The organism is Flavobacterium aquidurense (assembly GCF_002217195.1).
Classification (GTDB): Bacteria; Bacteroidota; Bacteroidia; order Flavobacteriales; family Flavobacteriaceae; genus Flavobacterium; species Flavobacterium frigidimaris.
Window position 1 is genome coordinate 57,672 of sequence record NZ_MUGR01000018.1, and the last position, 57,671, is coordinate 115,342.

49 protein-coding genes (2 of these 49 cut by a window edge) are annotated in these 57,671 nt (G+C 34.1%); 34 read left to right on the forward strand and 15 right to left on the reverse strand.

What is annotated here, in order from left to right; all coding sequences use genetic code 11:
• Window positions 1-299, forward strand: the 3' portion of a protein-coding gene (locus tag B0A67_RS09800; protein WP_072964357.1) for a nuclear transport factor 2 family protein. It extends 67 nt beyond the left edge of the window; 299 of the gene's 366 nt are visible here — the last part of the coding sequence; its start codon lies off the left edge, out of view; it ends in the stop codon at window positions 297-299.
• Between the two features lie 76 nt (window positions 300-375).
• The gene (locus B0A67_RS09805; protein ID WP_072964358.1) at window positions 376-687 is read left to right on the forward strand and encodes a hypothetical protein; all 312 of its coding nucleotides are present in this window, start codon (window positions 376-378) and stop codon (window positions 685-687) included.
• Window positions 688-798: 111 nt separating this feature from the next.
• Here the strand turns inward: B0A67_RS09805 and B0A67_RS09810 are convergent, their stop codons facing one another.
• The 3 genes from B0A67_RS09810 to B0A67_RS09820 form a co-directional block, all read right to left on the reverse strand.
• Window positions 799-1,404, reverse strand: coding sequence for an FAD-dependent oxidoreductase (locus B0A67_RS09810; RefSeq protein ID WP_072964359.1), 606 nt, complete (start codon window positions 1,402-1,404; stop codon window positions 799-801).
• Window positions 1,405-1,407: 3 nt separating this feature from the next.
• Window positions 1,408-1,608, reverse strand: coding sequence for a hypothetical protein (locus B0A67_RS09815; protein ID WP_017496183.1), 201 nt, complete (start codon window positions 1,606-1,608; stop codon window positions 1,408-1,410).
• A 108-nt stretch (window positions 1,609-1,716) separates the two neighbouring features.
• Window positions 1,717-2,295 (reverse strand): MarC family protein, encoded by a 579-nt coding sequence (locus B0A67_RS09820; RefSeq protein ID WP_072964360.1) that lies wholly within the window; start codon window positions 2,293-2,295, stop codon window positions 1,717-1,719.
• A gap of 306 nt (window positions 2,296-2,601) precedes the next feature.
• Here B0A67_RS09820 and B0A67_RS09825 point away from each other — a divergent pair, with 306 nt between their 5' ends.
• The 20 genes from B0A67_RS09825 to B0A67_RS09925 all read left to right on the forward strand — a co-directional run bounded on the left by B0A67_RS09825 (window position 2,602) and on the right by B0A67_RS09925 (window position 31,352).
• Window positions 2,602-3,171: a DUF3109 family protein gene (locus B0A67_RS09825; protein ID WP_072964361.1), complete on the forward strand. Its 570-nt coding sequence runs from the start codon at window positions 2,602-2,604 to the stop codon at window positions 3,169-3,171.
• 335 nt (window positions 3,172-3,506) lie between these two features.
• Window positions 3,507-4,484: a ribonucleotide-diphosphate reductase subunit beta gene (locus B0A67_RS09830; RefSeq protein ID WP_041518445.1), complete on the forward strand. Its 978-nt coding sequence runs from the start codon at window positions 3,507-3,509 to the stop codon at window positions 4,482-4,484.
• 264 nt (window positions 4,485-4,748) lie between these two features.
• On the forward strand, window positions 4,749-7,145 hold the full coding sequence (locus tag B0A67_RS09835) for a ribonucleoside-diphosphate reductase subunit alpha (RefSeq protein ID WP_072964362.1): 2,397 nt from the start codon (window positions 4,749-4,751) through the stop codon (window positions 7,143-7,145).
• A gap of 409 nt (window positions 7,146-7,554) precedes the next feature.
• Complete coding sequence (locus B0A67_RS09840; RefSeq protein WP_072964363.1) at window positions 7,555-8,952, forward strand: DUF1800 domain-containing protein; 1,398 nt, start codon at window positions 7,555-7,557, stop codon at window positions 8,950-8,952.
• A 12-nt stretch (window positions 8,953-8,964) separates the two neighbouring features.
• The gene (locus B0A67_RS09845) at window positions 8,965-10,131 is read left to right on the forward strand and encodes a DUF1501 domain-containing protein (protein WP_072964364.1); all 1,167 of its coding nucleotides are present in this window, start codon (window positions 8,965-8,967) and stop codon (window positions 10,129-10,131) included.
• A gap of 462 nt (window positions 10,132-10,593) precedes the next feature.
• Complete coding sequence (locus tag B0A67_RS09850) at window positions 10,594-11,430, forward strand: prephenate dehydratase (protein WP_072964365.1); 837 nt, start codon at window positions 10,594-10,596, stop codon at window positions 11,428-11,430.
• Between the two features lie 78 nt (window positions 11,431-11,508).
• On the forward strand, window positions 11,509-12,654 hold the full coding sequence (locus B0A67_RS09855) for a pyridoxal phosphate-dependent aminotransferase (protein WP_072964366.1): 1,146 nt from the start codon (window positions 11,509-11,511) through the stop codon (window positions 12,652-12,654).
• Window positions 12,655-12,910: 256 nt separating this feature from the next.
• Window positions 12,911-13,771, forward strand: coding sequence for a prephenate dehydrogenase (locus B0A67_RS09865; protein ID WP_072964368.1), 861 nt, complete (start codon window positions 12,911-12,913; stop codon window positions 13,769-13,771).
• A 12-nt stretch (window positions 13,772-13,783) separates the two neighbouring features.
• Entirely contained in the window at window positions 13,784-14,866 is a 1,083-nt protein-coding gene (locus B0A67_RS09870) for a bifunctional 3-deoxy-7-phosphoheptulonate synthase/chorismate mutase type II (protein ID WP_072964369.1), read from the forward strand.
• A gap of 233 nt (window positions 14,867-15,099) precedes the next feature.
• Window positions 15,100-18,432 carry a VIT domain-containing protein gene (locus B0A67_RS09875; RefSeq protein ID WP_072964370.1) on the forward strand — a complete coding sequence of 1,111 codons (3,333 nt, stop codon included), beginning with the start codon at window positions 15,100-15,102 and terminating at the stop codon, window positions 18,430-18,432.
• Between the two features lie 140 nt (window positions 18,433-18,572).
• Window positions 18,573-19,550, forward strand: coding sequence for a ribosome small subunit-dependent GTPase A (gene rsgA / locus B0A67_RS09880; RefSeq protein ID WP_072964371.1), 978 nt, complete (start codon window positions 18,573-18,575; stop codon window positions 19,548-19,550).
• A 117-nt stretch (window positions 19,551-19,667) separates the two neighbouring features.
• On the forward strand, window positions 19,668-20,120 hold the full coding sequence (gene dtd, locus B0A67_RS09885; protein ID WP_072964372.1) for a D-aminoacyl-tRNA deacylase: 453 nt from the start codon (window positions 19,668-19,670) through the stop codon (window positions 20,118-20,120).
• 65 nt (window positions 20,121-20,185) lie between these two features.
• Window positions 20,186-22,093, forward strand: a complete 1,908-nt coding sequence (locus B0A67_RS09890; protein WP_072964373.1) for a DUF3857 domain-containing protein — start codon at window positions 20,186-20,188, stop codon at window positions 22,091-22,093.
• 6 nt (window positions 22,094-22,099) lie between these two features.
• Entirely contained in the window at window positions 22,100-24,118 is a 2,019-nt protein-coding gene (locus B0A67_RS09895) for a transglutaminase domain-containing protein (RefSeq protein WP_072964374.1), read from the forward strand.
• Between the two features lies 1 nt (window position 24,119).
• The gene (locus B0A67_RS09900; protein WP_072964375.1) at window positions 24,120-26,111 is read left to right on the forward strand and encodes a DUF3857 domain-containing protein; all 1,992 of its coding nucleotides are present in this window, start codon (window positions 24,120-24,122) and stop codon (window positions 26,109-26,111) included.
• 2 nt (window positions 26,112-26,113) lie between these two features.
• Window positions 26,114-26,440 (forward strand): nucleotide pyrophosphohydrolase, encoded by a 327-nt coding sequence (locus B0A67_RS09905; RefSeq protein ID WP_072964376.1) that lies wholly within the window; start codon window positions 26,114-26,116, stop codon window positions 26,438-26,440.
• 134 nt (window positions 26,441-26,574) lie between these two features.
• Window positions 26,575-27,798: a 3-phosphoshikimate 1-carboxyvinyltransferase gene (gene aroA, locus B0A67_RS09910; protein ID WP_072964377.1), complete on the forward strand. Its 1,224-nt coding sequence runs from the start codon at window positions 26,575-26,577 to the stop codon at window positions 27,796-27,798.
• 354 nt (window positions 27,799-28,152) lie between these two features.
• On the forward strand, window positions 28,153-29,202 hold the full coding sequence (gene queA / locus B0A67_RS09915; protein WP_072964378.1) for a tRNA preQ1(34) S-adenosylmethionine ribosyltransferase-isomerase QueA: 1,050 nt from the start codon (window positions 28,153-28,155) through the stop codon (window positions 29,200-29,202).
• A gap of 160 nt (window positions 29,203-29,362) precedes the next feature.
• Window positions 29,363-30,637 carry a kynureninase gene (gene kynU / locus B0A67_RS09920; RefSeq protein WP_072964379.1) on the forward strand — a complete coding sequence of 425 codons (1,275 nt, stop codon included), beginning with the start codon at window positions 29,363-29,365 and terminating at the stop codon, window positions 30,635-30,637.
• Between the two features lie 268 nt (window positions 30,638-30,905).
• The gene (locus B0A67_RS09925) at window positions 30,906-31,352 is read left to right on the forward strand and encodes a YMGG-like glycine zipper-containing protein (protein WP_072964380.1); all 447 of its coding nucleotides are present in this window, start codon (window positions 30,906-30,908) and stop codon (window positions 31,350-31,352) included.
• A 55-nt stretch (window positions 31,353-31,407) separates the two neighbouring features.
• Here the strand turns inward: B0A67_RS09925 and B0A67_RS09930 are convergent, their stop codons facing one another.
• Together B0A67_RS09930 and B0A67_RS09935 are read right to left on the reverse strand one after the other, a co-directional pair.
• On the reverse strand, window positions 31,408-33,219 hold the full coding sequence (locus tag B0A67_RS09930) for a hypothetical protein (RefSeq protein ID WP_072964381.1): 1,812 nt from the start codon (window positions 33,217-33,219) through the stop codon (window positions 31,408-31,410).
• A gap of 202 nt (window positions 33,220-33,421) precedes the next feature.
• Window positions 33,422-34,978 carry a hypothetical protein gene (locus B0A67_RS09935; RefSeq protein WP_072964382.1) on the reverse strand — a complete coding sequence of 519 codons (1,557 nt, stop codon included), beginning with the start codon at window positions 34,976-34,978 and terminating at the stop codon, window positions 33,422-33,424.
• A gap of 114 nt (window positions 34,979-35,092) precedes the next feature.
• Here B0A67_RS09935 and B0A67_RS09940 point away from each other — a divergent pair, with 114 nt between their 5' ends.
• Window positions 35,093-37,483: a penicillin acylase family protein gene (locus B0A67_RS09940; protein ID WP_072964383.1), complete on the forward strand. Its 2,391-nt coding sequence runs from the start codon at window positions 35,093-35,095 to the stop codon at window positions 37,481-37,483.
• A 239-nt stretch (window positions 37,484-37,722) separates the two neighbouring features.
• On the opposite strand, the gene B0A67_RS09945 is transcribed toward B0A67_RS09940, so the two are convergent.
• The 7 genes from B0A67_RS09945 to B0A67_RS09975 all read right to left on the reverse strand — a co-directional run bounded on the left by B0A67_RS09945 (window position 37,723) and on the right by B0A67_RS09975 (window position 44,139).
• The gene (locus B0A67_RS09945) at window positions 37,723-38,166 is read right to left on the reverse strand and encodes a hypothetical protein (protein ID WP_072964384.1); all 444 of its coding nucleotides are present in this window, start codon (window positions 38,164-38,166) and stop codon (window positions 37,723-37,725) included.
• Window positions 38,167-38,391: 225 nt separating this feature from the next.
• Window positions 38,392-39,846, reverse strand: a complete 1,455-nt coding sequence (locus tag B0A67_RS09950; protein WP_072964385.1) for a serine hydrolase — start codon at window positions 39,844-39,846, stop codon at window positions 38,392-38,394.
• A 185-nt stretch (window positions 39,847-40,031) separates the two neighbouring features.
• Window positions 40,032-40,532: a nuclear transport factor 2 family protein gene (locus B0A67_RS09955; RefSeq protein ID WP_072964386.1), complete on the reverse strand. Its 501-nt coding sequence runs from the start codon at window positions 40,530-40,532 to the stop codon at window positions 40,032-40,034.
• A gap of 2 nt (window positions 40,533-40,534) precedes the next feature.
• Window positions 40,535-42,043, reverse strand: coding sequence for a serine hydrolase (locus B0A67_RS09960; protein WP_072964404.1), 1,509 nt, complete (start codon window positions 42,041-42,043; stop codon window positions 40,535-40,537).
• Window positions 42,044-42,120: 77 nt separating this feature from the next.
• Window positions 42,121-42,927 carry a helix-turn-helix domain-containing protein gene (locus tag B0A67_RS09965; RefSeq protein ID WP_072964387.1) on the reverse strand — a complete coding sequence of 269 codons (807 nt, stop codon included), beginning with the start codon at window positions 42,925-42,927 and terminating at the stop codon, window positions 42,121-42,123.
• Entirely contained in the window at window positions 42,924-43,475 is a 552-nt protein-coding gene (locus B0A67_RS09970; protein WP_072964388.1) for an HD domain-containing protein, read from the reverse strand. Before B0A67_RS09970 ends, B0A67_RS09965 begins: the two co-directional genes overlap by 4 nt.
• Window positions 43,476-43,545: 70 nt before the next feature.
• On the reverse strand, window positions 43,546-44,139 hold the full coding sequence (locus tag B0A67_RS09975) for a GNAT family N-acetyltransferase (RefSeq protein ID WP_072964405.1): 594 nt from the start codon (window positions 44,137-44,139) through the stop codon (window positions 43,546-43,548).
• Window positions 44,140-44,585: 446 nt separating this feature from the next.
• Here B0A67_RS09975 and B0A67_RS09980 point away from each other — a divergent pair, with 446 nt between their 5' ends.
• A complete protein-coding gene (locus B0A67_RS09980; protein ID WP_072964389.1) occupies window positions 44,586-45,929 on the forward strand; it encodes an FAD-dependent oxidoreductase in 1,344 nt (447 codons plus the stop codon).
• A gap of 185 nt (window positions 45,930-46,114) precedes the next feature.
• Here the strand turns inward: B0A67_RS09980 and B0A67_RS09985 are convergent, their stop codons facing one another.
• Window positions 46,115-47,632: a helicase HerA-like domain-containing protein gene (locus B0A67_RS09985; protein WP_072964390.1), complete on the reverse strand. Its 1,518-nt coding sequence runs from the start codon at window positions 47,630-47,632 to the stop codon at window positions 46,115-46,117.
• Window positions 47,633-48,011: 379 nt separating this feature from the next.
• Here B0A67_RS09985 and B0A67_RS09990 point away from each other — a divergent pair, with 379 nt between their 5' ends.
• The 8 genes from B0A67_RS09990 to B0A67_RS10025 all read left to right on the forward strand — a co-directional run bounded on the left by B0A67_RS09990 (window position 48,012) and on the right by B0A67_RS10025 (window position 54,509).
• Entirely contained in the window at window positions 48,012-48,836 is an 825-nt protein-coding gene (locus tag B0A67_RS09990; protein WP_072964391.1) for a MotA/TolQ/ExbB proton channel family protein, read from the forward strand.
• A gap of 56 nt (window positions 48,837-48,892) precedes the next feature.
• Complete coding sequence (locus tag B0A67_RS09995; protein ID WP_072964392.1) at window positions 48,893-49,519, forward strand: ExbD/TolR family protein; 627 nt, start codon at window positions 48,893-48,895, stop codon at window positions 49,517-49,519.
• 20 nt (window positions 49,520-49,539) lie between these two features.
• Window positions 49,540-50,097 carry an ExbD/TolR family protein gene (locus tag B0A67_RS10000; RefSeq protein ID WP_072964393.1) on the forward strand — a complete coding sequence of 186 codons (558 nt, stop codon included), beginning with the start codon at window positions 49,540-49,542 and terminating at the stop codon, window positions 50,095-50,097.
• 36 nt (window positions 50,098-50,133) lie between these two features.
• Window positions 50,134-50,934 (forward strand): energy transducer TonB, encoded by an 801-nt coding sequence (locus B0A67_RS10005; protein WP_072964394.1) that lies wholly within the window; start codon window positions 50,134-50,136, stop codon window positions 50,932-50,934.
• On the forward strand, window positions 50,934-51,164 hold the full coding sequence (locus B0A67_RS25175) for a hypothetical protein (protein WP_026983456.1): 231 nt from the start codon (window positions 50,934-50,936) through the stop codon (window positions 51,162-51,164). Before B0A67_RS10005 ends, B0A67_RS25175 begins: the two co-directional genes overlap by 1 nt.
• A gap of 2 nt (window positions 51,165-51,166) precedes the next feature.
• Complete coding sequence (locus B0A67_RS10015) at window positions 51,167-52,090, forward strand: PstS family phosphate ABC transporter substrate-binding protein (RefSeq protein ID WP_072964406.1); 924 nt, start codon at window positions 51,167-51,169, stop codon at window positions 52,088-52,090.
• A gap of 17 nt (window positions 52,091-52,107) precedes the next feature.
• Window positions 52,108-53,775: a tetratricopeptide repeat protein gene (locus B0A67_RS10020; RefSeq protein WP_072964395.1), complete on the forward strand. Its 1,668-nt coding sequence runs from the start codon at window positions 52,108-52,110 to the stop codon at window positions 53,773-53,775.
• A gap of 101 nt (window positions 53,776-53,876) precedes the next feature.
• On the forward strand, window positions 53,877-54,509 hold the full coding sequence (locus tag B0A67_RS10025; protein ID WP_072964396.1) for a 7-carboxy-7-deazaguanine synthase QueE: 633 nt from the start codon (window positions 53,877-53,879) through the stop codon (window positions 54,507-54,509).
• An 84-nt stretch (window positions 54,510-54,593) separates the two neighbouring features.
• On the opposite strand, the gene B0A67_RS10030 is transcribed toward B0A67_RS10025, so the two are convergent.
• Together B0A67_RS10030 and B0A67_RS10035 are read right to left on the reverse strand one after the other, a co-directional pair.
• Complete coding sequence (locus tag B0A67_RS10030) at window positions 54,594-55,139, reverse strand: YfiT family bacillithiol transferase (RefSeq protein ID WP_072964397.1); 546 nt, start codon at window positions 55,137-55,139, stop codon at window positions 54,594-54,596.
• A 17-nt stretch (window positions 55,140-55,156) separates the two neighbouring features.
• On the reverse strand, window positions 55,157-55,864 hold the full coding sequence (locus tag B0A67_RS10035) for a class I SAM-dependent methyltransferase (RefSeq protein ID WP_072964398.1): 708 nt from the start codon (window positions 55,862-55,864) through the stop codon (window positions 55,157-55,159).
• Window positions 55,865-55,938: 74 nt separating this feature from the next.
• Between B0A67_RS10035 and B0A67_RS10040 the strand changes: the two genes are divergently transcribed.
• Window positions 55,939-56,433 (forward strand): YkgJ family cysteine cluster protein, encoded by a 495-nt coding sequence (locus tag B0A67_RS10040; RefSeq protein ID WP_072964399.1) that lies wholly within the window; start codon window positions 55,939-55,941, stop codon window positions 56,431-56,433.
• A 110-nt stretch (window positions 56,434-56,543) separates the two neighbouring features.
• Window positions 56,544-57,671, forward strand: the 5' portion of a protein-coding gene (locus B0A67_RS10045; protein ID WP_072964400.1) for an ABC transporter permease. The gene runs 108 nt beyond the window's last position; 1,128 of the gene's 1,236 nt are visible here — the first part of the coding sequence; the start codon lies at window positions 56,544-56,546; the stop codon falls past the right edge of the window.

Consider the following 57,671-nt stretch of genomic DNA (forward strand, 5'->3'; position numbering starts at 1 on the left):
CAACTCTGGAAAAAATGCTGCACGATGATTTACTGTTTAATTTACCGGACGGACAAACCATCACAAAAGAGGTTGATTTAGAATCGTATCGTTCAGGCAAAATAAAAATCGAAACACTTGAAGCTGCAGATCAAATTATTAATGTAATTGAGGATACAGCAGTGGTGAGTGTGATTATTTTGTTAAAAGGAACATATGATAATAATCCTATCGCTAATTCATTTCGTTATATAAGAGTCTGGAGGCAATTCGGCGAAAGCCTGAAAGTAATTGCCGGAAGTTGCGTCACTCTACAGTGAAATAATAATAATTATTTAAAAGATAATGTAATAGATCTTATCTAAAAGGAACGAGATTTACATTTAAAATATATACATGAAAAATCTAAAAAGAATAAGTTTTCTGGTCGTACTAATGATATTTGTCATCTCTTGTGCTGGTATGAAAGATAAAAATACGATTTCAGGAAAAGTAGAATCTATAGAGAATGGAAAAGACGGTTACACGGCTAAAATTAATACCGCTAAAAATGAGGTTTATTTTGCCACTGTAAGTATTGTAAATGTGGGCGGACCACAAAACTACAAAAGATTTAAAGAAGGTGATGAAGTCTCAGTAAAAGGAGAAATCTGGAAAACAGATACAGAGAAGCATATCACAGTAAAGGAAATTGTTTCAGTAAAATAGAAATAAAGAGTTCAGCCATATAAGTTATATAAGTCCATTTAATCTATGCGCAAAGCATGTTTATATTAACTTATATAACTTATATGGTTGAATAATTTTATAGTGAATTTTTTATCGAATACTATCGTGAGCATGAGTTTGTACGCCGTTATTCCATAAAGTAAGAATATCTGTGGCAACAGCAGCACCACTTCCGGCAGCAATTGCCAGTTGGCTTCTCCATCCGGCTAAAGTTCCAATAACGTAAATACCATCGGTTACTTTATGATCGTTGTTTTTAAGCTGAATACGCTGTTTTTCGGGCAAGGCTTTTTTATGTGGTTCAATATAGTGCATCAGACCTTCGATGTCAAAAGTATTGGCTGAACCAATCCCTACAACGATATTTTTTGTTTGGTATGAGTTTTTGTTTGTAGTAACAGTAAATTCAGGATAAGAACCTTCAATTTTAATTACTTTCTCATTTGGAATCTGAGTAATATGCGGATAAGTCACGGCTAAATCCTGCGTGCTTTCTTCCAGTAAATCAGCACCTAATTTGCCTGGTGTTATTCCGTAAGCGTTGTAGAAAATTGCCTCCTGTAAAGAGGAACTTTTTTGGTGTGTAAAAATTCCGATTTTTTTATCGGTAACAAAAGCTTTGTTTTTAGCTGATCCTAAAACGAGAGCACAAGACATGCCAGAAACGCCTCCGCCAATTATTAAAACGTCAAACATATATTATCTGCCGTTTGTTTTTTCTTCGATTCTTTTAGAAATTCTAAAAATCAAAAGAATCAATACGGCGCAAAATGAAGCTGCAATTCCAATAAAAGCAACTACACTATCTCCCTGAAAAGGATTTTTGAAGTCTAGCAACGTAATATTAAAAACAATTAAAGCTAATGCCAGAAGCACTAAGATGGAAGTAAAGATTTTCATAATGGTTGTTTATTTGCCTAAAATAATAAAGTAAAACCTTTAGATGTTAAAAAATATCCTCAAGTCGTATTTTAGAAATTTTATGGGGTAAATTTATAAAAATAAATGTTAGACAAACAAACCTTTAACATTAGCGGCAAATAATTTAACAGCAATCGCTAAAAGTATCACTCCAAATGTCTTACGAACCACGCCAAGTCCGTTTTCTCCTAATAAAGTTTCTATTTTTTTAGAGGATTTCAAAACAATATAAACCAATATGATATTTAAGATTATGGCAATTATAATATTAATGGTGTGAAATTGAGATCGTAAGGAAAGTAAAGTCGTCATAGTTCCTGCTCCGGCAATTAACGGAAATGCTAAAGGAACGATAGAAGCAGATCCCGGTTCTTCGTCACGATAGATTCTGATGCCTAAAATCATTTCTAAAGCAAGGAAAAACAATACAAAAGAACCTGCAACGGCAAACGAGTGAACATCAATGCCTATCAGGCTCAGGAAGCCTTCTCCAACAAAAAGAAAAACAATCATTATAAGTCCCGCAACAATCGAAGCCTTCTCAGATTCGATATGTCCGACTTTTGCCCTTAAATTCACAATAATAGGAATCGACCCTACAATATCAATTACAGCAAAAAGAACCATTCCAACAGTAATTATCTCTTTAAAGTCGATTTCTAGCATATTACTTTGATTTTAAGCGTTTAAAATTTTTGCAAAGGTAGATAATAAAGGTAGGTATTTTTTTAACACATTGTATTTTTGTTATAAAAACACGCTTTAAGTGTTTAAAAAGTGATATTTGTAACAAAAGATAATTTAACCGCAAAGATTCGCAAAGATTTACGCAAAGTACGCAAAGGGTAAAAAAGTGATAAGCTTGTGAGATTTGTGTAAATCTTTGCGTGCCTTGTGGTTAAATATTTAGAGTGTTTTATCTGTTTTCTTTGTCTATCTTTGCACTTTATAAATTTTCAGTATTTTATTATCATGTTTCAATTAGGTAAAACCATTATTTCAGAGGATATTCTTGAAAAAGAATTTGTGTGCAACTTGTCAGCTTGTAAAGGAGCCTGCTGTGTTGATGGAGATGCGGGTGCGCCATTGAGCGAAGCGGAAACTAAAATCATGGAAGAAATTTATCCTAAAGTAAAGCCTTTTTTGCGAAAAGAAGGAATTGCTGCAATCGAAGCGCAGGGAACCTGGGTAAAAGGAACTGATGGTGATCTTGAAACACCGCTAATCGATGAAAAAGATTGTGCTTACGTTATTTTTGACGGTAAAACTGCTCTTTGCGGAATTGAGCAAGCATACAATCAGGGAATCATAGATTGGAAAAAACCAGTTTCCTGTCATTTATATCCAATCCGTGTAAAAGATTTTACAGAGTTTGCTGCGGTGAATTATGATAAGTGGGATATTTGCGACGATGCCTGTTCTTTAGGTAAAGAGTTAGAAGTTCCGGTTTATAAATTTGTCAAAGAAGCTTTGATTCGTCGCTTTGGCCAGGACTGGTATTTAGAGCTTGAAAAAGTAGCTGAAGAACTTAAAAAATCTTAAAATCCGTCTGCTTCAGTTATTACTTTATAAAGACATTTTTTAACTCAAAAAATAAAGTTGTAACTCAAAAAAAAACTTTTAAAAACAATTCGAAATTCCTTGCTTTTTAATACAAAAAGTCTATATTTTACGGGCTTCAAGGATGTTTGTTCGCTTTTAAACCATTCATTTACAATAAATTAATTATTGTCTGAAAAATATCGCAATTTTAGTGCGTTGTTAAAAACTACGTCGAATTGTGAATAAGTTTGGCTTTCATTTTTAGCGATAAATGACAATCTTTGTATTGTATTGAATTAGTGAAAATTCAGTAAGAAAATTAAACAAAAATTACCATGTCACAAGTCGAGCCAATATTACAAGAAAATAAAAATCGTTTCGTTATTTTTCCTATCAAACATCATGATATTTGGGAATGGTATAAGAAAATGGAGGCTAGTTTCTGGACTGCCGAAGAAATCGATTTGCACCAGGATTTGACGGACTGGAATAATAAATTAAGTGACGACGAAAGATATTTCATTAAACACATATTAGCATTCTTTGCGGCTTCTGACGGAATTGTAAATGAAAACTTAGCAGAGAACTTTGTCAACGAAGTGCAATATGCCGAAGCGAAATTTTTCTATGGTTTTCAGATCATGATGGAAAACATTCATAGCGAAACCTATTCTTTGTTAATCGACACTTACGTGAAAGACGAAGCAGAGAAAGCAGAATTGTTTAATGCATTAGAAGTTTTTCCTGCAATTAAGAAAAAAGCCGACTGGGCTTTAAAATGGATCGAATCAGATTCATTTGCTGAAAGACTAATTGCTTTTGCAGCAGTGGAGGGAATCTTTTTCTCAGGTGCCTTCTGTTCTATTTATTGGTTGAAAAAACGTGGATTAATGCCAGGTTTAACTTTTTCTAACGAATTGATTTCCCGTGACGAAGGTGTACACTGTGACTTTGCAGTACACTTACACAATCATCACCTGATCAATAAAGTGCCAAAAGAAAGAATTAAAGAAATTATTGTTGACGCTTTAGATATCGAAAGAGAATTTGTTACAGAATCTCTTCCGGTAAGTTTAATAGGTATGAATGCGGTATTAATGACGCAATATCTGGAATTTGTTGCAGATAGATTATTAGTAGAATTAGGTTGCGAGCGTGTGTATGGATCAGCGAATCCGTTTGACTTCATGGACATGATCTCTCTTCAGGGAAAAACCAATTTCTTTGAAAAACGTGTTGCCGAGTATCAAAAATCAGGTGTGATGAACACAGACAGCGATGCTCAGAAAATTTCATTTGATGCAGATTTCTAGACAACAGGAATATTTTAGCGTTACCTCGAAACGCTAAAAAGAATAAAATTTTATAACAGATCATTTTTCGGTTGAATCTCTATCCCAAATCGCAGATTCGATGACAATTTTTAATCCTTTTTCAGCCTGTTTTATGGGCTGGAACAGGTAACTATTGAGAATCCTACAATTCTCAAAAAATAATTTTAAAACACGCAATGTTTAAGATCTGGAACTCGTTATTCCAGTGTCTTTCATTTTTTCAATAACTAAAATAGTAAGCTTATGTATGTAGTAAAAAGAGATGGCCACAGAGAGCCCGTAATGTTTGATAAGATTACAGAAAGAATCAAAAAATTGTGTTACGGTTTAAACGAGCTTGTAGATCCTGTTAAGGTAGCCATGCGTGTTATCGAAGGATTGTATGATGGGGTTTCAACTTCTGAACTGGATAATCTTGCGGCAGAAACGGCGGCTTCTATGACAATTGCGCATCCGGATTATGCACAATTAGCAGCGCGTGTGGCAATTTCGAACCTACATTCAAATACAAAAAAATCGTTCTCAGAAACGATGAAAGATATGTACCTGTACGTAAATCCAAGAAACGGACAAGATGCTCCGTTGCTTTCGGATGAAGTATTCAATGTGATTCAGGAAAACTCAGAGTTCTTAGATTCGCATATCATTTACACAAGAGATTTCAATTACGATTACTTTGGTTTCAAAACCTTAGAGCGTTCTTATCTTCTTAAAATAAACGGGAAAATCGTCGAAAGACCACAACATATGTTGATGCGTGTTTCAGTTGGTATTCACCTTGATGATTTAAAATCAGTAATCGAAACTTACGATTTAATGTCTAAAAAGTTCTTTACGCACGCAACACCAACGTTGTTTAATGCAGGAACTCCAAAGCCTCAAATGTCTTCTTGTTTCCTTTTGGCCATGCAGGATGATAGTATCGATGGTATTTATGATACCTTAAAACAAACGGCTAAAATCTCGCAGTCAGCGGGAGGAATTGGTCTTTCTATTCATAACGTTCGTGCAACAGGATCTTATATTCGTGGTACAAACGGAACATCAAACGGAATCGTACCAATGTTGAGAGTTTTCAACGATACGGCTCGTTATGTAGATCAGGGTGGTGGAAAACGTAAAGGTAGTTTTGCGATTTATATCGAAACATGGCATGCAGATATCTTCGAGTTCTTAGATTTAAAGAAAAATACAGGAAAAGAGGAAATGCGTGCGAGAGATTTATTCTTCGCCATGTGGACTTCAGATTTATTCATGAGACGTGTTCAGGAAGATACAACATGGACTTTAATGTGTCCTAACGAATGTCCTGGATTGTACGATGTTTATGGAGAAGAATTCGAAGCAATGTACCTTGATTATGAATTTAGAGGAAAAGGTAGAAAAACCATTCGTGCACGTGAATTATGGGAGAAAATCCTTGAGTCACAAATCGAAACAGGAACGCCTTATATGTTGTATAAAGATGCCGCAAACCGTAAATCGAACCACAAGAATTTAGGAACAATTCGTTCTTCTAACTTGTGTACAGAGATTATGGAGTTTACTTCTAAAGATGAAATTGCGGTTTGTAACTTAGCGTCTATCTCATTACCAATGTTTATTGATAACGGAAAATTTGATCACGAAGCACTTTACAATGTTACAAAACGTGTAACCCGTAACCTGAATAAAGTAATCGACAGAAACTACTATCCGGTAAAAGAAGCTGAAAATTCCAATATGCGTCACCGTCCGGTAGGATTGGGAGTGCAAGGTTTGGCTGATGCTTTTATCATGTTGCGAATGCCGTTTACAAGTGATGAAGCAAAAGTATTAAATCAGGAAATTTTCGAAACATTATACTTCGCAGCCGTAACCGCTTCTATGGAAATGGCAAAAGAAGAAGGTCCGTATTCTACATTTGCAGGTTCTCCAATGTCACAAGGAGAATTCCAGTACAACATGTGGGGAATGAAAGATGAAGAATTATCAGGACGTTGGGACTGGGCTTCATTAAGAAAACAAGTGATGGAACATGGAGTTCGTAACTCATTATTGGTTGCGCCAATGCCAACAGCTTCGACTTCACAAATTCTTGGAAACAACGAAGCTTTCGAACCATATACATCAAACATTTACACACGTCGTGTATTGTCTGGAGAATTCATCGTGGTAAACAAACACTTACTTCACGATTTAGTAGACAGAGGTTTATGGAACGAAACTTTGAAACAAGAAATCATGCGTCATAACGGATCAGTTCAGAATATTGATGTGATTCCGCAAGACCTGAAAGAATTATACAAAACAGTTTGGGAAATGTCGATGAAAGACATTATCGATATGTCACGTCAGAGAGGTTATTTTATTGACCAATCGCAATCATTGAACTTGTTCATGCAGGATGCCAACTATTCTAAACTGACGTCAATGCACTTCTACGCTTGGCAATCAGGTTTAAAAACAGGAATGTATTACCTAAGAACAAAATCTGCGGTTGATGCCATTAAATTCACCCTAAACAACGATAAAAAAGAAGAAGAGGCACCGGCAACTTTAGTTCCGGAAACAGAAGCGATCAGCGTTGAGGATTATAAAGCGATGCTTTTAAAAGCGCAAGCTGCCGAGCCGGATGATTGTGAAATGTGTGGGTCTTAATTTTTTTTAGAAGAAAGAAGATAGAAGAAAGAGAATAGATTTATTCTTAATTTATAGAAAGCAGTTATCGTAAGGTAGCTGCTTTTTTTTAGGAGCTATTTCCCGCTTTTCGTTGCAATCTTTTGTGCCGAACGCCGGCACAAAAGGATTTCCACTTCAATCGGGGCTATTTAATTATCGGAACTTTGTGAATTACGTAAATTATATTGTAGGGATGGATTTTAATCCATTCTACGCAATCAAAGTCGACAATCTTAGTTACATTACAATATCCCCAAAAAATTCACGTTCTAATTAATACCAAAGATTTTTAAAACTTAGCACCTTAGCATCTAAGAACCTCAGGCCCTTTCTCAAATTAAACCTTTGAGAAAAAGTCAAGTCTTATTGCTAAACAAATTCCTGTGTTATGAAAAAAAGCAATCTTTGGTCGTTACGGTTGGGGTTTTCCGGAAAAGAATCCGATAAAATAGAGAAACTGGGATTAGAAAAATTTCTAAAACATTCCTATGATTCCAAGTTTGACACACAACTTCCTGCTTTTTTAAATGACGATCCCAAAACGCTTCTTGAGCTTAAAGAATTGCGGGAATCCATCAAAACCGCCGATTCAGAAGAAAAAAAGAAAATCCTCAAAAAAGAAGTATATTCTACTATTGAATTCAAAAAATGGTGGATTTCTAAAATGCGAAACGATGAATTTCCGTTACGCGAAAACATGGTTTGCTTCTGGCACAATCATTTTGTTTCTACTTCCCCAAAAGTAAAAGTTACCTACTGGACATATCAGCACAATATGATTTTACGCGAAAATGCCTTTGGGAACTTCAAAGAACTCACAAAGCAAATTGTAAAATCGAATGCAATGGTGAAGTACTTAGATAATGTCGATAATAAAAAAGGCAAATACAATGAAAATCTAAGCCGTGAATTATTAGAATTATTTACCATTGGAATTGGGAATTATTCTGAAAGTGATATCAAAAACGGCGCAAGAGCTTTGGCGGGACTAAATTACGGAGATGATGCGGCAATTTACAGAAGCCTTGCTCAGGATAACACCGATAAAACTTATTTTGGAAAGACCGGAAACTGGAATTCGGATGATCTCGTTGATATCATTTTTGAACAGAAAAATGCTCCGTATTTGATTACCAGAAAGATTCTGAAATGGTTTGTTTATGATAATCCATCAGACGAACAGGTAACTTATTACGGGGATTATTTAAGGAAAGTAAAGTTCGAAATTCAACCTTTACTCACTAAAATATTTACCGAAGAATACAAAAAAGAAACTTCCGGGACTAAAATAAAAGATCCGCTGGTTTATATTTTGCAACTTCTGGATGAATTAAACATTGAAGATCTTGACGAAACGATTGTGCTGTATTTTCTGAAACAACAAGGAATGGATTTGTACAATCAGATTAATGTAAAAGGTTGGGATGGAGGAAATTCCTGGCTGACTTCGCAGATTTATCTGCAGCGCAATAATACTTCAGATTTGCTTTGCAGTGGGAGAAGTATCACCAGAAAAGCATTGAATACAATGGCTTCTGAAACTGAAAAACCAAAATCAGGATTGGAGAAAATAGAAGTGAAAATTGATTTTGATTCTAATGGAAATAACAAAACCATTATCGCCGACTTATCGAACAGGTTATTATTCAAAGTAAATGATTCGATGCAAAAAGACATGGAAAACTTACTGAAATACGATTTTGACCCAAAAGAAGAACATGCCAATTTTGCCGTGATAAGACTCTTTAATTACATTACAAAACTACCCGAATATCAATTAATTTAGAAAGCTACAGCCATGAACAGAAGGAATTTTCTAACGCTTACAGGAACTTTTACAGGCGGAATGCTTGTGCTTCCTGATTTTTTACATGCTTTTGGTACACAGAATAATTTGGTAATCGGAGAGCAGTGTGTTGTATTTGTCCAGTTGAACGGAGGAAACGACGGATTGAATACTTTTATTCCGTATGATAATCCGCTGTATTATGATTTGCGGACTAAAATCGCGTTGAATAAAGATGCCGTTATTGGAAAAAATAAAGGAATGGCATTTCATCCGGCTTTAAAAGATTTTGCCCAAATGCAGCAAAACGGAGATTTAACCGTGATTCAGAATGTGGGATATCCCGAGCCTGTTCGTTCTCATTTTCGAAGCCAGGAAATTTGGCAAACTGCAACAGATTCTAATAAATATATAAACCAGGGCTGGTTAGGAAGATATTTAGATTTGCAATGCAACGGACATCAGGCAACGGCAGGAATAAATCTGGATTCGATTGATAATCTGGCACTAAAAGGAATGGAGCCGAATTCGATAACGGTAAAAGATCCGAATCGATTTAAGATAAAAGCCAATAAAGAAGAAGGTATAAAATTGTCCGATAATCCCCAATTAGATTTTGTTCGAAAAATTGCTAATTCCGTTACAGAAGGATCTGATGAAATTCAGAAAGCATTAGCGAAATCCAAATCCGAAATCAGTTATCCTAAAACGGATTTGTCTAAAAACCTGGAATGGATTGGCCGATTGATCAAAGGAAACCTGAATTCGAAAGTATACTACACTTCTCTTAGCGGATTTGATACCCATGACAATCAACTTGCTCTTCATGAGAAAAAACTAGCAGATCTAAATGATGCCTTATATAGTTTTTATCAGGATCTCAAACAAGCGCAATTACTTCAGAATGTTACCATAGTGGTTTTTTCTGAATTTGGAAGACGGGTAAAAGACAACGGAAGCGGAACTGATCACGGAACAGCAGCGCCCATGTTTATTATCGGAGGAAATAATAAAGGAACAATTTTAGGTAATAATCCTGATTTAGCGAATTTGGATAATGGCGATTTAAAATACGAAATTGATTTTAGAAGTGTGTATGCTTCTTTGTTACAGCAAAAAATGAATTTTGATTATGCTAAAATTGGGATTTCGAATAAACCGGTTTCTGGGTTATTTTGATTGAAAGATAGCCACGAATTCACGAATTTTTATTTTGAAAATCTGTGAAATTAGAATTAAATAGCCATAAAAATTTACGCCAATTCGTGAATCCGTGGCAAAAAATCTTAGAGCCTTAGCAACTCAGAACCTTAGTATCTTAGAAAAGTCCATTGTAAATATCTCATTTTAAGCTCGTATTTTTATATTATCATACAAAACCTGCTAAATTTGTTAAGAAATCCTTTTTTGTTTCATAAAATGCAATATTTTTTTTGGTGCACTGAAATTAATTTATACATTCGCAGAGAATTTATTGAAAAACACAAACGAAATGACTAATAACCGTTTTTATTTTAGCAACTCTTTTTATTTCTTCTTTAGTAGAAGTGAGGATTGTGCTATGGTTATTTGAGAAAATTAAAAAAGACAAATAAAACTAATATACAATCCTGATGAAAATCAGGATTTTTTTTTGAATATATGACAACTAAAATTGCAATACAAGGTATAAAAGGTTCTTTTCATCATCAGGTAGTGAAGGAGTATTACTCTGAAAATGTGGAAATTGATGAGTGTTTGTCTTTCGAAGAATTAGTTGATAGTCTTCTTTCCGGGAAATCTGATCAGGCAGTAATGGCGATAGAAAATTCGATTGCAGGGCCAATTATTCCGAATTATGCTTTGATTGACAAGAATAATTTACACATAATTGGAGAACATTATTTAAGCATTCACCAAAATTTAATGACTTTAAAAGGTCAAAAAATTGAAGATATAAAAGAAGTTCATTCGCACCCAATGGCATTATTACAATGCATGGATTTTTTGAAACAATATCCAAACATCAAATTGGTTGAAGATAAAGATACAGCAGAAACGGCAAGAAGAATTCAGGAAAAACAATTAACCGGAATTGCGGCAATAGGAAGCAAAGTAGCTTCGGAAATGTATGATTTGGAAATCATCGCGCCGGAAATTCAAACGATCAAAAACAATATGACTCGTTTTGTGATTATCAAAAAACAAAATTCATTTTTGTCTGAAAACGAAATCAACAGAGCGTCAATCAAATTTGAATTGGACCACAAAAGAGGAAGTTTAGCGGCAGTTTTGAATGTAATGAGCGATTGCAAACTGAATTTGACAAAGATTCAGTCATTACCAAAAATTGAAACTCCCTGGAAATATTCGTTTTTCGTAGATGTAACATTTGAGAAATACGAAGATTTTGCAAAAGCCAAATCGTTATTAAACATAATGGCAGAATATTTAAAGGTGTTGGGAGAATATAAAAATACGAAACCCTTTATAGGTTAGAAGTTATTTGTAAAAAGTTAGAAGTTAAAAATAGAGTATAAAGCTTACAGCCTAAAGCTTACAGCAAAAAATAAAAAAATGATTACAACAGCAAAAAGATTAGATACAGTTGAAGAATACTACTTCTCATCAAAACTGAGAGAAGTTCGTCAACTGCAGTCTGAGGGAAAATCTATCATCAATATGGGAATTGGAAGCCCTGATTTGAGTCCGTCGAAAGCAGTAATTGAAGCGGTTGCCGCGGCAATTCTGGATGAAAACGGACATGGTTATCAGAGCTATCAGGGATTACCGGAATTGAGAAAAGGGATGGCAGATTTTTATCAGAATCAGTTTGGTGTTGAGTTGAACCCTAATAATGAGATTTTGCCTTTGATGGGTTCGAAAGAAGGAATTATGCATATTTCGTTAGCTTTTTTAAATGAAGGCGATCACGTTTTGATTCCGAATCCAGGTTATCCAACCTATACTTCGGTAACTAATTTGGTAGGAGCCGTTCCGGTTTATTATGATCTTAAAGAAGCAAATGCCTGGGAACCGGATTTCGAAGCTTTAGAGAAACTGGATCTTTCGAAAGTGAAGATTATGTGGCTGGGTTATCCGCACATGCCAACAGGAGCGAGAGGAAGTTTAGCGTTATTTGAAAAATTGGTTGCTTTTGCTAAAAAACACAACGTATTATTGGTCAACGATAATCCGTATAGTTTTGTTCTGAATGATAATCCGATGAGTTTATTGCAGGTGGATGGTGCAAAAGAGGTGGCTTTAGAATTGAATTCATTAAGTAAGACCTTCAACATGGCAGGCTGGAGAGTAGGAATGGTTTTAGGAAATCCTGAAATTATCGATGCAGTCCTAAAAGTAAAAAGCAACATGGATAGCGGAATGTTTTACGGAATCCAAAAAGGTGCAGTTGCTGCTTTAAATTGTGATAAATCATGGTTCGAAGACCAAAACAAGATTTACAGACGCCGTAGAGAATTGACAGAAAAACTAGCAGAAAAATTAGGCTGCGAAGTTTATAAAGAAGGAGTTGGACTTTTTGTCTGGGCAAAATTGCCGGAAGGAATAGCATCAGCAGAAAAGTTCATTGACGAAATATTATACGAGAAACACATTTTTATCACACCGGGAACAATCTTCGGAAGCAATGGTGAAGGTTATATCAGATTCTCGTTATGTGTAAAAGAAGAAAAAGTACAAGAAGCGATAGATAGATTTTAAGTATTAAGATTTTAGAAGCAAGAATCAAGAAACAAGATTTTTGACATATTTTGTCAGGCTGAGCGAAGCCGAAGCCCACGTTCCAATTGGAGCGCACTTCTCCCGAAGCCTCGGGATCACTCAGGGTGACAAAAAAAAAAAGATCTTGAAAGAACGAGAGGCCCTAGCCCTGATAGAAGTGGAAATCCTTTTGCGCCGGGGTTTGGCGGAAAAGATTGAAACGGATAGCAGGAATTAGCTTCAAATAAAAATAAATATGAAAGTATACGTAATAGGAATAGGGCTAATAGGCGGTTCGATGGTGCTGGACATCAAAGACCAACATCCTGATGCCACTATTTTTGGAATAGATAATAACGAAAAACACTTGCAGGAAGCAATTGATTTAGGTGTTATCGATCAGGCAGGAAGCTTTGAAGAATTGGGAGATGCTGATTTTGTTATTGTTTCGGTTCCTGTAGATGTGGCGCTGATAGTTTTACCTAAAGTGTTGGATTTGGTTGGAGATAAAACAATTGTTTTTGAAGTAGGATCAACTAAAAAGCCAATTTGTGACGCTGTTGCCAGTCATCCAAAAAGAAGAAATTTTATCGCAACGCATCCAATTGCAGGAACAGAGTTTTCAGGACCTTCGGCAGCGATAAGAGGTTTGTTTAAAGGAAAGACAAACATCATTTGTGAAGTGGAAAAAACCACTTTTAAATTGCAGGAAAAGGCGTTAAAGCTTTTTAGCGAAATAGGAATGAGGATTCGATATATGGACCCAATTTCACACGACAAACACATCGCTTACGTTTCGCATTTGTCGCACATTAGTTCCTTTATGCTTGGGAAAACGGTAATGAACAAAGAAAAAGACGAGCAGGATATTTTTGATATGGCGGGAAGTGGATTTGAGAGCACAGTACGTCTTGCAAAAAGTTCTCCCGCAATGTGGACACCGATTTTTAAACAAAATAAAGAACACGTTATTGAAACATTAGAAGAATACATTTCAAATCTGAGTCGGTTTAGGGATTTGTTAAAAGAAGACGATTACAATGCCATTTTTGAAGAAATGGAAAGCACGAATAAAATTAAAGAAATATTAAACGGATTAACAACAACTAAGAAATAAATTAAAATTAAGATGGAAAATAAGAAAGAAATGAGAAAGTGGTTAGAAGATTTCAATTTAAATCACCCACTTGTGATAGCTGGACCTTGTAGTGCAGAAACGGAAGATCAGGTTTTGAAAATTGCGCATGAATTGAAAGATTCAAAAGTTAGTGTATTCAGAGCTGGAATCTGGAAACCAAGAACACGTCCGGGAGGATTTGAAGGTGTTGGAGAAATTGGTTTAAAATGGTTACAAAAAGCAAAAGCTGAAACTGGTTTATTAATGGGTACTGAAGTTGCGACTGCGGCACACTGTAAACTGGCTTTAGAGCATGATATCGACGTTTTATGGGTTGGTGCACGTACAACTGCAAACCCTTTTGCAGTTCAGGAAATTGCTGATACTTTGAAAGGAACGGATAAAATCGTTTTGGTTAAAAACCCTGTAAACCCGGATTTAGCTTTATGGTTAGGTGGTGTTGAGCGTTTACACATGGCTGGAATCGAGAAATTAGGAGTGATTCACAGAGGTTTTTCTACTTACGAGAAAACAAAATACAGAAACATTCCGGAATGGCAAATTGCTATCGAATTGCAAAATAAATTCCCTGATTTACCATTAATTATCGATCCATCTCACATTACTGGAGATCGTAAAATGATTTTTGAAGTAACGCAAGAGGCTTTAGATTTGAATTACGATGGTATGATTATCGAAACGCACTACGATCCGGACAATGCCTGGTCTGATGCTGCGCAGCAAGTTACTCCGGACGCTTTGAAACAAATCATTAAAGATTTGACTATCAGAAAAACGGATGATACTACAGATCAGTACACTCAAAAAATGACAAAACTAAGAGCTAACATCGACGTTCTTGATGCTAACTTATTAGAGTTATTAGGAAAACGTATGAAAGTAGCTGACGAAATTGGTCAGGTGAAAAAAGATGCAAACGTGGCGATTCTTCAAAACAACCGTTGGAATGAAATTCTAGGAAAAATGATTTTGGAAGGGGAGAAAAAAGGTCTTACTGAAGAGTTTGTTTTGAGAATGTTCAAAGCTATTCACCAGGAAAGTATTGGTCACCAGGAAAAAATATTCAACGCATAATTGAAATATTCAACCATATAAGTTATATAAGTGGTATAAGTTTTATTTAATTTTTGCAAACGCTGAACTTGATTTTTTTTTATACCACGATATTAAAAATAGATTGTTTTTTTATATTAAATCTCCATTGCTTTCGGGCTTTGGAGATTTTTTTTTGAAATAATTTGAAGTGGTTTCCAACCTTTTTAGATTTTATGTTCTCTATATCATTATAGAACCTTAACTCTCGTGTTATGAAATCAAAATTATGTTTATCTCAGCCAGGAATTTTTCAAGTAAACTTGAAAGTATTACTTTTTTTCTTAGTGTTCTTTGGAACAAAAACTTTCGCACAAAGCCCTGAACTTACTGTAAAAGGGGAAGATGCTGAAAAAGTGAGAATGAACAAACTAATTGTCAATGTAAAAGTGGTGGGCAATATCGCTTATACCACTGCCGAGATGCATTTTTTTAATTCGGGAACCCGCCAGATGGAAGGTGAACTTATTTTTCCGTTACCTGAAAATGTGTCGGTTTCAAGATATGCGATTGACATAAATGGTAAAATGCGTGAAGCTGTTCCAGTCAATAAAAATAAAGGAAAACAGGTTTTTGAAGCTATCGAACATCGTCGTGTTGATCCGGGATTGTTAGAGAAAGTAGACGGAAATAATTTTAGAACGAGAATTTATCCTATTATGCCAAACGGAGAACGAACGGTGATCATAGGTTACGAAGAAGAACTTTCGGCTTTTGATAAAGACAATCTGGCATATCAATTGGTGAGTCGTTATCCTAAAAAGCTGGATAATTTTGAGATGAATGTTTCGGTTTTAGGAACTTCGGCTTCGCCAACTGTTTCAGAGAATTCCGGAGATGCGATTGTTTTTTCGAAATGGAACCAATCTTTTCAGACTTCCATTAAAAAAGAAAATTACCAGCCGTCTGAAAAACTACTTTTTAAAATTCCGATTCAGGAAAATGCTCCGAGTATAATCATGCAAAATGTGGGCGGACAACATTATTTTTACGGAACTACTTTTATCGGAGGGAATAAAATAGCTAAGAAAGCTCCGGCTTCAATTGGTTTAATTTGGGATAATTCACTGAGTTGTAAAACGCGAGATGTAAAAAAAGAACTGAGTTTGTTGAATGCTTATTTTCAAAAAATAAAAAATACAAAAGTCACTTTATACTTTTTGAATTATACTTTCGAAAAACAAAAAGAATATGTCATTACAAACGGAAACTGGACTGAATTAAAAGCAGTTTTAGAGCACACAAAATATGACGGAGGAACCCGTTTTTCGCAACTTAATTTCATGAACAATGACGAATACTTGTTTTTCTCTGACGGACTTTCGTCTTTGAGCGAAAATGTTTTGCCAAAGACTAAAAAGCCAATTTATACCATTACATCTTCGGTTTCGGCAGATTTTTCTTTTCTGAATTATTCGGCGATGCAAACGGGTGGTAATTTGATCAATTTAAATCAGGTGAATCAGGACAATGCCTTGGATAAACTGACGAATAGTAATTTGAAGTTTTTAGGTATAAAAGAGAATTATACGGTAACAGATTTATTTCCGATGGAAGGAACTTCGGTTTCGGGAAGCTTTAGTTTTTCAGGAATTTCCCTGAATCAAAAAAATCAAATTACGTTGTTATTTGGATATAATAATGAAGCTGTTTTAGAGCGAAAAATCAATTTGGATATAAACGTTCAAAACACAAATGACGTAAATGTCGAAAAACTCTGGGCGCAGAAAAAAATAGCCAATCTTGATTTTCAATATGCTAAAAATGCTGATGAAATCGAACTTTTAGGAAAGAAATATGGTATTATAACCAAAAATACCTCGTTGATTGTTCTGGAAGATATTCGCGATTATATTTCGTATGATATTATACCGCCGGCCGAATTGCGTGCTGAATTTGACAGAATTAAAAAACAACAGCAGGATACGAATCTGGCGCAGCAAAAAAATAATTGGGAAAGTATCGAAACTTATTTTGAAGGTTTAGATAATTGGTGGCAAAAAAATATTAAATATTCAACTCCAAAACCGTTGCCGAAACCAAAAGTTCAAAAAACCAGAAGATCAGTTAATAATACAAATACAGTAAGCAGAAATTCAGGCAGAAGTGCAAGTGCAGTTTCAACCAGAAGCACAAATGTTGCGGCAGGTAAAGTTGAAGGGACTGTTTTAGATCAGCAAGGAATACCTTTACCGGGTGTGACTGTAACATTACGAGGAGAAAGAGAAGGAACTTACACTGATTTTGATGGTAAATTCGTAATTATAGCAGCCGAAAATAGTACTCTTAACTTTAGTTATCTTGGTTTTGACTCTTATCAATTAAATGTTGGAACAAATAATCAGATTAGAGTTCAGTTAAGAGAAAATACGCAATCGCTAAGTGAAGTAGTTGTAACGAGTTACGCTGCTCCTGTTCGAAAAAGAGATGTTTCATATGCGGTAGAATCAATCTCAGCTGAGAGCATTTCTAAAAAAACTGATATATCTCAAACGCTTGATGGTAAAGTGGCTGGAGTTCAGGTGGAATCGGCACCACAGGATAATGGAATTGTCACACAAGAAAATGAAATAAATAATGATGTAAAAGAAAATTTTGCAACAAGAACTGATTTAACAGAAGGTGAAGATCTTAATATAATCGAAAACGAACCTAAAACCTGGAATCCCGATCGATTATATCTTAAAGCTTTAGCCGCCGCGCCAAAAGATAAGCAGTACGAATTGTATTTTGAATTAAGAAAAGCGCAGGAAAGAAACCCGAGTTTTTATTTTGATGTAGCGCATTTTTTCTACAATCAGGGCGATGTTAAAAAAGCATTACAGATAATCAGTAATATTGCTGATTTAGGTTTAGAGAATCATCAGCTTTATAAAACTCTTACGTATACATTACGTCAGTGGAAAGATTTTGATGATGCCTTATTTACTGCAAGACAAATTGCAAAATGGAGAGCGCATGAACCACAAAGTTTGAGAGATTTTGCTTTGGCTCTTGAAGATGCAGGAAAATATCAGGAAGCTTTTGATGAATTGATTAAAGCATTGGAAGTAAATTATTACGGAGAAATGAGCGGTCAATATGAAGGTGTGGAAGATATTATTTTAATGGATATTAATCGTTTGACAATCGAACACAAAGGTTTGAAAATGGGTAAACTTGATGAAAAATATTTGAAGAAAATGCCGGTTGATATCAGGATAATTATGAACTGGAACCAAATCGATGTCGATCTTGATTTGCATGTTATCGAGCCAAATGGAGAAGAATGTTACTATAGTCATAAAAGTACTGAGGCAGGAGCGAGATTTTCTAAAGACTTTACAGAAGGTTACGGACCGGAACAATATTTAATTAGAAATGCTGTGAAAGGAAAATATCAAATCAAAACCAATTATTTTGGTGAAAGCGAATTAACTGAAAACGGCCCTGCAACAGTTATGGTTGAAATTTATACGACTAAAGCCGGAAAAACCACAAAAACTTTAAAGACAATTCAGTTAGGAAAAATAAAGGAAAATGAAATTTTAGCTGAAATTGTTTGGTAAACGTACCAAATTCTGAGTAAGTCTTTAATTTTAAAAGGCGAAGTTGCGTTGTTCAATTCTAAAAACGTAATTTTGCCTTTTAATATTTTTTAGATTTAAGAGTAATCTAGAATCTAGAATCTAAAATCTAAAATTAAAGAATGACAGGACTCGTATATAAATCTACAGGAAGTTGGTACACTGTAAAATCGGAACAAGGTGATTTTATAGAATGTCGTATGAAGGGGAAGTTTAGGATGAAAGGTATCAAAAGTACCAATCCTATTGCTGTAGGTGATATTGTCGATTATGAACTCGAAGAAACTTCGGATGCTTTAACCGGAACGATTTTTAATATTCACGAAAGAAAAAATTACATCGTTCGTAAATCGGTTAACTTATCGCATCAAATGCATATTATTGCGTCGAATATCGATCGTGTATTTTTACTAATTACGATTAATAATCCGCCAACAACTTTCAATTTTATTGATCGTTTTCTGGTAACTGCGGAAGCTTATAATATCGAAACGATTCTGGTTTTTAATAAAATAGATACTTTTGATGAGGCTACACTTGATGATCAGTTGTACATGCAATACGTATATCAGCAAATTGGTTACAAATGCCTTCGTGTTTCTTCAACAGAAATGAAAGGAATCGAAGAATTAAAAGAAATGATGATTGGTAAAGTAAGTATGTTCTCCGGACATTCAGGTGTAGGTAAATCGACTTTGGTAAATGCCATGGAACCTTCGTTGCATCTTAAAACCAAAACCATTTCTGAGGCCAGTAAACAAGGTCAGCACACCACTACTTTTGCCGAAATGTATGATTTGTCGTTTAATGCAAAAATCATCGATACTCCGGGAATCAAAGGTTTCGGAATTGTTGATATGGAAAAAGAAGAAATCAGCGGTTATTTTCCTGAATTCTTCAAACTAAAAGGCCAATGCAAGTTCAACAATTGTCTGCATAAAGAAGAACCGCATTGTGCCATAAAAGCGGCATTAGAAAGAGACGAGATCGCCTGGTCACGTTACAATAGTTATCTAAAAATCTTAGAAGGTGACGACGAAAATTATCGTACAGATTCTTACGATGAAGATCGAAAAGCGAGTGATGAATTGAGAAAATAGCCCCCTAACCCCCAAAGGGGGAATTCCAGTAGTATTGTTTAAATATTGTAAATTATGATAGAGAATGGTAACTTTTTTTATTCACGTTTTAATTCCCCCTTCGGGGGTTAGGGGGCTATGAGAATTGTTCTTCAAAGAGTTTCACAAGCATCTGTAACTGTAGATTCTAAAATTGTTGCCGATATTCAAAAAGGCTTATTGGTTTTAGTAGGAATTGAAGATCTGGACACTCAGGAAGATATTGATTGGCTGGTGGGTAAAATCATCAAAATGAGAATTTTTGGTGACGAAAATGATGTTATGAACTGTTCGGTTCAGGATATCGACGGTGATATTATTGTGGTAAGTCAGTTTACACTTCATGCTTCTACAAAAAAAGGAAATCGCCCATCTTATATAAAAGCTTCAAAACCGGAATTCGCTATTCCCATGTATGAGAATTTCGTAAAGTCTTTAGAAAAAGAATTCAATAAAAAAGTACAAACAGGAATTTTTGGTGCAGATATGAAGGTTAGTCTCTTAAATGACGGGCCTGTAACGATTTTAATAGACAGCAAAAATAGAGAGTAAAATTTTATTAAACATATGTTAAGAATTTCTAAAAATGATATATATTTGGCGAAATTACTTACTAAATGAAAATTCCTTTTTTTGCATTTTTCTTTTTCTTCTTTATCAATTTTTCTTTTGCTCAAAAGGCTGAATATGCATTTACTACAATTGCAGATAGCCTTAAAGAGAACGCTAATGCTGTTGTTCGTTTAGACCAAATGGATATTAATATTGCTTCTCAGAGAAGCATGAATATCAAAACACAGAGAGTTGTAACAGTTTTGAATGAAAAAGGACTGAATAATATTGATGCTTATCAGCACTATGATAAGTCACTTGGCGTAAAAAGTATCGAAGCAACTGTTTATGATATATCCGGTAAAGAAATTAAAAAGATCAAACGAAAAGATTTTAAGGATCAAAGCGCAGTAAACGGAAGTACTCTTTTTTCAGACAGCCGTGTACTTTATCTCGATTATACTCCCATAACATATCCGTTTACAATTATTTATACAAGTGAAATTGAAAGTTCAAGTACTGCTTTTATACCCCGATGGTATTTTTTGGGAGATTATAATGTAAGTGTAGAGAAATGTATTTTAAATGTTTCTTATCTAAATGATTTGGGATTTAAAAAGAAGGAGTTTTCTTTTTCAGGTTTTAATATAAAAAAGACGGTCGATAGCGATACAAAACTAAGTTATGCCGCCCTTAATATTTTAGCAAGAAGAGTAGAAGATTACAGTCCGTCTACTGATGATCTTTTTCCGAAAGTAATGATGGGATTAGAAAAATTTCATTTAGAAGGTGTTGATGGTACTGCCACAACATGGGAAGCATTTGGTAAATGGTATGGTGAAAAAATCTTAACAGGAACTACTACTTTGCCTGAAGAAACTAAAGTTAAAATAAAAGCATTAGTCGGGGATGAAAAAGATCCTATAAAAAAAGCAAAGATCATTTACGATTATGTACAAAAAAAATCCAGATATGTAAATATTGCTGTAGGTATTGGAGGTTGGAAACCTATGCTTGCCAGCGATGTAGATCGCTTAGGTTATGGAGACTGTAAGGCACTGTCTAATTATACAAAAGCACTTTTGCAAGTTGTAGATGTTCCGTCCTACAATACTATTTTATATGGAGACCGTTATAAGTCCAATATTCAATCTGATTTTGTTTCGATGCAGGGAAATCATATGATTCTGGCTATCCCCAACGGCAGCCATTATACCTGGTTAGAATGTACAAGTCAGGATGATCCTTTTGGTTATCAGGGCATCTTTACAGATGATCGCGATGTTTTGATTATTAAACCGGAAGGCGGGGAGATTGTGAGAACCAAATTGTATGAAGATAACGGCAATACACAAAAAGATACAGGAACTTATACATTAGATGAAAAAGGAAATTTTTCGGGTTCCATATCAATTGTTTCAGGAGGTTCTCAATACAGCTCGAAAGCGAGACTAGAAAATTTACAGCCAACAGAAAAAGAATCACATTATAAAGAATATTGGAGTAATATCAATAATTTGAAACTCGGCAAAATTAGTTTTACTAATAATAAAGAAAATATTCAATTTACTGAGGATGTACAGGTAAATGCTGTTGACTACGCGAAAATTACCGGAAATAAAATGATTTTTAATGTTGATGCTTTTAATCAAAGTTCAGCGAATGTTAAAAGAGTTAGAAATAGAAAAAATCCATTTCAGATTCAGCGAGGGTATTTAGATACGGATGAAATCGAAATTAATTTACCAACAGGTTTTACAATAGAATTTTTGCCTTCAAACGTTGAATTGAAAGGAAAATTTGGAGAATATAAAACCGAAATCATCAAGAAAGAAAATAATAAACTGACTTACAAACGCTCTATGTTTTTAAATAAAGGCAATTATTCTAATAAAGAATACGATGAATACCGTCTTTTTATGGAGCAAGTCTCCAGAAACGATAACGCCAAAATTATATTAACCAAGAACTAACCAAACATGAAAATTATCAAACTTTTTAGTCTGTCAATTCTGTTGTTGTTTATATCAAAAGTAACGGGACAGGAATTTAAACTAGGAAAAGTATCGATTGCTGAATTAGAGCAAAAAGTGCATCCTAAAGATTCATCGGCTGCCGCTGCTATTTTGTACAAAAAAGGAAAAACGAGAATAGAATATGATCAGAATGATGGGTTTATTACCATCACAGAAGTAGAAACCAGAATTAAGATTTATAAAAAAGAAGGATACGATTGGGCCAATCAAAATGTTTGGTATTATAATCAGGCCGGGTTTAAAGAAAAAGTAAGTTTTTCTGATGCCGTTACTTATAATTTGGTAAATGGTAAAATTGAAAAAACGAAACTAAAAAGCGATGGAGCCTTTGATGAAGTCGTAAATAAATTTAGAGGACAAAAAAAGATCACAATGCCTAATGTGAAAGAAGGTTCTGTTATTGAGTTTAGTTACATCGTGAGAAGTCCTAGCGATAGAATAATTAGAGATTGGGATTTTCAGACGAGTATTCCGGTAAATTATTCTGAGTTTTCAACTTTCGTTCCGGAATATTATGTCTTTAATTCAAGACAAAAAGGATATATTTTTCCTAAGATTACTACGGTAAAAAATCCAAAGTCAATAGTTTTTACGAATAAAGAAAGATCCGGAGGCGGATGGGGAAATACTCAAACAACATTTTCTACGGATAAATTAGATTACTCTGAAACGCAAACTAATTATGTGGCAGTAGATTTTCCTGCTATGAAAGATGAAGCTTATGTCAATAATATTGATAACTATACTTCAAGTATTCAGCATGAATTATCAATGACAAAATATCCTAATTCACAAATAAAAATGTATTCGACAGATTGGAATTCAGTTGTGAAAACAATTTACGAATATGATGATTTTGGTCCTGAATTAAATAAAACAGGCTATTTCGAAGACGATTTAAAAAAAATATTAGAAGGAAAAAATACAGCAGATGAAAAGATATTGGTTATTTTAAATCATGTAAAATCGAACGTAAAATGGAATGATTACACCGGATACAGCTGTGATAATGGCGTTAAAAAAGCGTATAAAGAAAAAACGGGAAATATTGCGGATATTAATTTAATGCTAACCGCGATGTTGCGTTATGCAGGTTTAACAGCAAACCCGGTTTTGGTGAGTACACGCTCTAATGGAATTTCTATTTTCCCTAACAGAACCGCTTTTAATTATGTTATTGCTGCGGTTGAAACTCCAAACGGAAATGTTTTGTTAGATGCTTCTGATAAATTTTCAACTCCTAATGTTTTGCCTTTTAGAGCCTTAAACTGGTCTGGCCGATTGATTAGAAAAGACGGAAGTTCTGAAGAAGTAGATTTGATGCCTAAAAAAGCATCAAACGATATTGTTTTTATGAATTATAGTATTGATGCAGAAGGTAAAGTGACGGGAAAAACCAGAAGACAATGTACAGATTATAATGCCATGATAACGAGAGATAATCTTAACGGACTTAAGGAAGAAGAATATTTAGAAAAACTCGAAAACAGAAATAAAAAAATAGAAATAACTGATTATTCAAGGAAAAACGAAAAGGAGTTATTGTTGCCAACGATAGAAACATATTCGTTTACAGGAAATAATTTATGCGAAGTAATAGGAGGAAAGATCTATGTGAATCCAATGCTGTTTTTTACGAATGAAAAGAACCCTTTTAAACAAGATGTCAGAGAATATCCAGTCGATTTTGGATTTCCTTTTACAGATAAATATAATATTACACTTCAAATTCCTGATGGCTTTGTTGCTGAGGTATTACCGGAACCAGTTGTAATGAACATGGAGGATAATTTAGGAAGCTTTAAGTTTATTATTGCTACAACCGAAAATATGCTGCAAATTAACATTCAACATCAGATTAATGAAGCAATTGTATCTACTGAAAAGTACGAAATGCTTAAAGAATATTATAAAAGTATGATAGCAAAAGAAACAGAGAAAATTGTTTTAAAAAGAATTTAATATGAAGTTTCAAAGCTTAGTAATAGTTGTTTTTTTATTTCTGGAAATTTCAAATGTCAAAGGCCAAAATTATGATTTAGGAAAAGTGACTGTTGCTGAATTAAAAGAGAAAACAAATCCAAAAGATACAACAGCACCTGCTGCAATTTTGTTTAAAAAAGGAAAAACATTTTTTACTTTTAATAAAGACAAGGGGTTTTCGGCAAATCATGTTTATGAATTTAAAATTAAAATTTATAAAAAAGAAGGACTAAAATGGGCTGATCAAAAGGTGCGTTTTTATATTGGTTATGAAACTTTGAGTGAAGACCGATTAGAGTTTTCAAACGCAATCACCTATAATTTAGAAAATGAATCAATTGTAAAGACAAAACTTGATAATCAGGGAACTTTTAAGAAAAAAGTAAATAAATTTTGGAATGAAAAAACGATAACGCTTCCTAATGTAAAAGTAGGATCGATTATAGAATATAAATACATTTTGAAATCTGAAAATATTGTAAAATTACCAGATTTTGATTTTCAATATGAAATTCCGGTAAATTATTTCGAATATAAAACAGACATTCCTGAATATTATATTTATAAGCCTATTTTGGTGGGAGGACATAAAGTTGAAACAGATTCGAAGTTAACCAATGGCAGTCAAAGTTTTGAAGATGATTATAACACTTCAAAAGGAATTTCGTACAAACAAATAAGTGCTTTTTATAAAGGAAAAGATATTGCGGCTTTAAGAAAAGAACCCTATGTAGATAATGTAGATAATTATAGAGGATCAGTTCAGCATGAATTAGACAGGGTTCGTTATCCGGATCAGCCTGTAAAAGATTATGCAGTGACCTGGGAAGGTGTTGCGACTACTATTTTTAAGGATAAAAGTTTTGGAAAAGAACTCAATGACAGAGATTTTTTACTGGAAGATGTTAAAAAGTTATTGACGAATGTCGAATCTCAAAAAGAGCGATTGGATATCATCTTTAAATTCGTTCAAAATAAAATGAACTGGAATGCAGTGAATGATTATTACATTGACAAAGGGGTAAAAAAAGCATATACAGATCAAACGGGTAATGTGGCCGAGATTAATTTTATACTAATCAGTATGTTAAAATTGGCAGGAATAGAAGTAAATCCAGTATTGTTAAGTACAATAGAAAATGGAATTCCGGTTTATCCCACAAGAACAGGCTTTAATTATGTGATAGCTGCCGCTGAAATAGATGGTAAACAAATTTTACTGGATGCTACACATAAATTTACGTACCCTGGGATTTTGCCTTTAAATGTTTTGAATTGGAAAGGAAGACTAATAAAAGATGATGGAACTTCACAGGAAATTAATTTAATGCCCATTTCGACATCAAAGGAATATTCTAATTTGATGGTCAAAATTGATAATTTGGGTAAAATAGAAGGCAGGATTAGAATTCAAAGAACAGATTATGATGCTTACCTTTTTAGAGTTGAAAATACCAATACAAGTCAGGAAAATTATCTGGAAAAATTAGAAGAACGATTGGGAGATTTAAAAATTTCAAATTATAGCGTTGAGAATAAGAAAACGAATCTTCAGGAGCCGGTTATTGAAACATTTTCTTTAGTGTCAAATAATAGTGTAGAAATTATTGGAGGTAAAATTTTTATAAATCCATTATTGTTTTATACAAGATCTAAAAATCCTTTTAACCAGGAAATAAGACAAATGCCAGTTTATTTTGGATATCCAACTCAGGAAAAATTCAACTTGAATTTAGAAATTCCGGAAGGATATGCAATAGAGGCGTTACCAACTCCTGTTAAGATTGTGTCAGAGAATAAAGAGATCGTTTATGTATTAAATGTGTTAGGGGAAGGTAATAAAATTCAAATAATTAGTTCAAAAGAAATTAACAATAGTATTTTTGCAGCAGATCAGTATAATGGATTAAAAGACCTTTTCCAGAAAATGATTGTTAGTCAAAATGAAAAAATTATTCTTAAAAAAATATAAAGATGGACTTAAAAAACGCACAACTAGATGTCGATACCTGGATAAAAAAACATGGTGTTCGCTATTTTAATGAGCTTACAAATATGGCACAACTTACAGAAGAAGTAGGTGAGGTGGCCAGAATTATTGCCCGCAGATACGGTGAACAATCAGAAAAAGAAAGTGATAAAAACAAAGATTTAGGCGAAGAATTGGCGGATGTTGTTTTTGTAGTTTTATGTCTTGCCAACCAAACCGGAATAGATTTACAAGCCGCTTTTGATAAAAAAATGGATTTAAAATCAGTTCGAGACAAGGATCGCCACAAAAACAATGATAAATTGAAATAATTGTGAAATATCACTCATCGGTTTTGAATTATGAGTTTTGAATTTTGAATTATGATTTGGGAGTGGTAAATTGCGTGGCCGAATTACGTTTCTAATCATTCATAATTCATAATTTACAATTTACAATTAAAAAAATGAATTTACTACTTCAGACAACTCAACATAACTTAAAAGGACAAATTGCAGTAACAGGATCAAAAAGCGAAACCAATCGTTTATTGTTGTTAAAAGCGTTGTTTCCAAATATTACACTGGCTAACACATCAAATTCTGATGACAGCGAAGTAATGCAAAAAGCCCTAATTGGTAATGACGAAATTGTAGACATTCATCATGCCGGAACAGCAATGCGTTTTCTAACTGCTTATTTTGCTGTAAACGAAGGCCGCGAAGTGGTGATGACAGGTTCAAGCAGAATGCAGGAACGTCCGATAAAAATTCTTGTTGAAGCATTAGGACAATTGGGCGTTGAAATCTCTTATGAAAAAGAAGAAGGTTATCCGCCAATCAGAATCAAAGGAAAAAAAGTAAGTGCTTCAAAAGTTACTTTGGCAGCTAATGTAAGCAGTCAGTATATTTCGGCACTTTTATTAGTCGCTTCAAAATTAGAAAATGGTTTAGAACTGACTTTAGAAGGAGAAATAACTTCGATTCCGTATATCAAAATGACTTTGGCCTTGCTAAACGATTTAGACATTCAGACCAGTTTTGAAGGCAATGTAATTAAAGTATATCCAAAAGCTGCCGTTGCATCAAAAGAAATGGTGGTAGAATCAGATTGGAGTTCAGCGTCGTACTTTTTTAGTTTAGTGGCTTTGGCAGATACAGCTTCAATAACACTAAGCAGCTATAAAGAAAACAGTTTGCAGGGAGACTCAGAATTAGTTTCTCTTTATGAAAAATTAGGAGTTCAGACTACGTTTCAGGACAATAAAATGAAATTGGTAAAACAAGAAAATTTTAAATACGAAACGGTAAATTTTGATTTAAACAACACACCGGATATTGCGCAAACTATTGTAGTAACTTGTTTAGGTTTAGGAATTGGCTGTCATTTGACTGGTCTTCATACTTTAAAAATTAAAGAAACAGACAGACTTGAAGCGTTACGAATCGAGCTGACAAAATTAGGAGCCAATATCTCGGTAACTAATGATAGTCTGACTTTAGTAGCTTCAGAGAATATCAATCATAATGTAAAAATTGCGACATACAACGACCACCGTATGGCAATGGCATTTGCACCTTTGGCACTTAAAGTTCCAATTATTATCGAAAATGCTGAAGTAGTTTCTAAATCATATCCGGATTTTTGGAATGACTTAAAAACATTAAATTTTCAAATTTCAGAATTGTAAAAAAAAATATTCGCCACGAATTCACTAATTTTATTTAATAATTCGTGAATTCGTGGCGAAAAAATAGATAGCCTCCGGTTTTTACTGGAGGTTTTTTTGTGAGGCATTTTTCGGCTTTAGCGAAATAAAAACAACAGGAAATTTTTACAGCATCCTAATTAAATGAACTTATATCACTTATATGGTAAAAAAACATTTTTTTATGTTGTCGAAACTCCACTAAATCAGCGACTTTTGAAAATAAACAGCAAAACACTTGACAACGCCTATCTCACAGTCGTATATTTGCACACGATTAAAAATCAGGTCTTCAAATAATCCTGATTGAAAATCTATAACTCATAACTTTCTCAAATGAAATTATCACATTTTCAATTTAATTTACCGAAAGAACTTTTAGCAGAATTCCCGGCAGAAAACAGAGACGAATCTCGTTTAATGGTAATCGATCGTCAAAAACAAACTATAGAGCACAAAATGTTTAAAGATGTTATCAATTATTTTGATGACGGAGACGTTTTGATTCTTAACAATACTAAAGTTTTCCCTGCACGTTTGTACGGAAACAAAGAAAAAACAGGAGCAAGAATTGAAGTTTTCTTATTAAGAGAATTAAATTCAGAGCAACGTCTTTGGGACGTTTTAGTTGATCCGGCGCGTAAAATTCGTATTGGTAACAAACTTTATTTTGGTGATGACGATTCGTTAGTAGCTGAGGTAATCGACAACACTACTTCTCGTGGTAGAACTTTACGATTTTTATATGACGGTTCTTATGAAGAATTCAGAAACAAATTGACAGAACTTGGAGAAACTCCAATCCCTAAATATATCAGTAGAGAAGTAACAGCAGAAGATGCTGAAAGATACCAGACTATTTATGCAAAAGAAGAAGGAGCTGTAGCGGCGCCAACTGCAGGTTTACACTTCTCTAAACACCTTTTGAAAAAATTAGAAATCAAGGGAATTAATTTTGCTGAAGTAACATTACACGTTGGTTTAGGAACTTTTAATCCGGTTGAGGTGGAAGATTTATCGAAACACAAAATGGATTCTGAAGAGCTGATTATTAAACAAGAAGCTTGTGATATTGTAAATACTGCTAAAGCAAACAAAAAACGTATTTGTGCTGTGGGAACCACTTCTATGCGTGCGATAGAAAGTTCAGTTTCATCTCAAAACACTTTAAATCCTTTTGAAGGCTGGACGAATAAATTTATTTTCCCTCCTCACGATTTTAGTATTGCAAACTGTATGATCACTAATTTCCACACGCCAAAATCGACATTGTTAATGATGATTTCTGCATTCTGTGGACATGATTTAATGAAAAGAGCATACGAAGAAGCAATCAAAGAAGAATACAAATTCTATTCTTACGGAGATGCGATGTTAATCATCTAATCGGAGTTTATCTTATAAGCAGCCCGACAGGTTTTAAAACCTGTCGGGTTTTCTGTTTATAAATGGTTTCGGGTTTCAGGTTTTTCAGAACGTTAAAACTTGAAACCTGAAACTTGAAACAAAAAAACATTTCCTATTTTTACCATTCAAAATAAGAACAATGACTTTTCAAAATACACGCGAATTCGCAAAACAACTGGATTCAGAAGATACTTTAAATCAATATCAGGATCAATTTATTTTTCCAAAAGTAAATGACAAACGCGTTATCTATTTTACGGGCAACTCTTTAGGATTACAGCCTAAAAGAACAAAAGCCTATATTGATGAAGTAATGAATGATTGGGCAGATCTTGCTGTCGAAGGCCATTTTTATGCTCAAAAACCATGGTGGGATTATCAGGAAAGATTTGCAGCACCTTTAAGTAAAATTGTAGGGGCTTTGCCATCAGAAGTTACGGTAATGAATACTTTGACGGTGAATCTGCATTTACTGATGGTTTCGTTTTATCAGCCAAAAGGAAAACGTTATAAAATAATCTGTGAGGAAAAAGCATTTCCTTCGGATCAATATATGTTTCAGAGTCAGGTTCATTTTCATGGCTATAAAACAGAAGATGCGATTGTAGAGATCAAACGTCGTGAAGGCGAACACAATATTCGTCTGGAAGATGTTCTGGCAAAGATTGAAGAAGTTGGAGATGAACTGGCTTTAGTTTTAATTGGGGGAGTAAATTATTATACCGGACAAGTTTTCGATATTAAAACAATCACAGCTGCAGGTCATAAAGCCGGAGCAAAAGTAGGTTGGGATTTGGCCCACGCTGCCGGAAATATCAAACTGGAACTTCATGACTGGAACGTAGATTTTGCCGCCTGGTGCAGTTATAAATACATGAACTCTGGACCCGGAAATGCTTCCGGTTGTTTTGTGCACGAAAAACATCATAATAATCCTGATTTACCTCGATTTGCTGGTTGGTGGGGACATAATAAAGAACGCCGTTTCAAAATGGAGCCTAACTTTGATCCGGTTCACGGCGCTGATGGCTGGCAGATTAGTAATTTACCGGTGCTCTCTTTAGCACCCTATTTAGCCTCTGTAGAAATGTTTGCAGAGGTTGGTATGGATGCCCTGATTAAAAAGAGAGATCATATTACGGCATATTTAGAATTTATTTTACATGAAATTGATAAAGAAGTAAAAGGAAATTTCGAAATCATTACACCATCAAATCCAGAAGAAAGAGCATCGCAATTATCCGTTTTTTTACACGGAGAAGGAAGAAGTTTGTTCGATTACTTAATGAAAAACGGAGTAATTACAGATTGGCGTGAACCAAACGTAATTCGTCTGGCACCAGTTCCGTTGTATTGTTCGTATGAAGATATGTACGACTTTGGACAAATCCTGAAAAAAGGAATTTTAGGATAAAGCTTATAATCTCGCATTTTATCATAGAATGCGAGATTTTTTTTTAAAAGTCAGTAACTTAAAAAACAATCTGCTTAAATCTGCGTGAAACAAACATCCAGTCAATAAAAAAATCCGTTTAAATTTGCGTTTTGCTTTAGCAATCCGTTTCATCCGCGTTTATTTTTTTAACACAATCTTGAAATTCTATAACCATTAACTTAAATCATGTAACTTCAGCAAAACAAATCTTCTTTAATTTGTAATGTAATAATTTAAAACTACAATCATGAAAGCCTTATATATTTTATTCGCCGCTTTATCAATCGTTTCTTGTCAGAACCAGGGAAAAGAAGATATCAATAAAGCAAAACAAGCTAGCATTGATTCGATGAAAGTTGAAATTAATAGACAAAGAGTTATTGATTCAATGAAGACAGAAATGGCAAAGATCAAAGAAGATCAAAAGGTAGAATCCCAAAAAGTGGAATCTCAAAAAGTGGTGGTCGTACATCAGCAACAAGCTGACGGAACTGCAACTACAACAACTACCAAAAAGAAAAAAGGATGGAGCGCTACTGCTAAAGGTGCTGTAATTGGTGCCGGAGTTGGTGCCGCAACCGGAGCGATTGTGAGTAAGAAAAAAGGAGAAGGCGCCATTATTGGTGGTTTAGCCGGTGCTGCTTTAGGAACCGGAACCGGTGCTGTTATCGATAGCAAAAAGAAAAATGAATAGACTATTTTGATATAAATAAAAACCCCGATTTAAATCTAAATCGGGGTTTTGTGTTTTAAGCCAATTCTAAAATTGGAATCTTAATCTCATTCAATTCTGATTTATAAAAATCGAAATCCTTTCTCATTTTCGTTACATCATTTTTGAAGTATAAAGCAGGCGATAATAAATTTTGGTAATACTCAACTCCTTCCAGAATATTAGTTTTAAAAGTATTCCATTTTTTAAGTTGTGCATTAGTGATATCCCCTGAAATATTGTCGATTTCATTTCTAAAATAATCCACATACATTTTCAGTTCTTTTACAAATAAGTTTGGCCTGTTATCCGTCCTTAAAATCGATTTATTTCCATAAATATGACCAACCATATCAGACAATGAAACTTCTTGGTCAAAATAGGCCATATTAGGCCCCGGGCAAATGATTACACCTTGTGCCTGACCTTTTATTTTAATATCGTTCTCTAAATACGAGGCATTCGCTAAACCTACACACAAACAAGATTTTTCAGTAATAGCAAATTTTGCTTTTTCGAAAGCCTGAGACGACATCGTATCTTTTGCATTTTCTAATTCCTCCAGTTTATGATCCTGAAATTTTTTCGATGCAGTACAAATTCCATGCGGATCATATTCTTTGCTAAGTGCCAAGAATTTTTTAGGACAGGAACTTCCGGCCTTATTTTGGTCTATTCTTTTTTGTCTTAGAATTTCATTTGTAGTTCCTCTCAAAGTGTTAAACGGAACTCCCAATGGCGAAATATGGCTTAGATACAGATCCTTTTCTTTAGCATTCATTAATAATTCTCGGGTAGCTTTATCTACAGAAGTTGCTTCCGGAACCAATAAAAATGGCGATCCCCAACCAACAGAATCTACTTTGTAATTTTCTAATAAAAATTCATGTTCTTCAGCAGTTCCTACGCCGCCCTGTACCGTTATTTTAAGAGGTAAAGGATTTTCAGGAGCGTAAAGTTGTTTTTGCTGTAATACTTTTGTCATCAGCTCGTGTGCAGATTGAACAAGCTGATCCTTTTTTTGTTTAAACTCTTCTAATATTGGTCCTAATAAAAGACCGTCCGTAGCAAAAGCATGTCCACCGCAATTTAATCCTGATTCGATTCTGTATTCAGAAACCCAAAGTCCTTTTTTAGCTAAAAAATTACCCTGAATCATCGCAGATCTGAAATCGCTGACTTTTAAGATGATTTTCTTCTTCAGCTCATTGTTAAGATTCGGAAAAAAATCTGAAAAATTCTCAAAATAGCTGAACAATCTTGGATTCATTCCGGCAGAAAGTACAACAGATGATTCAAGATTACTGTTTGCAAAGCCTCTCAAAGCTGCATGAGCATCATTGAATTCGATGGGAAGCTGTTCGTTTTTTTCGAAATTATCTTTATCCAGTTTTGTCATAATATTGACATCGATTAAACCGGGAGAAAGATGTGATTCGATATAGTTTTGAATGTTTTCCTTAAAAGAAATTCCATCATCTAACAGGCTTTGAAAACCTTTTTTTATATCCGAAGTATTGGGTAACATCGCAATATAATTTTCAACGGCAGTTTTGCTTTCCATTAGTTCCGCTTTGAAACTGTCGAATTTTTCTTTTACAATTTTGTCAACCAAATTAAGATAAGAAGTTATTCTTTGTGCCCTGTAATCGTGAAATTTCTGACTTATCTCTTCGTACGGAAGATTGAATTTTGTGCTATAAAAATTACGCATCTTTTCAATCAAATCGTCATCAGCTATAGAAACTACAGACGAAATTCCATATTGCGCTACTCGAATTGGGCTGTCAATCGTATAGGCGAGTCCCATTACAGGAATATGAAAAGTGTGTAAAGGTGGCTTTGTCATTTGTTTTTAAATTAAAAATAAAAGCAAATGTTGGAAAATTTATCCTTAAAAAAACTGATAATTATCAGGTTTTAAAATGATTGAAAAATATCATAGGAAAAAGTTTATCACAAATTACACAAATTTTTTACCGCACTGATTTAAAAATAATTTGTGAAAATTTGTGTAATTTGTGGCTAAAAAAAACCGAAGTAAAAGATCATTAAATCAAAATTTTCTTAAAAGACTCCGCTATACTTCTCCATAAAAAATTGTAAAATGATTTCTCCTGAATTCGTTCCAGTTCAACATCAGCTTTTTTGGTTTTGTCATCAGAATCATTTTTCAGCAGTAAATTAGCTACGGCTGATTTTAATTTTGCTTCTTTTTCAGGATGTTTCTTTTTGTATAGTTTTACTTTTAAATCTTCATAATCCAGTGTTGCATTTCCTTTGGCGGAAGCATCATTTCCATAAAAATTAAAATGATATTTATTGAATTTTCCTGTAAACGTAGTATTGATGTAGGGTTTTGTAAACCTCTCCATCGCGGCCACATTAAAATTTGATATTGTTCCCTGAATATGAAAACTATCTTTGAGATCCAGCACATTAAAACGCCAGTCAACATCAAGAGGTGATGTTTTCATAAAAACACAATTGACTTTGATCTTTACATCATCCATTTTTTTAAATCTAAAACCACTTTTAAGGTTGGTTACCTGCATATTAAAACGATCAAAATTTAAAATTCCCGGACCTTTCGAGAAATCAATTTCCTCCTCATAAACCAATTTTGATTTTAGAATTTGTATCGTATCTATCTGAAGTGGAAATTTAATTTTGCGCAATAAATGATTGTACAGGTATTTTTTGCTCAAATCATCTTTCGGTATTTTATTGCGATAAATATTAGCGTCAGCATGATTGGCAACAAGTGAATTGGCCTTAAAGAAAAATTGGTCATTCTTAAATCCCCAATCCATCTTTTCAATGTGTGCCGAATCTAGTTTAATGGTATAAATGTCTTTTTCTTTATCTAATCTTTTAACAAATTCTTTTCGGTTAAACTCCGGTAAATAAGAAAAATTCTTAACCTTCAGGAAATTATTTTCTGTGCTTATCTGACCAATATTCATACGATAAAAGGCACTTGGTTTGTAATATAAGCTATCACATACCAAAACGTATTTTTTAAACCGCATTGGGATTTTTTCTTTCAGGGTTGCATCCGTAAGTAAAATGCCTTCAAGCTTCAGCATGATTTTCTTAACGCTAAGAATTGGTTTGTCAGTATCTAATGAAACGACGTCGACTGTTCCTTCATTGAGATAAATATTCGAAACGGCAACAATTTTTCGAAACGGTTCAAGGATTTCGTCTTTTATGCTTTTATTATTATTCAGAAGTTTTTCTCCTTTTTTGTATAAAATCACACGAGGTTTATTGATAATAATACTTTCGGCCTGAATAATATCACGGAAAGCCAAATCCCAGATGTTAAAATGTTTAATTGTAATGGATTCTATTTTTGAGAAAAGTCCGTTTTTGCTGTCCTTAGGTTGGTTTTTAGGGCTTACTAATAATGTTGTAGCATTTATATTTCGAGAGATAAGCGAGACTTCAATTTTTTCGTAATGAATGTTGTATGCGGTTTTATTTTTCTCGTTTACAATTATGGGTAATTGTTTTTTGATCCAATAATTAAGACCAATATTGACTAAAATCACAAAAATGAAGACAGAAATTACACCGATCGCTATTTTTTTATAGATTGACATTTATGATATTGGTTTTAAATACATAAATTTAGATTTTTAAAAGCGATGTTTTTTACACGATTACATCTTTAATTTACATCATTACCCAATCATTTACCCTTATGCTTTTTGAATATGAGAAAAATTAAAAAAATTCTGCTGGTTTTATTCGTACTGATTGTTATTGTTGGAGTAGGTTTATGTGCCTATATTTTTCATTTAAAACCCAAATACGAAGGTGAAATTCAACTGAAGAATCTCGACAAGGAAACCACAGTTTATTTTGATGATTTTGGTGTTCCTCATATTTATGCTGATTCTGAAAAAGATGCTATGAAGGCTTTAGGTTATGTTCATGCTCAGGAAAGATTGTGGCAAATGGAATTACTTCGCCGAATTGCACCAGGGAGATTATCAGAAATCTTTGGATCTGTTGCGCTCAAAAATGATAAGTTTTTCTCCGGAATTGGTATAGAAGAAGCCTCGGCAAAAGCCATAGCCAAATTAGACAAAAACAGTCAGAGCTACAAAATGGCAATGGCATATCTGGATGGTATTAATCAATATCTGGAGGAAGGAACAACGCCTATTGAGTTTACTCTGGTCGGGGTGAAAAAAGAAAAATTTACAATAAAAGACGTTTATAATATTTTTGGATACATGTCTTTTAGTTTTGCCATGGCGCAGAAAACAGATCCGTTATTGACTGATATCCGGAATAAATACGGTGCTGAATATTTGAAAGATTTAGGTATTGAAGGCGAATTTAATACTACACAGATCAAAAGCTCAAAAGAAAATATCGAAGAATATACAACGATTGCTAAATCTGTAGCAGCATTGTTGGATAATTCTCCAATTCCGCCATTTGTAGGAAGCAATAGCTGGGTGGCAGGACCAACAAAAACCAAAAGCGGAAAAGTAATTTTTGCCAATGACCCGCATATTGGTTTTTCGCAGCCGGCAACCTGGTACGAAGCGCATTTGATTACACCGGATTTTGAATTGTACGGTTGTTATCTGGCCGGAACTCCGTATCCGCTATTGGCACACAATCGTGATTATGCCTACGGATTAACGATGTTCGAAAATGATGATATCGATTTTTATCAGGAAAAAAATAAAGAAGGTGATGAAAATCAATATCAAACGCCAACAGGTTTTGCAGCTTACGAAACCAGAAAGAAAACGATCAAAGTAAAAGATACTGTAGATGTTGTCCTGACCTTAAAAACAAGCCGACACGGTCCAATTATGAATGATTTATTAGATCGTCTCGATAAAAAAAATCCTATTGCGATGTCCTGGATTTATACCCAACAGCCCATACAGATTTTAGATGCTGTTTACGGACTTTCGCATGCTAAAAGCAAAGAAGATTTCAGGAAATCCGTTCAGCTGGTTGCTGCACCGGGATTGAATGTAATGTATGGTGATGCGAAAGGAAATGTGGCTTGGTGGGCAACAGGAACACTTTATAAACACGATAAAGGAGTGAATTCGTTTTTTATTTTAGACGGTGCCAGTGGTAAAGATGATATCAAAGAATATCTTGATTTCTCGAAAAACCCGTCGGCAGAGAATCCAGAATGGGGTTATGTTTATTCTGCCAATAATCAGCCGGAAGCCATAGATGGCTATTTGTATCCGGGGTATTATTTGCCGGAAGATCGTGCCAAAAGAATTTCAGCTTTAATGGATGCAAAATCAGATTGGGATAAAGAAGCAAGCAGTAAAATGATATTTGATAATACTTCCCCAATTGCTCCGGGTGTAGTTCAGAGTTTAATTTCGAATGTAAATACTGCTTCGCTTTCGCCAAAAGAAAAAGAAGTGATTGCAGTTTTACAATCATGGAAAGGAACAAACAATCTGGAAGACGTTGCGCCAACAATTTATAACAAATGGGTTTATTTATATCTAAAAAATACTTTTGAAGATGAAATGGGGTCAGATAATTTTAATTTATTCCTGGGATTGTCTTTAGGAAAGCAGGTTATTGCCAGACAAATTGAAAATGAAAATTCAGTTTGGTGGGACAATATAAAAACCAAAAATGTAAAAGAAACCAGAAGTGAAATTGTTTCGAAATCATTTCATGAATCAGTTAAAGCGCTTCAGGAACAATTAGGAGATAAGGTTGCTGATTGGAATTGGGGAAAAGTGCATACGGTAGAACATGAACATCCGTTAGGAAAAATAGCCGCTTTGCGTAAACTTTTTGATGTTGGGCCTTTTGCAGCTCCGGGATCAAATGAGGTGATAAACAATCAATTCTTCGGACTTACGAATGAAGGTAAATATTATGTAAAAGGCGGGCCATCAACCAGAAGACTGGTTGATTTCTCAGACATCGAAAACAGCTGGAGCATTTTACCAACCGGACAATCCGGAAATCCGTTCAGCAAACATTATGATGATCAGGCTGAAATGTACAATGCAGGGAAATTCAGAAAAATGAAATTGAACAAAGAAGAGATTCTCAAAACATCAACGAAATTGGTTTTTAAACCGGTGAAGAAGTAGTTTTTTTGTTTCAGGTTTCAAGTTTCAGGTTCTTGGCTTGTGTAATTTTACCGCAAAGAGCGCAAAGTTTTTTACGCAAAGATTCGCAAAGTTTTTTTGTGTTACTGCAAAGATTAACACCGTAACTAAGAAACCTTTGTCCCTTTGAGCTCTCTTTAGAAAAAACTTAGAACCTTAGCATCTCAGAACCTAAGAAAAAAAACTTTGCCCCTTTGAGCCTTTGGAACTTTGAACCTTCATTATTTATACTTTCCACGAACAATATCATTCGCGAAAATTTCCAGATTATAACCCAGGGCATGATTTGCAATCATGACGTTTGCAGTTTGATAAGCAGTATCTTGTTTGTAGGTTTTTAAAAGCGTTTCTAATTCTACTTCGTTATAAAATGCGAACATATTATAAACGGCATCCCTGAAGTTTTTATAATTAATGCTTTCCGTTATTTCCACTGTTTTTTGGTCATTCCATTTTTCTTGAAGAGCGGCTTCGTTTATGGTTTCCAGACAGAAATCGATAACGTAGTTTTTGTAACGGGCTGCGTCGACAATTTTATCAATTATAATTTTATTCTGCTGAGTAGGCATTGGAACTGCTTGGGCAGTGGTTTGAGAATTACAAAGGGTTGGAATAAACAAACATAGTAATACAACTAAAAGAGATTGCTTCTTTAATTTTTTCATAGGTTAAATAAAAAATGTTTACAGCTTGAAAAGTTGTAAATCAGGTTGATTTGGGATTTTGATATTCTTATTTTGGGCAGGGCTAAAATAGTTTTTTTCTACTAAATATGAAATGGAAAACATTTTTCAGATAAAAAAAACTCTGATAGTTTCGGTTTTAAACCAGAACTATCAGAGTGGGTAAGATAAAGATTATCGCTGTTACGCGCTTGCTTTTTTTAGCTGTTATTTTTTCAAAAGTTCTTCTAATGCTTTTTTACCGCCTTCATTTTTCGGATCAAGTGCCACCGATTTTTTATAATTGATAATGGCTAATTTTTTATTTCCATCTGTCAAATAAGCCTCGCCTAAACTGTCATAAACATTTCCTGATTTTGGATACGTTTCTGCATTTATTTTGAAAACTTCAAGAGCTTCTTTTGTTTTTCCGGTTTGTAGTAATTGATATCCCACATTATTCATGTCGCTTTCTAAAAGGGCATAAGCAGGATCATTTTTAAGTTTATTATAGATATCGAGCCCGGCTGTAACTCCCTGATCTGAGAATTTGTCCAACAGTTCTAATGCTAAGGACATCTTAGGCATTGTAAAAGGCTGATTGTATAAAATCGCACGTATCGATTCGCTAATCTGATTCAAAACAGTTCCGCCTGTATTATTCAATAAAACAATTAGGTTCTTATCTGCCGGAATACGGTAAATGATCGTATTAAAACCATTAATTCCGCCACCGTGTTCGGTAACTTTTACTTTACCTGCAGGACCATTGTCCGCTTCTTCAATAAACCAGCCGTATCCATAAGATCCTTTTCCGGCTTTGATGTAAGAGCTAAACAAAGATTCCATTGATTTTGATGAAAGTAATTGGTTAGTATAGAGTGCCTGATCCCAAAGATAAAGATCTTCTACAGTAGAGTATAAAGAACCTGCCGCATACGGAATACTCATGTCGAGATAAGGGGAATTGATGATTTTTTTGCCTCTTTTTTCATAACCCGCAGCCCTGTTTTTTAAAATAACATCGGCATGGTCATAACCGGAATTAACCATTTTTAGTGGAGTAAGAATATTTTCCTGTAAATATTGCTCGTATGATTTTCCGGAAACTTTTTCTATAATATATCCCAATAAAAAATATCCTGAATTACTGTAATTGAATTTTTCGCCAGGCGTAAATTCAAGCGGGAGATTCGAGAATGTTTTTACAAATTCTTCAGGAGTATAAGGATTTCTGCTTTTGTCCTTAAAGAAATTAGGTAAAGAAGTATAATTTGGAATTCCCGAAGTATGTGTAAGCAAATGATGAATCGTTACTTTATCGCCGCTTGCTTTAGGATAATCCGGTAAATAGATCGTAATAGGAACATCCAGTTTTATTTTGCCTTCTTCAGCTAATTTTACAATTAAGAAAGCGGTAAATTGCTTGCTGATAGAGCCTAATCTGAATTTTGTATCCGTCTGATTTGGAATATTCCATTCCATGTTGGCAGAGCCAAATCCCTTTTTCAGAATAATTTTGCCGTTTTCAGCGACTAAAGCAGCGCCATTAAATTGCCCGTATTGATTGTATTTACTTATCAGTTCTTCAATTTGTTTTGCTTTGTCTTGCGCAAAAGCATCGTTCAAAGCAAAAACAAAGACAAAAAGAGAAAGTACAATTAGTTTGATTGGTTTTTTCATAATGATTGATGATGAGTTGATTATGGTTAATGAATCGATTTTTGATTTGATGATTGAAACTCTATAATCACATGAGATCATATCGGCGTCTTTTGGTTAGACGACTAAGTTTCAATTAAGTTTCAAGATCAGTCATTTTTTTTCATTTTTCTTCTAAAAAGCGAAGATCAGAACATTAACCAAAATTATTTTTTGATAGGCCGGTGCTCGTAACTAACAATTCGTTTCAATTTCCAATCCTTATCTTTTCGCTCCCAGATATGAATAAATTTACCCGTTCCCTCCGGTTTTCCATCAATATAAAAAGTATGTTCACCAATTTGTACTGCGCCAAAATCACCTAATTTGTCAATAGTACATGAATTTAATTTTCGGGTTAGTTTTTCAGGTCTGGCACATTTTGCGTTCAGTGATTTTATTTCATTTTCTTTAGAAACATTCAAGCCAAAACGATCGTCATAAAACTCAACATCATCAGCTATTATTTTTTTAAATTGTGCTGCATCACATTGATTGAAAGCAACATCAAAAAGTAAACTGTCCATTTTAAGGATTTCAGTTTTCAGAAGATCCATTTTAGGATCTTCACTCTTAATTTGCGCGACCGCTTCTCTGCTTAAAAACAGAATAAAAAGCATTATTACATTCACCATTTGGGGCATATTTGTTTTTTTGTTATGATCCATTTTTATTTCGTTTCAATTTCAATTATTTTTTTTCCATTTTCACCCAAATAGTGATTCACTATTTTTTCATACACTTTGTAACCATCGTCAACATTGGTAAAAATAATCAGACCTTGTTTGGTTTTTGGCAACAATAAAACAATCGTTTGAACGCCTTTATCTGCTCCGCCATGTGATAAAGCATAATTGTTATTTCCTAAATCATAGATTTCGAAACCAAGCCCGAAATATTTGTTTTTCTTAGTCTCAACCTGATGTGATGTCATTTCGTCAAATACCGCTTTGCTTAATCCGTCACTGTTCATTACGCTGCATAAAAATGTTCCGTAATCCTGAATGGTGGTCAGTAAATCATCGGCAGCATTTGCCGTTTTATTTTTAACAGGCTCGTAAGCATTGCCCTTATTATCATAATTAATTGCATATCTTGAAATAGCTGTAATGTCATTCCATACAAACTTCGAGTCAGTCATTTTAAGCGGTTTAAAAACCACTTCATCCGCTAATTGCTCAAGAGTTTTATTGAATTTCTTTTCGAGTGCTTTTCTCAAATATTCAAATCCTTCTCCGGAATATTGGTATTTTGTTCCGGGTTTGAATTTAAAGTCCAGTTTACCGGATTCGTTCATGAGTCTCCAATTCGGGAAACCCGTTTGATGACTTAAAATGATTCTTGTTGTTAAAAGTTTTGTATTCGGATCATTTGCAATATCCGGATCTGCCCAGTATTTATAAAGAGGCTCGTCTAAATTCAGTTTTCCTGAACTTACCAGTTTCAAAGCGATTATTGCTGTTACGGGTTTGGTCAGTGAAGCAACATTCCATATTGTGTTGTATGGTGCTGTAATGCCTTTTTTGAGTTCGCCAAATACCTTTATTTGTTGAAGTTTCCCGTTATTGATTATACCAATTCCCAAAGTTGGAACGTTGTTTTGTTTGAGCCATTTTTCAATTTCGGAATCATTATCAAAAATACTCGATTTAGTGCCTACAGTATTAATATCCTGGTGATCGTAACTTAAAGATCTTCTTAGTTTCCAAGCTCCATTTTCCAGTATCCAGAGATGAGTGAATCTTGCCGTACTTCCAAATTTGTCTTTTTGACCTGGAACAGGTTCGAAAAATTGGTGAATTCCTATTTGCAAAGCGCCGTACAGAACACCATTTTTGGCTAGTGGATAAATTTCTGTACTGCCTTCAACTAAATCTCTTCTGGCTTGATACGTTTTGGTTGAACTGCATAAGCCTTTTCTGATATTTTTCAGAAATAAAGCTTTGTCCTGAATGCTGTCTTTGTCGTGATAGAATTCAAAATTGTTGCTAAGTAAGTTTTCGAATTGTGAAACATCGCAAGTATTAAAACCAACATTAAAGAGAAGGCTGTCTCTCGATATGATAGTCTTGTACAATTTGGAGTTTTTTTCTTCCTGAGAAAATCCGATATGGAATTGGAAAAGTAGTATTCCAACTAAAAACAATTTTAGCTGGAAAAATGATTTGTTGATTTTCATTTTGATTGATTTGATTGATTGATGATTGTGCAATATTAATGCAATCAAATGTAACAAAATTGTACAAATGCGAAATATTATCTTTTTTTAGAAAGAAAATAAGATGCTGAATTGAACATTTTGGGTGTTGTTTTGGTCACATCTTTGAATTTTTTGATAAAATGCGACTGGTCAAAATACTTGTTATAAAGTGCAACATCAGTGAGTTTTAATTTCTCTAAATCTGAGTTGACCATTTGATCGACCGATTTTCTGAATTTCAAAATCTGAATGTAATTTTTGATGGTAAGCCCGGTTGCAATTTTAAATTTAATCTGAAGCGATCTTTGTGATATCTCTAAAATTTTTCCAATTTCCGAAACGATAATTTCTTCCTGATGAAGTTTGATTGTTTCACAGATTCTTTCGATTACATTTTTATTTGAATGTAAAGTACTTAATTCTTCAAAATACGTATTGATTGTGTTTAATAATATTGAGATATCACTGTTTAAATCCGTTTCGATTTTAGTTTGAAAAGGCAATTCGCAAGCATCAATTTTGATAATAGCATCTGTGAAATTACTCAAATCATAATTAGGAAACATCGAAAGTGTCCAGGCATGAAATTGTACAATCGTAACCTTAGTTTCAGGTCGAATGTTGACTAAAACTTTATTGGTCATTTGCGAACAAAAGTAAAAACCTTCGTTCATTTCGTACTTGCTTTTACTGGTATGAACTTCTATGGCATTTCCGCTCACAATTGCCAGATTAAAGCAGCCATTTGGTAAAACAAGTTTGTTTTCGATCAGGCTTTCGCCAATGCTGTTATCGAGACACCAAATTTTATTGACGAACCGTTCAGTTTTTTGATTAACGTAATGTTCTGAATATAGGTTCATGCTTTAGAGGTGCAATATTTTGAATAATCCTGAATTCGCTCTGAAAGCCTTTTTTCTAAATACTCATTGCCGCCTTCTAATGAATCTAGTATTTGTAAAGCTTGTTTATAGTATTCTTTTATTTTTTCTGAGTCCCAGTGCCGCGGTGGAATCTGTAAATTAGTTATTCTGTCAGCCAATTTTACTGCCCAGACTTCTTTTGATAATTTTTTAATTCTGGTCAAACTATCCATCATTCTTTCTTCCTTCGGGATGTCAGTATTTTTTGTTAAGGCTAAAACGGCCTCGGCAATTTCCGTATTAAATTCTTCTGCAAGCTCTTTAAATATAGTCTCTGTATCTTCAAGAATATCGTGAAGCAATGCAACCTGAATGGCAAATGCCGTGTTGAATTCTTTTGTTTCCTGCGAGGCAAATATAATTTCCATGGTTACATTGCTTAAATGCACAACATAAGGCAAATTAGTTCCGGGAATTACCTGATTCTGATCTGCATGTTTTTTAGCAGCAAATTTTATAGTCTTTTGATAAATACTTTGTAATTCCATTATTGAGCTAATAGTTTTTATGAATAAGCTAAAATACTATTTTTTTCTATGGCAAAGTTGAATGAACCTCTTATATAAATTCTTTGAAATATTCTCGTTTAATAGATTGCCAATCTTCCGGAATTACACTATAATAAACATCATTTTTACTCTTTCCTTCAGAGTCTACATAGTTATTTCTAAAAACACCTTCTTTTACAGCACCTAGTTTTTCGATTGCTCGTTGCGATTTTTTGTTTTCGAGATCTGCGCTAAATTGTATTCTCCTGAAGTGAATATTTTCGAAACCAAAATTCAATAATTCATATTTGCAGGCTTTGTTTAAACCTGTTCCCTGAAAGTCTCTTCCGTACCACGTCCAGCCAATTTCACATTTTTGGCTCGCGTGATTGAGGTAACCATAACGTGTGCTTCCGGCAAGTTTATTGGTGGTTTTATCAATAATTAAAAACGGATAGCAGATTCCGTCAGCTTTTTGTTTTAGTGTGTTTTGTATGTAATTTTCGAAATCAATGTCATTTCGCACATACATTCCCATATACTTCCAGATTTCATCATCGAAAATAATTTCTTTGAGTTCGGTGTTTCGCTCGTTTTCAAATGGAAGTAATAAAACTTTTTCGTTTTCTAAAAAAATATCAGATTGTAATAATTCGCTGTTCATGGTATTTGTTTGATTGAAGTAGTTCGTTTCTTGCCCGCGGATTTTACGGGTTGAACAAGTGGACACTTATTTTTTGAGGCATGCGATTTAGATTTTAGTAAAAAAACCTGGGAAAATCCGTTCAACCCTTCAAATCTGTGGGCTCAATTTTTTTCTCGTTAGGCGAAAATAGGCTTTTCCGGGTTTCTAATAAATCTATAAAAACGAAAATTTGTTATGAAAACGATTGTTGCATGAGTGACAGCAGCTGTATCTCCCGATTTAGAAAAACAAGGTTTTTTACTCTTAGTTTTTATTGATTGGGAATATAGCGGATAGCCCGACCCGCTTTTTCCGGCGGGTCATGCCCAGGTAATTATAACAAATAGAGGTAAATATTTGTTTTATTTTAAAGCTTTTGTGTATTTATTACTTATTTTTACGATCTTATATTTAGATTTTTCTTGATGCAAACTCCACTAAAAATTGCGGTTGTAGGTTCTGGATTGGTAGGATCACTCTTGGCAATTTATCTCAAAAAAGCAGGTCACACCGTTCATGTATATGATCGAAGCCCTGATATTCGCAAAATTAATTTTTCCGGTCGTTCTATAAATTTGGCAATGTCTAATCGTGGCTGGAAAGCTCTTGATGGCGTTGGTATTGGCGAATCAGTTCGTGAAATAGCAATTCCGATGGACAAACGGGCGATTCATTTGGTTGATAAACTTAATTTTCAGAATTACGGACAGGAAGGCGAGTCGATTTATTCGATTTCAAGAGGTGCTTTAAACCGGAAAATGATTGATCTGGCAGAACAAGCCGGAGCTGAATTTTTGTTTGACCAAAAGATCTGGGATGTAACACTTAGTGATGCAACTTTGCATATTGGTGAAACCGAAAGAGGCGAGTGGGAAGAGAAAAAATACGATATGGTTTTTGGTGCCGATGGTGCTTTTTCGAGAATCCGTCATAGGATGCAGCGCCAGAGTATGTTCAATTATTCTCAGGAATTTTTGAATATGGGATATAAAGAATTGAATATTCCTGCAAATGCTGATGCAACGCATAAACTGGATAAAAATTCATTTCATATTTGGCCACGCGGTAAATATATGTTAATTGCACTGCCTAATTTAGATGGAAGTTTTACCTGTACGCTGTTTATGCCTTTTGAGGGAGAGGATTCGTTTGAATCACTGACGGATCGTAAAATGGTAGAAGATTTCTTTGAGAAAAATTTCCCAGATTCTATTGAAGTGATTCCAAAACTGGCAGAGGATTTCTTTAAGAATCCAACCAGTACTTTGGTAACGATGAAATGTTTTCCATGGACTTACGAAAATAAAATCGCTTTAATCGGAGATGCTTGTCACGCTATTGTTCCGTTTTACGGACAAGGTATGAATGCCGGTTTTGAAGATATCACGGTTCTGAATGAAATGATCGGAAAATATGGAGACGATTGGAAGAAGATTTTCTCTGAATATGAAATCTCACGCAAACCAAATGCCGATGCTATTGCGGAACTTTCTTATAGAAATTTCATGGAAATGAGTACCAAAACTGCCGACGAGAAATTCTTATTGCAAAAGAAAATTGAAAAATTCTTCTCAGATAAACACCCTGATAAATGGATTCCTCTTTACAGCCGTGTGACTTTTAGTGATCGCCCTTATGCAGAAGCTTTGGCTATTGGTGATTTTCAAAACGGAATTATGGAAGAGGTTTTAAGAACTGATAATATCGAAAATATCTGGAACACACCTGAAATCGAAGATAAGATTTTGGAATTGCTTCAAAACGCATAAATTTTTGAAACTATATTAGTGATATAAGTTCATTTAATTTTTATAAAGTAAACCCGGCAGATTTTTTAAAACCTGTCGGGTTTTATTGTAAAACGAATATTTAACCAGTAAAAATTCTATGAGCTGATTCAATTTAACCGGTAACTGGTTTTACATGAACTTATATGAATTATATGGTTTATTTTTTATTTTTTAAATATTTTAGATAATACGCCAAAAACGCCTCTGATAAAAGTGGCACTTGTTACGACTTTCAATACTGATTTTGTTACTACACTTGTTGTGCTCGGTTCAGATTTCGATGATTTTGTTGACGGCTGTTGTTCCTGTTCTGCGCTGGCTTGTGCCGCATCAGCTATTTTTTTATTCAGAATTTCATAAGCACTTTCGCGGTCAACTTCTTCAATATATTTTTTTACAAGTTTAGATTTGCTGTTTATGGCTTCGATTTCGTCGGAAGACAGAACGTCCATTCGGCTCATTGGTGCTCGCATCATTGTGGCAACAAGCGGTGTAGGAATTCCTTTTTCGTTTAAGGCCGTTACAAGAGCCTCACCAATTCCTAAATTTGTCAATAATTCGTCTGTTTTATAATACTGTGACGTAGGATAATTATCTGCTGTTTTCTTAATTGCCTGACGGTCATTAGCCGTAAAAGCCCTCAAGGCATGCTGTATTTTTAATCCCAATTGAGCCAGAACCCCGCTCGGCACATCCATTGGGTTTTGTGTCACGAAATAAATACCGACTCCTTTAGAACGTATTAATTTTACGATAGTTTCAATTTGGTCCAAAAGAGCTTTGCTTGCCTCATTGAAAATTAAATGAGCCTCATCAATAAATATAACTAATTCAGGTTGCGAAACATCACCTTTTTCAGGCATTTGCTGGTAGATTTCAGCTAATAAACTGAGCATAAAAGTTGAGAATAATTTAGGTTTATCCTGAATGTCCGTCAAACGAATGATGTTTACATAACCCTTTCCGTTTTCATCAATTCGCATCAAATCATCAATTTCAAAAGATAGTTCACCAAAAAAGATATCACCGCCCTGCTGTTCTAATTCTATTATTTTTCTTAGAATAGTACCCGTTGTGGCAGTTGAAATTTTGCCATAACTGGCAGAGATTTCCTCTTTGCCTTCTTCAGTAATATAATTGATGACTTTTTTGATGTCTTTTAAATCTAATAAAGGCATTTGTTTGTCGTCGCAATATTTAAAAATTACTGCAACAACACCGGCCTGAGTGTCATTTAAATCTAAAATTCTGGAAAATAAAACAGGTCCGAATTCCGAAACCGTGGCTCTTAACCGGACACCATTTTGTTTAGAAAGCGACATTAATTCAACCGGAAATGAAGCAACATTATAAGGGATATTTATTTTAGCATGTCGCTCCGTAATAAAGGCTTCTTCTTTTCCTTCTTTGGCAATTCCGCTAAAATCACCTTTTATGTCCATCATCAAAACTGGAATTCCCGCATTCGACAGTTGTTCAGAAAAAACCTGTATCGTTTTTGTTTTTCCTGTTCCGGTTGCTCCGGCTATCAATCCGTGGCGATTTAGTGTTTTTAGTGGGATTTTTACATGCACTTCTGCAATTGGCTCTCCGTCAAGAATGGCTCCTCCAAGAATTATGTTATCACCTTTAGATATGTAGCCATTGTTTATATCTTGAATGAAATTGTCTTTTTTATTCATGTTTTATTTGTAATTTAGATGATTATAAGAGTATTGCTTGGTTTTTTAACATTTAGAGTTCGTTTTTTTTAGTAAGAAAAAGCTATTTTTGATTGAAAAATGTATAAAAAATAATTTCGCAACTTTTTAAGAAGATATCAAAGGAATGTTTGAATATTTACTAAAACGTTGTAATTTTCCCATTAATCGCCCCGTTTTTTGTTTTATCTAAAAAATGATGTCAGCAAATTAATGAGATATTTTTTAAATCGACGTTAAATTTCGGTCAATTAAATTAAAAAAAGTTTTTTTATTTAAACTAAACGTATAAATTTGCTCCTCTACAAGTTAAATATAACTAAAAAATAAAAATTATTTAAAACTATTAAAATTAAAAAAAATGGCAAACGTTAAAGTTAAAAAAGAAAGCACTTCAAATGGAGGAGGAATGATTACAGGAATCATTATTGTTGCGTGTATTTTAGTTGGGGTGTTTATTTGGAAAGTAATTATGGGAGATGCTTCTAACTTCGAAGGAGGTAATCCAGAAACAGGTCACCCGATCAATACATTAGGTCAAGTATATAAAGGAGGTTTTATTGTACCGGTATTATTAGGTATGTTTTTAATGGTTGTTGTTTTTTCTATTGAAAGATTTATCGTTATCGGTAAAGCTGCTGGTAAAGCTAACTTAGATGCATTTATGAAAAGTGTACAAGGAAGTATTAAAGAAGGAAACATTGAAGCTGCTATTGCTGCATGTGACAAACAACAAGGTTCAGTTGCAAATGCAATTAAATCTGCTTTGGTAAAATACCAAGATGTTAAAAAAGAAGGATTCAACAGTGAGGAAGCTGCAGAAGTAATCCACAAAGAAATCGAAGAGGCAACTTCATTAGAAATGCCAATGTTAGAAAAAAACATGACTATTATCTCTTCTTTAGTATCATTAGGAACTTTAGGTGGATTATTAGGAACTGTATCAGGTATGATTAAAGCGTTTGGTGCGTTAGCTTCTGCTGGAACTCCAGATCAGGCTGCTCTTGCAACAGGTATTTCTGAAGCACTTATCAACACTGCAACAGGTATCTCTACTTCAATCTTAGCGATCGTTTCTTATAACTTCTTTACAGCTAAAATTGATGATTTAACTTACTCTATCGATGAGGCTGGTGTTACTATCGTAAACACTTACAGAAGATTCAGAGGAAGTTTGAAACAATAATTAATTTTTGATTAGTATTAATTATAATTAATTATATCAAAATAAAATAAAAGATAATGGCTAAAATAAAAATGAAAAAAAAGTCAACATCGACAGATATGACTGCCATGTGTGATGTTGCGTTCCTTTTACTTACGTTCTTTATTTTGACCGCTACTGCTAAAGTGCCAGAAGCACTTCCTGTAGATATGCCTTCTTCTGTTGCTCAAACTAAATTACCTGATACGGATTTAGCAATCATCACAATAGGAAAAGGTGCAGATGGGAAAAGCAAAGTGTTTTTTGACATTAAAGGAAGAGAGATTCGTAAAAGAACTCTTGAAGGAATGGGAGCAAAATACGGTGTTACTTTCTCAGAAGATGATAAAACTAAATTTGCATTAATGGATGACTTTGGTGTTCCGTTAGCTAATTTGAAACAAATCATCGACATGAAAGCGGCTGATAGAACAAAAGCAAACCAACCTGGTGTTCCAATCGATTCATTAGATAATCAATTAAAAGACTGGCTTTTGATTTCAAGAAGAGCTGCGATTGATATTGATGATAAAGAATTGAAAATTGCAATAAAAGGTGATGCTAAAGAAGAATATCCACAAATCAAAAAGATCATGGATATCTTGCAAGATCAAAAAATCAATTCCTTTAACTTAGTTACAGGTATGAGAGGAAGAGACTTTTAATTTAAAAAATATACACTAAAATGGCTGAATTAAATACCGGCGACGGTGGAGGCGGAAAAGGTGGTAAAGTAAGAAGTAAAAAGCAGAATTCTAAAGTCGATTTAACGGCAATGGTGGATTTAGCATTCTTATTGATCACATTCTTTATGTTGACCACATCGTTGTCAAAACCTCAATCGATGGATTTGTCTCTGCCAGATAAAGATCCAGATCCTAATAAAAAAGAGGATACGAAAGTAGATGAGAATCGTACAATGACGGTTATGCTTGGCGAGGATAATAAAATGGTTTATTACATGGGATTGCTTGCAACTCCTAAAGTTGGACCTAAAGATATCGCTTATGGTAAAGACGGAATTCGTAGAGAATTATTGACTCAGAAGAAGGCAGTTTTAGCTTATTCTACAGCTTTAGGGAAACCTAAAAATGGAATTATAGTTATTATCAAGCCAACTAAAAAATCAAATTACCGTAATTTGGTTGATATTTTGGATGAGATGGCGATTTCAGGAGTAGAGACTTATGCTATTGTTCCTGAGTTTAGTCCGGAAGAGACGAAATTGATAGATAAAAAATAAGAGCAATCTTGTTTTAATCCTTAATAATCAAGAAAAATGAAATTAGATATAATTAAAAATCAGTGGCTTGATATCGTATTCGAAGGACGTAATAAGATATATGGTGCATATGAGTTAAGAAAAGCGAACCGTAGTACGACCGTAAAGGCACTTATCATTGGTTCGGTTATTTTTAGCCTTGCTGTTGCTGCCCCTCTTATTGCAAGCTTGTTACCAGATTCTGAAGAAGAGGTAGTGAATAATGATATTAAAATTGCGACAGTAAAAATTGTCCCTAAAAAGGAGGAAATTAAGCCAAACCAACCGCCACCACCGCCACCGCCACCAAAAGTGGATCAGGTGAAGTTTGTGAAACCAGTGGTTGCTAAAGCAAATGAGATTACTGAAGATCCACCAAAAATTGTGGATCTTAAAGATAAAAAAGTAGGTAACGAAACTATCAAAGGAGATCCGGATGCAGTTTTAACTGTAGATGAGCCAGTTGGTAAAGGTCCAGTTACTGAAATCATTCAAGAAGATAATAATGTTTATAATACTGCTGGTATCGAGGTAAAACCAGATTTCCCTGGTGGTATTGAAAAATTCTACAAATTCGTAGGAAACAATTATAAGACTCCTGAAGAGGAAGGTTTAAAAGGTAAAGTTTACGTTACTTTTGTAGTTGAAAAAGACGGTTCATTGACCGACATTAAAGTTTTAAGGGATATCGGTTACGGTACAGGAGCAGAAGCAATTCGTGTTCTTAAAAAATGTCCAAAATGGACTCCCGGCGAGCAAAATGGTAAAAAAGTTAGGGTTCTTTACTCTCTTCCTATTACTATTCAATCTGCAGAATAATGTTAAAAGATATGCTTAATAATATTCAGAAGAAATCGCTCAAAGAGCGATTTCTTCTTGTTTTAGGAATACTGTTTTTTTTAATATATCTTGTACTCGGTTTAATGATTATGTTTTGGAAAAAGCTTCCTTTAGATATGGAGCCTAAATACAGATATGCTTTTGGTGGATTGCTGATAGTGTATTCGGCAATTCGTTTCTTGAGATTAATAAATTCAAACGCAGAATAATGATGTTAAAATATAGTAAAGTTGTGGGTTTGATCGTTTTTGTTTTTTTGTTTGCCATGTGCAACCAAAAAAGTAAAAATGAATCTGATAAAGAAACAATTTTAAAAGGATCAATGGATATTACTGTCGACGAAACAATTAAACCTATCGTTGATGATCAGGTCGCTGTTTTTGAAGGTACATATTATGGTTCTAAAATTAATGTTACGCCTAAATCAGAATCTGAATTGATAAATGATTTATTGAATCAGAGAGCTAAAGTGGCGGTTACAGCCAGAAATCTTACAGAAGAGGAATTGGCAAGATTTAAAAAAAGTAAAATTAATCCAAGAGTTACGCCTTTTGCAACTGATGCTATTGCTTTTATTTCGAACAAAGGCAATAATGATACATTAATTGCGTTGAAAACGGTAATTGATTTTATGCAGGGAAAAACTGTTTCAGGATTTGAAGGTCTTGTGTTTGATAATCCGAACTCAAGTACGGTTCGTTACATGAAAGAATTGGCAAAAGTAAAAGATATCCCTGCTAAAGGTGTTTTTTCTTTTAAAACTAACGATGAAGTTATTAAATTCGTATCTGAGAATGATGGAATGATCGGAGTTGTTGGGGTGAACTGGCTTTCACAGCCTTCGCCAAAGATGGCCGATGTCATCAAAAAAATTAATGTTTTGGCTGTAAAAGGCCTGAATGATAATAAGTATTACAGCCCGACTCAAAATGACCTTGCTGAAATGAAATATCCTTTGGCACGTGATTTGTTTATTATAAATTGTCAGGGTTATACTGGTTTAGGAATGGGTTTTGCATCATTTATATCAGGAGATATTGGTCAGCGCATAGTCCTTAAATCTGGATTATTACCTGTAAGGACTCCGGGAAGGAACCTTAAAATTAGAAATCAAATTATTAACGATAAAGAATAAATTAATTACAATTAAAGATGAATAAATTTAAAATTTTTAGTCTTGCCTTAGTTGCTTCAGCTACTGTTGTAAAAGCGCAAGATATCAAAGAAGCTAAAAAAGCAATCGATGCTGAACAATTTCAAAAAGCAAAGTCATTGCTTAAATCAATCATCAATGCAAAACCTTCAGACGGAGAAGCTAATTTTGTTTTAGGTAATGTATATTTAAATCAGTCTATTGTTGATTCTGCTAAAATTTATTACACAAATGGATTGCAGGCATCTGATAAGAAAAACCTAAATTATATTGGGTTGGGTCAGATAGATCTTGATAGCAAAAATGCTGCTGCAGCCCAGGCTAATTTTGGTTTGGCTACAAAAGATATGAAACGTAAAGATGTAGAGGAGTTTATTTACATTGGTAGAGCTTATATCAACTCAACTAGTCCTGATTATACTGCTGCAATTGCTGTGTTGAAACGTGCGTTAGTATTGGAGCCGCAAAACGCAACTGCTCTTTTAACAATTGGTGATGCTTATTATGGTTCAAGTAATCAAAATGATGCTTACAAAGCTTACCGTGATGCATTTACTGCTGATCCAACACTTTTGAGAGCTAAAATGCAATTAGGTGTTTTATTAAAAGGAGCGAAGTCCTATGAAGAAGCAATTAAATCATTCAATGAAGTTATTGCGATAAATCCTAATTATGGTCCGGTTTACAGAGAATTAGCTGAGACATATTACAAATGGGGAAGAAATAAGTCGTCTACCGCTAAAGTTAATTTGCAAAATGCAATTACCAATTACGAGAAGTATTTAAGTCTTACAGATTACTCTTTAGATTCTAAAATGCGTCATGCAGATTTCTTAATCTTAGTAAAAGATTATAAAACTCTTGAAACTGTAGCGAATAAAATGATTGCTGAGGATAAAGTTAATCCAAGAATCTACAGATATTTAGGATATGCTGCTTACGAAAACGGAAATGTTGATGTGGCAATTAAGTCTATTGAAGATTTTATGAAAGTACCTTCAAATAAAGTAATCGGTAGAGATTATTTATATTTAGGTTTATCAAAAATTAAAAAAGGTACTAATGCTGAAGGTATTGTAGATCAGGCTGCTTTTGATGCAGGTATTGCTGATGTTAAAAAAGCAATTGAATTAGAGCCTTTAGTAGTTGAAGAGCTTGCTGATTTAGGAAAAGCTTTGTTTGGTAAAAAACAATTTGCACAAGCGGCTGCTGTTTTTGAACTTGCTGTTGATAACAAAGAATCTAAAAATTATTTAGATGATAATGTTTATTATGGTATCTCACTTTATTATGCTAATGCAAATAAAAAAGATGGTGCTCCGGATGCTGCTGCTTTAGGAAAAGCAGAGATTGCTTTTGACAGAGTTTTAGAGGCTTCTCCAACTTATGATGAAGCTTACTTATACAAAGGTAGAATCAACAACTTGTTAGAAAAAGATGATTTGATTATCAAAAACTATGAAGAGTATGTGACAAGAACAACTGCTAAAGGTGCTGAGGAATTGGCAAAACCTGCGACAGTTAAAAAAATAGTAGAAGCTTACAACAGTATTGGCGCTAGTTATGCTAATACAGATAAAGCTAAAGCTGTTGAATATTTCAATAAAACTTTAGTTTTAGATCCTGCAAATGCTTATGCTGCGCAATCTGTAAAAGCTTTAAAATAATATAAGATCTCTTATTAAATAGAAAGCCGATAGTTCTTTAGGACTATCGGTTTTTTTTGTTCCGTATTTAATTGACTATCTTTGCACTTTAAAATATAATAATGTTATCAAAAGAAATACAGTTAGAAGTAAATAAGGGAGCTATGTTGCCTTTAATGGAAGAATTTTATACCATTCAGGGAGAAGGCTTTCACACAGGGACTGCTGCTTACTTTATACGAATTGGAGGTTGTGATGTAGGGTGCCACTGGTGTGATGTGAAGGAAAGTTGGAATGCAGAATTACATCCGCCAACGAGTGTTGATTTAATTGTAAATAATGCCGCAAGTTCAGCAGATACTGTTGTAATAACAGGAGGGGAGCCTCTTACCTGGGATATGAGTTTATTGACTCAGGAATTAAAAAACAGAAATTTAAAAGTTCACATAGAAACTTCCGGAGCATATCCGTTAACAGGTATTTGGGATTGGATTTGTCTTTCTCCGAAAAAAAATAAACTCCCAACACAGACTGTTTATGATAATGCACACGAGCTAAAAGTGATTATCTATAATAAGCACGATTTTATTTTTGCAGAAGAACAAGCAGAGTTGGTAAATGATAATGCTATTTTGTTTCTTCAGCCCGAATGGAGTAAAAAAGAAGAAATGACACCGCTAATTGTAGATTATGTAATGAATAATCCAAAGTGGAGAGTTTCATTACAGACTCATAAATATTTGAATATTCCTTAAAGTATATAAAAAATCTCTTCTTTTGAAGAGATTTTTTGTTTGTGGTAAATAATACACAGTGTGTAAAAAAGAAACGCATTTTGTCTACGTCCAGTTCTTGCGTTTTTTTAAAGTTGTAATATGTGCCAGATGATGATTTGCGTGCCACGCATAAGTTCCTATCAATTGTTTTATTTTATATTCTGAATTATTTTCAGGATGAATAAAAGACTTTTGGAGATCTGTGTTAGATAAATTTCTCGGGATAAAAGTCAAGCGGTAATGTAATCCTTCCAGTAGAGTTAATGTAGGTTGAATGGGCATGTTTAAATTATCCGGTAATTCAGACCATAAAGTTTCATCGTATGGTTTTATTACTGGATTGTTTTCGGTCAGAGCCCATTTTATTCTGATATAACAATTCATATGACTCTCGGCACAATGATGAATCACTTGTCGGACTGTCCATCCGTCTGGTCGATACGGTGTGTTTAATTGTTCTTCTGTCAGATGAAGTGTCTCTTTTTTTAATCTTTCAGGAAAAGATTCAATTTCGTCAATTTTTGCTGAAAGATGTTGGGGGGTAAATTCAGTTGGGAATTCAAATTTCCCGATAGGATATTTTAATTTTTCTAAATCTGTTGCAGTCATGATAGTTTGATTTTCTTTTAAATTGAAAGTCGGGCAAGATAATCATAATGTTCTCCTTCTAAAATAAGCTCGCATTTTAGTCCATTTGCAATAGCTCCATTCTGAAGCGTGTTGTAGTCCAGGTACAACCAGTCAAAAGGTTCTTCTTTTTCTCCTTTATAAGAAATGTTAAAAACCAACTCTCCATAATAATCATTATTCGAAGGAATCCATTTTCCACCGTCTTCATCCTCGTCGAACATATAAATAATATCCGAACTGTCTAGTAAAATTTGCCCGCCTGGATTTAAAAGCGATTTTAGCTTGGTTAGGAATTTATTACAGTTCTCTAATTTGCCAAAAATACCAACGCCATTCATTAATAAGATAATCGTATCAAATTTTTCACCTTCAAAATCAAGTATGTTTTGAACTTTTGCATTTTTAACGCCGCGAAGTTTACAGGTTTCAATCGCTTTTGCTGAAATATCTATTGATGTAACATCCAAATTGCGGTCATTTTGTAAAGATAAACTATGACTTCCCGCACCACAGCCCACATCTAATGTTTTTCCAGTGGCTAATTGTAATGCTTTTTGCTCAATTTTGGGCATTTCATTGTGAGAACGAAATAAATAGTCAACGCTCATTTCGTCTTCTTCAGAAATTGTGGTTTCTGTAATGATATCTTCCGGCGAATTATTGGTTTGAAAATCGAACATCGCTTTTCCAAATAGATCTTTCATCGTATTTTGTTTCAAAGTTTAAGGTTTCAAGTTTAAAGTTGTTTAATTTTGCAAATCAACTTTAAAAAGTAAACTTGAAACAAATTTTAAATAACTTAAATAAGTTAGCCAAAGATAAGCATATCGAAAACAAAAAGTATTTTGATAAGCTGAAAAAGAAACAGCCTAAAAATTTAGATTACGTCATGCAGGATTTGCATGATGCTGAATTTAAAAAGACAGATTGTTTGCAATGCGCTAATTGTTGTAAAACGACAGGGCCATTATTTACTTTGGCAGATATCGAAAGAATCTCAAAATCTTTCAGACAAAAGCCTCAGCAGTTCATCGAGCAGTATCTCAGAATTGATGAAGATAAGGATTATGTTTTGCAAAGTGTTCCCTGTACTTTTTTGGATAATGAGAATTATTGTATGATTTACGATGTTCGTCCTAAAGCCTGCAGAGAGTTTCCGCATACAGATCGTAAAAAGTTTAATCAGATTACGGATATCACTTTAAAAAATGTTGCGATTTGTCCTGCTGCATACAATATAGTAGAGGAAATGAAAAAGAAACTTCCTTTGTAGGGCTAAAAAATGTAATTGTTTTTAGAAGCAATTCGTTTTTACTTTTTAAAATGTATTTTTGATTAACATCAGAAAAAAATATTATAATTATAACAAAAGACAACTGAAATTTGAATTTAGAATATTTCATAGCCAGAAGACTTATTACTGCCAAAGATTATAAAAGCAGTATATCGGCACCAATTATAAAAATTGCTATTTCGGCAATTGCTATTGGTATTATTATGATGGTCGTTTCGGTTGCTACCGGGATGGGGTTGCAACAAAAAATACGTGATAAAGTTTCGGCTTTCAATGGTCAGATTATTATATCCAATTATGACAATAATAATTCAGAGGTGACTTTGGTTCCAATTTCAAAGAAACAGGATTTTTATCCCAACTTCAAATCAGTTCCGGAGGTAAGTCATATTCAGGCCATCGCAACGAAGGCTGGAATTATCAGAACCGAAAATGCTTTTGAGGGAATAGTTTTCAAAGGAGTGGGGGCAGATTATGATTGGAATAATATAAAAGAGTATATTGTTGATGGTAAAGTGCCTGATTTTGCTAGAGATTTAAATGAAGAAGTTTTAATCTCAAGACTTCTAGCGGATAGACTTGATTTAAAAGTTGGGGATAATTTCAATACTTTTTTTATTAAAGAAGAACAGGGTAAAATGCCTAATAGTCGCCGATTCAAAATTGCGGGTATTTTTAACTCAGGATTTCAGCAATTCGATGCTAATTATATTATAGGAGATATCCGCCATATTCAGCGAATCAATAAATGGAGTGCGGATCAGGTTGGTGCATTCGAAGTTTTTGTAAAAGACTTTGATAATATAAAAACCACCGGTAATCAGATATACGAGCAAACTTCATCGAGCTTAGATACTAAAACCATAATAGAAAAGTACAGTTATATTTTTGATTGGTTGCAGCTCTTTGATTTTAATATCGTCATTATTTTAGGAATTATGATTTTGGTAGCTACAATAAATATGGTTGTGGCATTGTTGGTTCTTATATTAGAGCGCACCCAAATGATAGGGATTCTAAAAGCGATGGGAGCAAATAACTGGACAGTTCGCAAAATATTTTTATACAATGCATTCTATCTTATTATAAGAGGATTGTTTTGGGGGAATTTAATTGGTATCGCCATATTGCTTGTTCAGCAACATTTTGGGATAGTTCAGTTGAATCCTGAGAATTATTACGTCAATCAGGCTCCGGTTTATATAAATTGGGGTTAT

Coding starts and splice junctions, on each gene's coding strand:
- B0A67_RS10020 (WP_072964395.1), top strand. CDS start 52,108: ATGAATAAATTTAAAATTTTTAGTCTTGCCTTAGTTGCTTCAGCTACT.
- B0A67_RS09935 (WP_072964382.1), bottom strand. CDS start 34,978: ATGTCAATCTATAAAAAAATAGCGATCGGTGTAATTTCTGTCTTCATT.
- B0A67_RS09815 (WP_017496183.1), bottom strand. CDS start 1,608: ATGAAAATCTTTACTTCCATCTTAGTGCTTCTGGCATTAGCTTTAATT.
- B0A67_RS10000 (WP_072964393.1), top strand. CDS start 49,540: ATGGCTGAATTAAATACCGGCGACGGTGGAGGCGGAAAAGGTGGTAAA.
- B0A67_RS09810 (WP_072964359.1), bottom strand. CDS start 1,404: ATGTTTGACGTTTTAATAATTGGCGGAGGCGTTTCTGGCATGTCTTGT.
- B0A67_RS09825 (WP_072964361.1), top strand. CDS start 2,602: ATGTTTCAATTAGGTAAAACCATTATTTCAGAGGATATTCTTGAAAAA.
- B0A67_RS09870 (WP_072964369.1), top strand. CDS start 13,784: ATGGAAAATAAGAAAGAAATGAGAAAGTGGTTAGAAGATTTCAATTTA.
- B0A67_RS09850 (WP_072964365.1), top strand. CDS start 10,594: ATGACAACTAAAATTGCAATACAAGGTATAAAAGGTTCTTTTCATCAT.
- B0A67_RS09945 (WP_072964384.1), bottom strand. CDS start 38,166: ATGAAAAAATTAAAGAAGCAATCTCTTTTAGTTGTATTACTATGTTTG.
- B0A67_RS09905 (WP_072964376.1), top strand. CDS start 26,114: ATGGACTTAAAAAACGCACAACTAGATGTCGATACCTGGATAAAAAAA.
- B0A67_RS09875 (WP_072964370.1), top strand. CDS start 15,100: ATGAAATCAAAATTATGTTTATCTCAGCCAGGAATTTTTCAAGTAAAC.
- kynU (WP_072964379.1), top strand. CDS start 29,363: ATGACTTTTCAAAATACACGCGAATTCGCAAAACAACTGGATTCAGAA.
- B0A67_RS09865 (WP_072964368.1), top strand. CDS start 12,911: ATGAAAGTATACGTAATAGGAATAGGGCTAATAGGCGGTTCGATGGTG.
- B0A67_RS09940 (WP_072964383.1), top strand. CDS start 35,093: ATGAGAAAAATTAAAAAAATTCTGCTGGTTTTATTCGTACTGATTGTT.
- B0A67_RS09830 (WP_041518445.1), top strand. CDS start 3,507: ATGTCACAAGTCGAGCCAATATTACAAGAAAATAAAAATCGTTTCGTT.
- queA (WP_072964378.1), top strand. CDS start 28,153: ATGAAATTATCACATTTTCAATTTAATTTACCGAAAGAACTTTTAGCA.
- B0A67_RS10005 (WP_072964394.1), top strand. CDS start 50,134: ATGAAATTAGATATAATTAAAAATCAGTGGCTTGATATCGTATTCGAA.
- B0A67_RS09900 (WP_072964375.1), top strand. CDS start 24,120: ATGAAGTTTCAAAGCTTAGTAATAGTTGTTTTTTTATTTCTGGAAATT.
- B0A67_RS09845 (WP_072964364.1), top strand. CDS start 8,965: ATGAACAGAAGGAATTTTCTAACGCTTACAGGAACTTTTACAGGCGGA.
- B0A67_RS09975 (WP_072964405.1), bottom strand. CDS start 44,139: ATGAACAGCGAATTATTACAATCTGATATTTTTTTAGAAAACGAAAAA.
- B0A67_RS09820 (WP_072964360.1), bottom strand. CDS start 2,295: ATGCTAGAAATCGACTTTAAAGAGATAATTACTGTTGGAATGGTTCTT.
- B0A67_RS09970 (WP_072964388.1), bottom strand. CDS start 43,475: ATGGAATTACAAAGTATTTATCAAAAGACTATAAAATTTGCTGCTAAA.
- B0A67_RS10025 (WP_072964396.1), top strand. CDS start 53,877: ATGTTATCAAAAGAAATACAGTTAGAAGTAAATAAGGGAGCTATGTTG.
- B0A67_RS09840 (WP_072964363.1), top strand. CDS start 7,555: ATGAAAAAAAGCAATCTTTGGTCGTTACGGTTGGGGTTTTCCGGAAAA.
- B0A67_RS09855 (WP_072964366.1), top strand. CDS start 11,509: ATGATTACAACAGCAAAAAGATTAGATACAGTTGAAGAATACTACTTC.
- B0A67_RS09955 (WP_072964386.1), bottom strand. CDS start 40,532: ATGGATCATAACAAAAAAACAAATATGCCCCAAATGGTGAATGTAATA.
- B0A67_RS09930 (WP_072964381.1), bottom strand. CDS start 33,219: ATGACAAAGCCACCTTTACACACTTTTCATATTCCTGTAATGGGACTC.
- B0A67_RS09925 (WP_072964380.1), top strand. CDS start 30,906: ATGAAAGCCTTATATATTTTATTCGCCGCTTTATCAATCGTTTCTTGT.
- aroA (WP_072964377.1), top strand. CDS start 26,575: ATGAATTTACTACTTCAGACAACTCAACATAACTTAAAAGGACAAATT.
- rsgA (WP_072964371.1), top strand. CDS start 18,573: ATGACAGGACTCGTATATAAATCTACAGGAAGTTGGTACACTGTAAAA.
- B0A67_RS09805 (WP_072964358.1), top strand. CDS start 376: ATGAAAAATCTAAAAAGAATAAGTTTTCTGGTCGTACTAATGATATTT.
- B0A67_RS10030 (WP_072964397.1), bottom strand. CDS start 55,139: ATGACTGCAACAGATTTAGAAAAATTAAAATATCCTATCGGGAAATTT.
- B0A67_RS09980 (WP_072964389.1), top strand. CDS start 44,586: ATGCAAACTCCACTAAAAATTGCGGTTGTAGGTTCTGGATTGGTAGGA.
- B0A67_RS09995 (WP_072964392.1), top strand. CDS start 48,893: ATGGCTAAAATAAAAATGAAAAAAAAGTCAACATCGACAGATATGACT.
- B0A67_RS09990 (WP_072964391.1), top strand. CDS start 48,012: ATGGCAAACGTTAAAGTTAAAAAAGAAAGCACTTCAAATGGAGGAGGA.
- B0A67_RS10015 (WP_072964406.1), top strand. CDS start 51,167: ATGTTAAAATATAGTAAAGTTGTGGGTTTGATCGTTTTTGTTTTTTTG.
- B0A67_RS09965 (WP_072964387.1), bottom strand. CDS start 42,927: ATGAACCTATATTCAGAACATTACGTTAATCAAAAAACTGAACGGTTC.
- B0A67_RS09890 (WP_072964373.1), top strand. CDS start 20,186: ATGAAAATTCCTTTTTTTGCATTTTTCTTTTTCTTCTTTATCAATTTT.
- B0A67_RS09950 (WP_072964385.1), bottom strand. CDS start 39,846: ATGAAAAAACCAATCAAACTAATTGTACTTTCTCTTTTTGTCTTTGTT.
- B0A67_RS09835 (WP_072964362.1), top strand. CDS start 4,749: ATGTATGTAGTAAAAAGAGATGGCCACAGAGAGCCCGTAATGTTTGAT.
- B0A67_RS09895 (WP_072964374.1), top strand. CDS start 22,100: ATGAAAATTATCAAACTTTTTAGTCTGTCAATTCTGTTGTTGTTTATA.
- B0A67_RS25175 (WP_026983456.1), top strand. CDS start 50,934: ATGTTAAAAGATATGCTTAATAATATTCAGAAGAAATCGCTCAAAGAG.
- B0A67_RS10035 (WP_072964398.1), bottom strand. CDS start 55,864: ATGAAAGATCTATTTGGAAAAGCGATGTTCGATTTTCAAACCAATAAT.
- dtd (WP_072964372.1), top strand. CDS start 19,668: ATGAGAATTGTTCTTCAAAGAGTTTCACAAGCATCTGTAACTGTAGAT.
- B0A67_RS09985 (WP_072964390.1), bottom strand. CDS start 47,632: ATGAATAAAAAAGACAATTTCATTCAAGATATAAACAATGGCTACATA.
- B0A67_RS09960 (WP_072964404.1), bottom strand. CDS start 42,043: ATGAAAATCAACAAATCATTTTTCCAGCTAAAATTGTTTTTAGTTGGA.